Source organism: Craterilacuibacter sp. RT1T, from assembly GCF_023502145.1.
Taxonomy (GTDB): Bacteria; Pseudomonadota; Gammaproteobacteria; order Burkholderiales; family Chromobacteriaceae; genus Craterilacuibacter.
The window spans coordinates 114,454-171,621 of record NZ_JAMFLI010000002.1; the positions used below are offsets into that span (position 1 = coordinate 114,454).

Annotated in this window: 45 protein-coding genes and 8 tRNA genes (2 of these 53 cut by a window edge); 19 read left to right on the forward strand and 34 right to left on the reverse strand. The window is 60.4% G+C overall.

From position 1 onward, the window contains the following. Positions 1 to 208 carry the 3' end of an alanine racemase gene (gene alr, locus M3P88_RS04420; protein ID WP_249614852.1) on the forward strand. 848 nt of this gene lie to the left of the window's left edge, so only the last 208 of its 1,056 coding nucleotides appear in the window; the start codon falls outside the window, past its left edge; the stop codon is at positions 206 to 208. Positions 209 to 330: 122 nt separating this feature from the next. On the opposite strand, the gene M3P88_RS04425 is transcribed toward alr, so the two are convergent. The 8 genes from M3P88_RS04425 to M3P88_RS04460 form a co-directional block, all read right to left on the reverse strand. Further along, positions 331 to 407 (reverse strand) — tRNA-Asp (locus tag M3P88_RS04425). Positions 408 to 414: 7 nt separating this feature from the next. Further along, a tRNA-Val gene (locus tag M3P88_RS04430) sits at positions 415 to 490 on the reverse strand. A gap of 25 nt (positions 491 to 515) precedes the next feature. Continuing rightward, positions 516 to 592 (reverse strand) — tRNA-Asp (locus tag M3P88_RS04435). 7 nt (positions 593 to 599) lie between these two features. Continuing rightward, a tRNA-Val gene (locus M3P88_RS04440) sits at positions 600 to 675 on the reverse strand. Between the two features lie 26 nt (positions 676 to 701). Then, positions 702 to 778: transfer RNA gene (locus M3P88_RS04445), tRNA-Asp, on the reverse strand. 7 nt (positions 779 to 785) lie between these two features. Further along, a tRNA-Val gene (locus tag M3P88_RS04450) sits at positions 786 to 861 on the reverse strand. Between the two features lie 27 nt (positions 862 to 888). Further along, positions 889 to 965: transfer RNA gene (locus M3P88_RS04455), tRNA-Asp, on the reverse strand. Positions 966 to 973: 8 nt separating this feature from the next. Next, positions 974 to 1,049, reverse strand: a tRNA-Val gene (locus tag M3P88_RS04460). A 226-nt stretch (positions 1,050 to 1,275) separates the two neighbouring features. Here M3P88_RS04460 and M3P88_RS04465 point away from each other — a divergent pair. Both M3P88_RS04465 and tilS read left to right on the forward strand, forming a co-directional pair. Beyond that, the gene (locus M3P88_RS04465; RefSeq protein WP_124734327.1) at positions 1,276 to 2,241 is read left to right on the forward strand and encodes an acetyl-CoA carboxylase carboxyltransferase subunit alpha; all 966 of its coding nucleotides are present in this window, start codon (positions 1,276 to 1,278) and stop codon (positions 2,239 to 2,241) included. After that, positions 2,231 to 3,532: a tRNA lysidine(34) synthetase TilS gene (gene tilS, locus M3P88_RS04470; RefSeq protein WP_249614853.1), complete on the forward strand. Its 1,302-nt coding sequence runs from the start codon at positions 2,231 to 2,233 to the stop codon at positions 3,530 to 3,532. The genes M3P88_RS04465 and tilS overlap by 11 nt, the downstream gene beginning before the upstream one ends. Before the next feature lie 15 nt (positions 3,533 to 3,547). Here the strand turns inward: tilS and M3P88_RS04475 are convergent, their stop codons facing one another. The 4 genes from M3P88_RS04475 to M3P88_RS04490 form a co-directional block, all read right to left on the reverse strand. Beyond that, positions 3,548 to 4,861, reverse strand: a complete 1,314-nt coding sequence (locus tag M3P88_RS04475; protein WP_249614854.1) for an MFS transporter — start codon at positions 4,859 to 4,861, stop codon at positions 3,548 to 3,550. A 92-nt stretch (positions 4,862 to 4,953) separates the two neighbouring features. Further along, positions 4,954 to 6,222, reverse strand: a complete 1,269-nt coding sequence (locus tag M3P88_RS04480) for a NupC/NupG family nucleoside CNT transporter (protein ID WP_249614855.1) — start codon at positions 6,220 to 6,222, stop codon at positions 4,954 to 4,956. 154 nt (positions 6,223 to 6,376) lie between these two features. Then, complete coding sequence (gene ccoS / locus M3P88_RS04485; RefSeq protein ID WP_249614856.1) at positions 6,377 to 6,556, reverse strand: cbb3-type cytochrome oxidase assembly protein CcoS; 180 nt, start codon at positions 6,554 to 6,556, stop codon at positions 6,377 to 6,379. Further along, entirely contained in the window at positions 6,556 to 8,985 is a 2,430-nt protein-coding gene (locus tag M3P88_RS04490) for a heavy metal translocating P-type ATPase (RefSeq protein ID WP_249614857.1), read from the reverse strand. The genes ccoS and M3P88_RS04490 overlap by 1 nt, the downstream gene beginning before the upstream one ends. 32 nt (positions 8,986 to 9,017) lie before the next feature. Here M3P88_RS04490 and M3P88_RS04495 point away from each other — a divergent pair, with 32 nt between their 5' ends. After that, positions 9,018 to 10,013 carry an NAD(P)H-quinone oxidoreductase gene (locus tag M3P88_RS04495; RefSeq protein ID WP_249614858.1) on the forward strand — a complete coding sequence of 332 codons (996 nt, stop codon included), beginning with the start codon at positions 9,018 to 9,020 and terminating at the stop codon, positions 10,011 to 10,013. Between the two features lie 143 nt (positions 10,014 to 10,156). Here the strand turns inward: M3P88_RS04495 and M3P88_RS04500 are convergent, their stop codons facing one another. After that, positions 10,157 to 11,071, reverse strand: a complete 915-nt coding sequence (locus M3P88_RS04500; RefSeq protein WP_249614859.1) for a hypothetical protein — start codon at positions 11,069 to 11,071, stop codon at positions 10,157 to 10,159. Positions 11,072 to 11,227: 156 nt separating this feature from the next. Between M3P88_RS04500 and typA the strand changes: the two genes are divergently transcribed. After that, on the forward strand, positions 11,228 to 13,036 hold the full coding sequence (gene typA, locus M3P88_RS04505) for a translational GTPase TypA (RefSeq protein WP_249614860.1): 1,809 nt from the start codon (positions 11,228 to 11,230) through the stop codon (positions 13,034 to 13,036). An 81-nt stretch (positions 13,037 to 13,117) separates the two neighbouring features. Here typA and M3P88_RS04510 read toward each other — a convergent pair whose 3' ends face one another. The 5 genes from M3P88_RS04510 to M3P88_RS04530 form a co-directional block, all read right to left on the reverse strand. Next, positions 13,118 to 14,392 carry an MgtC/SapB family protein gene (locus M3P88_RS04510; protein WP_249614861.1) on the reverse strand — a complete coding sequence of 425 codons (1,275 nt, stop codon included), beginning with the start codon at positions 14,390 to 14,392 and terminating at the stop codon, positions 13,118 to 13,120. Positions 14,393 to 14,407: 15 nt separating this feature from the next. Further along, positions 14,408 to 16,267: a 1-deoxy-D-xylulose-5-phosphate synthase gene (dxs, locus tag M3P88_RS04515; protein ID WP_249614862.1), complete on the reverse strand. Its 1,860-nt coding sequence runs from the start codon at positions 16,265 to 16,267 to the stop codon at positions 14,408 to 14,410. Between the two features lie 10 nt (positions 16,268 to 16,277). After that, positions 16,278 to 17,174, reverse strand: a complete 897-nt coding sequence (locus tag M3P88_RS04520) for a polyprenyl synthetase family protein (RefSeq protein WP_502798942.1) — start codon at positions 17,172 to 17,174, stop codon at positions 16,278 to 16,280. Then, positions 17,164 to 17,397: an exodeoxyribonuclease VII small subunit gene (locus tag M3P88_RS04525; protein ID WP_124734316.1), complete on the reverse strand. Its 234-nt coding sequence runs from the start codon at positions 17,395 to 17,397 to the stop codon at positions 17,164 to 17,166. Before M3P88_RS04525 ends, M3P88_RS04520 begins: the two co-directional genes overlap by 11 nt. 103 nt (positions 17,398 to 17,500) lie before the next feature. Further along, positions 17,501 to 18,478, reverse strand: a complete 978-nt coding sequence (locus tag M3P88_RS04530; protein ID WP_283773111.1) for a TerC family protein — start codon at positions 18,476 to 18,478, stop codon at positions 17,501 to 17,503. 97 nt (positions 18,479 to 18,575) lie between these two features. Here M3P88_RS04530 and M3P88_RS04535 point away from each other — a divergent pair, with 97 nt between their 5' ends. After that, positions 18,576 to 19,400 carry an SDR family oxidoreductase gene (locus M3P88_RS04535; RefSeq protein WP_249614863.1) on the forward strand — a complete coding sequence of 275 codons (825 nt, stop codon included), beginning with the start codon at positions 18,576 to 18,578 and terminating at the stop codon, positions 19,398 to 19,400. A 60-nt stretch (positions 19,401 to 19,460) separates the two neighbouring features. Here the strand turns inward: M3P88_RS04535 and sstT are convergent, their stop codons facing one another. Then, complete coding sequence (gene sstT, locus M3P88_RS04540; protein WP_249614864.1) at positions 19,461 to 20,690, reverse strand: serine/threonine transporter SstT; 1,230 nt, start codon at positions 20,688 to 20,690, stop codon at positions 19,461 to 19,463. A 281-nt stretch (positions 20,691 to 20,971) separates the two neighbouring features. Between sstT and M3P88_RS04545 the strand changes: the two genes are divergently transcribed. From M3P88_RS04545 to M3P88_RS04555, 3 genes are all read left to right on the forward strand, one after another. Then, complete coding sequence (locus M3P88_RS04545) at positions 20,972 to 23,788, forward strand: valine--tRNA ligase (protein WP_249614865.1); 2,817 nt, start codon at positions 20,972 to 20,974, stop codon at positions 23,786 to 23,788. A 54-nt stretch (positions 23,789 to 23,842) separates the two neighbouring features. Continuing rightward, the gene (locus tag M3P88_RS04550) at positions 23,843 to 24,676 is read left to right on the forward strand and encodes a hypothetical protein (RefSeq protein WP_249614866.1); all 834 of its coding nucleotides are present in this window, start codon (positions 23,843 to 23,845) and stop codon (positions 24,674 to 24,676) included. A 918-nt stretch (positions 24,677 to 25,594) separates the two neighbouring features. Next, entirely contained in the window at positions 25,595 to 26,644 is a 1,050-nt protein-coding gene (locus M3P88_RS04555) for a nuclease-related domain-containing protein (protein ID WP_249614867.1), read from the forward strand. Between the two features lie 81 nt (positions 26,645 to 26,725). Here M3P88_RS04555 and M3P88_RS04560 read toward each other — a convergent pair whose 3' ends face one another. Next, the gene (locus M3P88_RS04560; RefSeq protein ID WP_249614868.1) at positions 26,726 to 26,932 is read right to left on the reverse strand and encodes a YMGG-like glycine zipper-containing protein; all 207 of its coding nucleotides are present in this window, start codon (positions 26,930 to 26,932) and stop codon (positions 26,726 to 26,728) included. Positions 26,933 to 27,357: 425 nt separating this feature from the next. Between M3P88_RS04560 and M3P88_RS04565 the strand changes: the two genes are divergently transcribed. Then, positions 27,358 to 27,675, forward strand: coding sequence for a YkgJ family cysteine cluster protein (locus tag M3P88_RS04565; RefSeq protein WP_283773112.1), 318 nt, complete (start codon positions 27,358 to 27,360; stop codon positions 27,673 to 27,675). Between the two features lie 51 nt (positions 27,676 to 27,726). Here M3P88_RS04565 and M3P88_RS04570 read toward each other — a convergent pair whose 3' ends face one another. Both M3P88_RS04570 and ppk2 read right to left on the reverse strand, forming a co-directional pair. Further along, positions 27,727 to 28,152, reverse strand: a complete 426-nt coding sequence (locus M3P88_RS04570; protein ID WP_249614870.1) for an Ivy family c-type lysozyme inhibitor — start codon at positions 28,150 to 28,152, stop codon at positions 27,727 to 27,729. 60 nt (positions 28,153 to 28,212) lie between these two features. Continuing rightward, positions 28,213 to 29,253, reverse strand: coding sequence for a polyphosphate kinase 2 (gene ppk2 / locus M3P88_RS04575; protein ID WP_249614871.1), 1,041 nt, complete (start codon positions 29,251 to 29,253; stop codon positions 28,213 to 28,215). Between the two features lie 158 nt (positions 29,254 to 29,411). Between ppk2 and M3P88_RS04580 the strand changes: the two genes are divergently transcribed. The 5 genes from M3P88_RS04580 to M3P88_RS04600 all read left to right on the forward strand — a co-directional run bounded on the left by M3P88_RS04580 (position 29,412) and on the right by M3P88_RS04600 (position 37,645). Further along, on the forward strand, positions 29,412 to 31,097 hold the full coding sequence (locus tag M3P88_RS04580; protein ID WP_249614872.1) for a glutamine--tRNA ligase/YqeY domain fusion protein: 1,686 nt from the start codon (positions 29,412 to 29,414) through the stop codon (positions 31,095 to 31,097). Positions 31,098 to 31,190: 93 nt separating this feature from the next. After that, positions 31,191 to 32,564 (forward strand): cysteine--tRNA ligase, encoded by a 1,374-nt coding sequence (gene cysS, locus M3P88_RS04585; RefSeq protein WP_249614873.1) that lies wholly within the window; start codon positions 31,191 to 31,193, stop codon positions 32,562 to 32,564. A gap of 130 nt (positions 32,565 to 32,694) precedes the next feature. Continuing rightward, positions 32,695 to 32,910 (forward strand): 50S ribosomal protein L31, encoded by a 216-nt coding sequence (rpmE, locus tag M3P88_RS04590; protein ID WP_124734304.1) that lies wholly within the window; start codon positions 32,695 to 32,697, stop codon positions 32,908 to 32,910. A gap of 98 nt (positions 32,911 to 33,008) precedes the next feature. Next, complete coding sequence (locus M3P88_RS04595; RefSeq protein WP_249614874.1) at positions 33,009 to 34,661, forward strand: ArnT family glycosyltransferase; 1,653 nt, start codon at positions 33,009 to 33,011, stop codon at positions 34,659 to 34,661. 242 nt (positions 34,662 to 34,903) lie between these two features. Next, the gene (locus M3P88_RS04600; protein ID WP_249614875.1) at positions 34,904 to 37,645 is read left to right on the forward strand and encodes an ImpA family metalloprotease; all 2,742 of its coding nucleotides are present in this window, start codon (positions 34,904 to 34,906) and stop codon (positions 37,643 to 37,645) included. 64 nt (positions 37,646 to 37,709) lie between these two features. On the opposite strand, the gene M3P88_RS04605 is transcribed toward M3P88_RS04600, so the two are convergent. The 11 genes from M3P88_RS04605 to M3P88_RS04655 form a co-directional block, all read right to left on the reverse strand. Further along, positions 37,710 to 39,665: an acetoacetate--CoA ligase gene (locus M3P88_RS04605; protein ID WP_249614876.1), complete on the reverse strand. Its 1,956-nt coding sequence runs from the start codon at positions 39,663 to 39,665 to the stop codon at positions 37,710 to 37,712. A 25-nt stretch (positions 39,666 to 39,690) separates the two neighbouring features. After that, a complete protein-coding gene (maiA, locus tag M3P88_RS04610) occupies positions 39,691 to 40,332 on the reverse strand; it encodes a maleylacetoacetate isomerase (RefSeq protein ID WP_249614877.1) in 642 nt (213 codons plus the stop codon). Then, complete coding sequence (locus M3P88_RS04615) at positions 40,329 to 41,342, reverse strand: fumarylacetoacetate hydrolase family protein (RefSeq protein ID WP_249614878.1); 1,014 nt, start codon at positions 41,340 to 41,342, stop codon at positions 40,329 to 40,331. The genes maiA and M3P88_RS04615 overlap by 4 nt, the downstream gene beginning before the upstream one ends. Continuing rightward, positions 41,339 to 41,887: a VOC family protein gene (locus M3P88_RS04620; protein ID WP_249614879.1), complete on the reverse strand. Its 549-nt coding sequence runs from the start codon at positions 41,885 to 41,887 to the stop codon at positions 41,339 to 41,341. Before M3P88_RS04620 ends, M3P88_RS04615 begins: the two co-directional genes overlap by 4 nt. A 140-nt stretch (positions 41,888 to 42,027) precedes the next feature. Then, entirely contained in the window at positions 42,028 to 42,939 is a 912-nt protein-coding gene (locus M3P88_RS04625; RefSeq protein WP_249614880.1) for a hydroxymethylglutaryl-CoA lyase, read from the reverse strand. A 227-nt stretch (positions 42,940 to 43,166) separates the two neighbouring features. Beyond that, positions 43,167 to 45,689 carry a sensor domain-containing protein gene (locus M3P88_RS04630; RefSeq protein WP_249614881.1) on the reverse strand — a complete coding sequence of 841 codons (2,523 nt, stop codon included), beginning with the start codon at positions 45,687 to 45,689 and terminating at the stop codon, positions 43,167 to 43,169. An 85-nt stretch (positions 45,690 to 45,774) separates the two neighbouring features. Then, positions 45,775 to 47,727 carry an acetyl/propionyl/methylcrotonyl-CoA carboxylase subunit alpha gene (locus M3P88_RS04635; RefSeq protein WP_249614882.1) on the reverse strand — a complete coding sequence of 651 codons (1,953 nt, stop codon included), beginning with the start codon at positions 47,725 to 47,727 and terminating at the stop codon, positions 45,775 to 45,777. Continuing rightward, entirely contained in the window at positions 47,727 to 48,512 is a 786-nt protein-coding gene (locus tag M3P88_RS04640; protein ID WP_249614883.1) for an enoyl-CoA hydratase/isomerase family protein, read from the reverse strand. The genes M3P88_RS04635 and M3P88_RS04640 overlap by 1 nt, the downstream gene beginning before the upstream one ends. 20 nt (positions 48,513 to 48,532) lie before the next feature. After that, positions 48,533 to 50,131, reverse strand: a complete 1,599-nt coding sequence (locus M3P88_RS04645; RefSeq protein ID WP_249614884.1) for a carboxyl transferase domain-containing protein — start codon at positions 50,129 to 50,131, stop codon at positions 48,533 to 48,535. 75 nt (positions 50,132 to 50,206) lie between these two features. Continuing rightward, positions 50,207 to 51,376, reverse strand: coding sequence for an isovaleryl-CoA dehydrogenase (locus M3P88_RS04650; RefSeq protein ID WP_249614885.1), 1,170 nt, complete (start codon positions 51,374 to 51,376; stop codon positions 50,207 to 50,209). Positions 51,377 to 51,482: 106 nt separating this feature from the next. Beyond that, entirely contained in the window at positions 51,483 to 51,857 is a 375-nt protein-coding gene (locus tag M3P88_RS04655) for a MerR family transcriptional regulator (protein WP_249614886.1), read from the reverse strand. 236 nt (positions 51,858 to 52,093) lie between these two features. Here M3P88_RS04655 and M3P88_RS04660 point away from each other — a divergent pair, with 236 nt between their 5' ends. Then, positions 52,094 to 52,759 carry a YecA family protein gene (locus M3P88_RS04660; RefSeq protein WP_249614887.1) on the forward strand — a complete coding sequence of 222 codons (666 nt, stop codon included), beginning with the start codon at positions 52,094 to 52,096 and terminating at the stop codon, positions 52,757 to 52,759. A gap of 96 nt (positions 52,760 to 52,855) precedes the next feature. Here M3P88_RS04660 and M3P88_RS15895 read toward each other — a convergent pair whose 3' ends face one another. Continuing rightward, on the reverse strand, positions 52,856 to 53,809 hold the full coding sequence (locus M3P88_RS15895) for a helix-turn-helix domain-containing protein (protein WP_283773113.1): 954 nt from the start codon (positions 53,807 to 53,809) through the stop codon (positions 52,856 to 52,858). A gap of 349 nt (positions 53,810 to 54,158) precedes the next feature. Here M3P88_RS15895 and eat point away from each other — a divergent pair, with 349 nt between their 5' ends. The 3 genes in view from eat to eutC are tightly spaced (at most 10 nt apart) and all read left to right on the forward strand, a layout consistent with a single transcriptional unit that may run on beyond the window. Then, positions 54,159 to 55,577, forward strand: a complete 1,419-nt coding sequence (gene eat / locus M3P88_RS04670; protein WP_249614888.1) for an ethanolamine permease — start codon at positions 54,159 to 54,161, stop codon at positions 55,575 to 55,577. 10 nt (positions 55,578 to 55,587) lie between these two features. Beyond that, the gene (locus M3P88_RS04675) at positions 55,588 to 56,964 is read left to right on the forward strand and encodes an ethanolamine ammonia-lyase subunit EutB (protein WP_249614889.1); all 1,377 of its coding nucleotides are present in this window, start codon (positions 55,588 to 55,590) and stop codon (positions 56,962 to 56,964) included. Next, positions 56,961 to 57,168, forward strand: the beginning of a protein-coding gene (gene eutC, locus M3P88_RS04680; RefSeq protein ID WP_249614890.1) for an ethanolamine ammonia-lyase subunit EutC. The gene runs 626 nt beyond the window's last position; only the first 208 of its 834 coding nucleotides appear in the window; it begins with the start codon at positions 56,961 to 56,963; its stop codon lies off the right edge, out of view. The genes M3P88_RS04675 and eutC overlap by 4 nt, the downstream gene beginning before the upstream one ends.

Here is a 57,168-nt window from a genome sequence, read left to right on the forward strand (position 1 = left end):
GGTGGCAATCGACGGGGTGCGCAGCCGTGTGATCGGGCGGGTGTCGATGGATATGCTGACGGTGGATCTGACCGATTTGCCTGCAGCCGGGCTTGGCAGCGAGATTGAGCTATGGGGCGATACGATTAACGTTAACGAAGTTGCAGCCTGTGCCGGCACGATTGCGTACGAGCTCTTGTGCAACGTCAAGCGTGCCCGTTTTGTCTGATTCTTTGCATGTGCTGTGCCCCTTCTTGATCCGGCTCTGGCCGGATTTTTTTATATCTAATCAAGGGAAAAGAAAGGGGAGGATGGATGTGAAAAAAGCTTCCCGAAGGAAGCTTTTTTGACTGGCGGAGTGGACGGGACTCGAACCCGCGACCCCCGGCGTGACAGGCCGGTATTCTAACCAACTGAACTACCACTCCAAAACCTTGGTGGGCGCTGACGGGATCGAACCGCCGACATTCTGCTTGTAAGGCAGACGCTCTACCAACTGAGCTAAGCGCCCTTAAAGGGGTACTGCAAATAACTGTTGGCGGAGTGGACGGGACTCGAACCCGCGACCCCCGGCGTGACAGGCCGGTATTCTAACCAACTGAACTACCACTCCAAAACCTTGGTGGGCGCTGACGGGATCGAACCGCCGACATTCTGCTTGTAAGGCAGACGCTCTACCAACTGAGCTAAGCGCCCTTAAAGGGGTACTGCAATCTAACTGTTGGCGGAGTGGACGGGACTCGAACCCGCGACCCCCGGCGTGACAGGCCGGTATTCTAACCAACTGAACTACCACTCCAAAACCTTGGTGGGCGCTGACGGGATCGAACCGCCGACATTCTGCTTGTAAGGCAGACGCTCTACCAACTGAGCTAAGCGCCCTTAAAAGGGATACTGCAATCTAACTGTTGGCGGAGTGGACGGGACTCGAACCCGCGACCCCCGGCGTGACAGGCCGGTATTCTAACCAACTGAACTACCACTCCATAAACCTTGGTGGGCGCTGACGGGATCGAACCGCCGACATTCTGCTTGTAAGGCAGACGCTCTACCAACTGAGCTAAGCGCCCTTAAATTCTGTTCCGTTGTCTGCTGTTTTGTTTGCAGTGCAACTGAGGAGGCGAATTAAACCATAGGATGATTTGCCGCGCAAGCCCTATTGTGAAATTAATTCTATTTTGTGCGGTGTTTGAGGAATTAGCCGAATGTGCCCTGCATCTTGTCCGACACGAATAGTGACGTTGAGGCCGGTCGACGGTATCATTTGCCGGTTCCGCATATAAGGAAGAAGCAAGAATGAAGACGACCTTTCTCGATTTTGAGCAGCCAATTGCCGAGCTCGAGAACAAAATAGAAGAGCTGCGCTTTGTGCAGGATGACTCTGTGCTGGATATCTCTGATGAAATAGAGCGCCTGCAGAAGAAGAGCCTGGAGCTGACCAAGTCCTTGTATGCCAAGCTGACGCCGGCTCAGGTGTCGCAGGTCGCACGTCACCCGCAGCGCCCTTATACCCTCGATTATCTGAACAGTATCTTTACTGATTTTCAGGAACTGCATGGTGATCGCGCTTTTGCCGACGATCATGCGATCGTGGGTGGCATGGCGCGCTTTAATGGCCAGGCCGTGATGGTCATCGGCCAGCAAAAAGGGCGCGGCACCAAGGATAATATTCACCGCAATTTCGGCATGCCAAGGCCGGAAGGGTATCGCAAAGCGTTGCGCCTGATGAAGCTGGCCGAAAAATTCGGCATGCCGGTGATCACCTTTATCGACACGCCGGGTGCTTATCCGGGCATCGGTGCCGAAGAGCGCGGCCAATCCGAGGCTATCGGCCGCAATCTGTACGAGATGGCCAAGCTGCGCGTGCCGGTGATCTGTACGGTGATCGGCGAGGGCGGCTCGGGCGGGGCGCTGGCCATTGCGGTGGGTGATAGCGTCAATATGCTGCAATACGCGACTTACTCGGTGATTTCGCCTGAAGGCTGTGCCTCCATCTTGTGGAAGACCGCCGAGCGCGCACCCGATGCGGCAGAGGCGCTGGGTATTACCGCGCATCGCCTGAAATCGCTGGGCCTGATCGATCGTGTCGTGAGCGAGCCGGTCGGCGGTGCGCACCGCGATCATGCAGCCATGATGGCGGCGCTGAAGCGGGTATTGCAGGAGGAACTTAAAGCCCTGACTGCACGCAGTCTGGACGAATTGTTGAAAACGCGTTTTGACCGGTTGATGAGTTATGGACGCTACAAGGAAGATGCCGCCTGATTTGCTGCAGCGCCTTCTCGAGAGCTGGCCGGACGTTTTGTCCGGCCAGTGTCGTTTGGAGCTGGGGCTGTCCGGCGGGATGGACTCCATGGTGCTGCTGGACTTGCTGGTAGCGGCGCGCGCACGACTGGGCTTTACCCTGTCGGCGGTGCATGTGCATCACGGCTTAAGCTGTCATGCTGACGCGTGGGCCGAGCGCTGCGCGGCGGTGTGTGCGTGTTACGGGGTCGAGTTGCGCATCGAGCGGGTGCAGGTGTCGGTGTCCGGGGGCGAGTCGCTGGAGGCGGTGGCGCGGCGCGAGCGTTACCGCGTCTATGCCGCATCCAGTGCCGATGCACTGGTGCTGGCCCATCATCAGGATGACCTGGCCGAAACCGTGCTGCTGCAACTTTTGCGCGGCGGTGGTCCGCGTGCGCTGGCGGCGATGCCGGTGTGGCGCATGCATGAAAAGGTCGGTTTGTGGCGCCCCATGCTGGCGCTGCGGCGTAGCCAGATCGAGGCTTATGCCCAGGCGCATCATCTGTTGTGGGTGGAAGACGAAAGCAATGCCGATACGCGCTGGCGGCGCAATTTGCTGCGCCATACGGTCTTGCCCGAAATCGCGCACCAGATTCCGCATTACCGCCAGCATCTGGCACGCTCGGCCGCCTTGTGTGCCGATGCCGCCGATATTCTGCGCGAAGTGGCATGTGCCGATCTGGCTGCGGTCAATCGCGGTGGGCGTTTGGCCATGCCGGCTTTTTCCGCCTTGTCCGCTGCGCGCCAGCGCCAGCTCTTGGCGTACTGGTGCGAACAGCTGGCGCTTGGCCAGCCGGCGCCGTCGGCGCTGGAACACTTCCGCCAGCAATTGCTAAGTGCGGCGGCAGCCGCTTCGCCCAGCCTTGCGCTGGATGCGGGGGCATTGGTGCGCTATCGCGGCGAAGTCTGGGCCTGCCGGCAAGCCACTGGGTGCGCCGAGCTTAAGCTGACGGGCCTCGTGCCTGCTGCCGAGGTCTTGCCGCCGGGCTGGGCGGGGCGCTTGTCGCTCACGCTGCAAGGGCGTGGCTTGCCGAGGGCGTGGCTGGCCGGGGAGCTGCGACTGTTGCCGCGCCAGGGCGGGGAGCGTCTGGCGCAGCCTGTCGGGCGCAAGCCGGTCAAGACCCTGCTGCAGGAGGCCGGCTTGCCGCCGCTGCTGCGCGAACAATGGCCGCTTTTATATCGCGGCCAGGAGCTGATCGCCGTGCCCGGGGTGGCGATATCGTCTGATCACCTGCAAGCAGACGGCTGGGTGCCGCAGTGGACGCCTGCCTGAGTGAAAAGTGGCGCGTCAGGCTTGGCGCTGCAAACGCTTAAGCCAGCCAAAGCGCTCGTGCCAGATACGCGGCGCGCAGGCGATCAGGTGCAAAGTCGCCAGAATGTTAAGCAAGGCTACGCCCAAGAGCAGGATGGCGATATTGTCGACCAGCATCAGGCACACCGCACTGGCCAGCGCCGCGATCACCATATAGAGGCCATTGATAATATTGTTGGCGGCAATCGCTTGCGAGCGAAAGGTATCGGGGCTGGCCAGTTGCAGCCAGGTGTAAAGCGGCACGGTAAAGAAGCCGCCAAAAAAACCCAGGCCGGAGATGGCGATCATGACCCGCCAGTGTCCCGGTGTCAGCACATAGTCGGCCAGACCTAGCAGCTCGCCACGGTAGTGGCTCAGCGCGGCAAGTGCCAGATCGGCGCCGAATAGCGTCATGCCCAGACTGCCAAGCAGAACCAGTCCCAGTTGCAAGCGCCCCTGCGACAGTTTGGCGCATACCACTGAACCTGCGCCGATGCCGATGGAAAACAGCGCCAGCATCAAGGTGTAGACATTGGCATCCCCCCCCAGATGCAGGCGGGTGAAGGTGGGTAATTGGGTGGTGTAAGTTGCCCCCATCAGCCAGAACCAGGAAATGCCGAGTATGGCGGCGCGTACATCACGCAACTGCCAGGCTTCGCGTATCAGTGTCAGCGTGTCGCCGGCGATATTGGCCGACAGTTGGATGTCTGGTGCGGCCGGCGGCGCCGGCGGCATGGCGCGGCTGATGCCCCAGCCGGCGATGGCAATGGCGAAGGTGGTGGCGACAATAGGCCAGGGACCGCCTTGTACCAGCAGACTGCCGCCGATCTGGCCGATCAGGATGGCCAGAAAGGTGCCCATTTCAATCAGGCCATTGCCGCCGACCAGTTCACCGTCTTTCAGGTATTGCGGCAGCGCCGAATATTTCAGCGGGCCGAAAAAGGCCGAGTGCACCCCCATTAAAAACAGGGCCGCCAGCAGCAAGCCGGCGGATGACAGCACAAAGCCGGCGCCGGCCAGCAGCATAATGCCGATTTCGGCCAGCTTGATGGCGCGTGCCAGTTGGGCCTTGTCGATTTTTTCCGACAGTTTGCCGGCACTGGCCGAGAACAGGAAAAACGGCAGGATGAATACGCCAGCGCAGATATTGACCAGTTGCTCGGGCTTCATGCCGGCAAACGACAGACCCTGATAGCTGATCAGCACCACAATGGCGGTTTTCAGCAGGTTGTCGTTGAAGGCACCGAGAAACTGCGTGCCGAACAGCGGAAAAAAGCGCCGCGTGGCAAAAAACGAAAAGGAAGCCTGCACAAGGGAGTCCGGACGATAAAAAAGCGGGAAGGGCATGGTAGCCGCTTCCCGCTTGTCTTGTCAGCACGCTATGCGCGGGCTGTGGCTTTTTATCAGAAAATCGACATCCACAAGCCGGCGATGGTCGCGGTCATAAAGCCGGCCATGACTGCGGCCAGAAGCGCGCGCAGACCGATTTCGGCCAGCGTTTTCTGCTTGGATGGTGCCAGCGCGCCAATACCTGCGACCGAAATGCCGATCGAGCCGAAGTTGGAGAAGCTCGAAAGCGCGAAGGTCGAGATCAGGATGGCTTGTGGCGACAGGGTGCCGGCTTCCTTGAGCTTGGCCAGGTCCAGATAGGCGATGAATTCGTTCAGTACGATCTTCTGGCCAATCAGCGAACCCACCTGCAGGCTTTCAGCCCAGCTGACGCCCATCATAAAGGCAAAGACGCGGAATACCTGACCGAACAGATATTGCAGGGTCAGACCGTCAAAGATGCCGCCGGTCGATGCCTTGATCATCTCGTTCACGCCCAGCGCAGCACCGATGCCATCCATGACCAGGAAGTTGAACAGGGCGATCAGCGACACAATGGCGATCAGGATGGTGGCAATCGCCGAAGCCATCTTGGTGCCGTCCAGTGCACCGCCGACAATGGCACTGATGAAGGTGCTGTCTTCGGCTTCTTCGGCTTCGCGCTTGTCGCCCGACTCATGGTCGTAGTCGGTTTCCGGGAACATGATCTTGGCGAATACGACGGCGGCTGGTGCATTCATAAACGAAGCAGTCAGCAGTAGCGTTGCAAAGCGGGCCTGTTCGGCCGGATTGTCGCCACCCAGGAAGCTGACGTAAGCGGCCAGTACACCACCGGCCAGGGTCGACATGCCGGCCACCATCACGCAAGCCAGTTCCGACTTGGTCATGTGCTTGATGTAAGGGCGGATCAGCAAAGGTGCTTCGGTCTGGCCCAGGAAGATATTGCCGGCAACGGTCAGGCTTTCCGGTCCGGACAGTCGCATGGTGCGCTTCATAAACCAGGCCAGGCCGGCCACGACGCGCTGCAAGATGCCCAGATGGTAGAGCAGGGCAGTCAGCGCCGAGAAGAAAATGATGACGGGCAGAACGACAAAGGCAAAGATAAAGCCCAATTTGGCCGGGCGGGCCAAATCGCCGAACACGAAGGTCGCGCCTTCGCTGGCAAAGGACAGCACCTTGGCAAAGCCGATGCCGACCGCGTTGAAGACGTGGTTGACAGCCGGTACATAGGTGATGAGGATGAACAGCGCGCTCTGGATCAGCAAGCCGGCGCCAACGGTGCGCCAGTTGATTGCCTTGCGGTTGGTGGAGGCCGCGTAGGCAACGCCGATCAGAAACAGCATGCCAATGATTGCCTGGAGAGTATTCACTGGGTGTGGCCTGTGCGTAAAAGGGTTTCGGAAAAACGGCGGATTCTACACCAAGCGTAATGCGCTTTAGCGGCAAGAACGCACTTCCTTATCCTTTTAGTACATTGCGTTTCTGTTTTTTAGTAAATCATTCTTTTGGCGTAATTTTTTCCGGTGTGCTATGCGCGCTATCGTCATCCATCATCACCCGGTGTGCCGGTCCTTCCAGATCATCGAACTGACCGGCGCGCGTTGCCCACCAGAAAATGCCGCCGATCAGAAACGCCAGCACCAAGCTCATGGGGATCAGTAAATACAGGCTTTCCATCAGCTTTTCCTCTTGTTCAGGCGCAGTGCATTGCTGACCACCACCAGCGAGCTGCACGCCATGCCCAGACTTGCGATCCATGGCGTGACATGGCCGCTCATGGCCAGCGGTAGGGCTAACAGATTGTAGGCCGCGGCCCACCACAGGTTTTGCCGGATAATGGCCAGTGTCTTGCGGGCAAGGGCGAAGGCATCAGGCAGCAAGGCCAGACGATCGCCCATCAGAATCATATCGCCGCTGGCGGTTGCAACATCGGTGCCGCCACCCATGGCGATGGAAACGTCGGCCTGCATCAGTACCGGCGCATCATTGATGCCGTCACCCAGCATCACGACCTTACAGCCTTGCGCCTGTAAATGGCGCACATAGGCGAGCTTGTCTTCCGGTGTCGCTTCCGCCTTGACTTGATCTATGCCCAATTGTGCGGCCAGATTGTTGCAAGCCATCAGCGCATCGCCGGATAGCAGGTGCACCTTGAGCCCCGCCTGCTTGAGGGCAGTCAGCATGGCTTTGGCATCGTCCCGCACGCGGTCGCCAATGGCAAACAGCGCAAGCATTCCCTGCTCATCTCCCAGCGCAATCACGGTTGCGCCATCGTGCCAGCCTGCGCTTTCGGCGCTGGCGCAGCCTGACAGCTCGGCAACAAAGTCCGGCTTGCCCAGGCGGTAGCGCCGTCCTTGAATCCTTCCTTGCACGCCTTGGCCGGCATGGTTGTCCAGTTGTTCACACTGGGCCACTTGGGGGGCGGCCGCCAGTATGGCGCGCGCGATCGGGTGCTCCGATCCGGCCTCGAGGCCGGCTGCCAGTGCCAGTAGCTGGGCGGGGTCTTGTCCGCGCAGTGGCTGCGTCGCCATCAGGCGCATATCGCCATGGGTCAGGGTGCCGGTCTTGTCGAACACCACATCGCTGGCGCGGGCCAGCGTTTCCAGTGCGTGGCCGCGGGTAGTGAGTACACCATCCAGTGCCAGACGCCCGGTGGCGGCCGTCAGCGCCGCCGGCGTAGCCAGCGACAGGGCGCAAGGGCAGGAAATGACCAGTACGGCTACGGTAATCCATAGCGCATGCTCGGGGTCGTGCGGATACCACCAGGCAAAGGTGGCGACCGCCGCCAGTAGCAAGGTCAGTACAAACCAGCCGGCGAAACGGTCGGCGATTTCGGCCAGTCGCGGTTTTTCGGCCAGCGCCTGATCCAGCAGGCGCACGATGCTCGCCAGACGCGTATTCTGCCCCGTGCCGGTAATGCGCACATATAAAGGGCTGGCCGTGTTGACGCTGCCGGCAATCAGCGTGTCGCCCGCCTGCTTGTCAAGCAGGCGGCTCTCGCCGGTCAATAGTGCTTCATTTAACTGGCTATGGCCTTCCAGTACGCACGCGTCAGCCGGTACGGTTTCACCGGGGCGAATCAGCAGCACATCGCCGCAAGAGAGCGTCGCGGCTGCCGCTTCGTGGGTCGCGCGCGATTCGGGCCAGGCGCCGACCTTGTGGGCGAAGGCCGGAATCAGCTTGACCAGCGTTTCAGCCGCAGCGCCGGCTTCGCGCCGGGCGATGCCCTCAAGGTAGCGCCCGCCCAGCAACAGGAAAACGAACATCGACACCGAGTCGAAGTAAATGCCGTGTTCTATATGGTTCAGCAGGGCGTACAGGCTGGCAAAGAAGGTGGTCAGTATGCCGATGGTGACCGGCGTATCCATGCCCACCCTGTGTTGCTTGAGATCGCGCCAAGTGGCCTGATAGAAGGGGACGGCCGAGTAGACCATCACCGGCAGGGTCAGGATCAGGCTGGCCCAGTGCAGCATCCACAGGAAATTGGGTTCGATTTCGCCATCCGGTGCGAGATAGACCGGTACGGCATACATCATCACCTGCATCATCGACAGGCCGGCGACCCATAACCGGTTGATGGCCTGCTTGCGCTGTTTTTGCTGCAGTGCTTCCTGGCGGGCGGCATCGTAAGGATGGGCACGGTAGCCGATGGCGGCGATGGCCTCCAGAATCTGCGATAGCCGGATGCGGCTCGTGTCCCAGCGCACGCGGGCGCGATGGGTGGTGTAGTTGATGTCGACCGACAAGATGCCGTCCTGACGCTGCAAATGCTGTTCGTTCAGCCAGATGCAGGCGGCGCAGGTAATGCCCTCCAGTATCAGCGAGGCCTCGCGCACATGCTCGTCTTCAACGTGGACAAAACTTTGCTGCAGGGATTCGCTGTCATACAGGCGAATCTGCTGCAATAGCTCGTCCGGCAAGGTTTCGGCTTGTCCTGCCTCGTTGCTGCGATGCTGGTAATAGTCATCCAGGCCGGCATCAATAATGGTCTGGGCGACGGCTTGGCAGCCGGCGCAGCACGCAGGTTTGCTGTGCTGGCGATAGCGTATCGGATAGTCGCAACCTGCCGGAACGGGCAGGGCGCAGTGGAAGCAGGATTCAGTCATTGCGTGCTATTGTAACCAATTGGAATCAACTGGTGGGTAGAGGTGTGGGCATGGTGATGCGTGCAGTAGTGCAAAGCGGGCCGGGCGGCGTCGGTACGCTGGCCATTTCCATGGTCGAAAAGCCGGTGCCTGCAGCAGGCCAGATGCGGATACGGGTCATGGCGGCCGGCTTGAATCGTGCCGATATTGTGCAGCGCGAAGGGCATTATCCGGCCCCGGCCGGGGCGTCGCCGATTCTGGGCTTGGAAGTCGCTGGCGTCGTGGACGAGATTAACGGTCCGTCGCGCTTCCAGCCTGGCGATGCGGTTTTCGGGCTGTTGCAAGGTGGCGGATATGCCGATTATGCCGTGCTGGACGAGGCTTTGGCCATCCCCAAGCCGGATGCCATGAGCTGGGCGGAAGCGGCCAGCCTGCCGGAAGTGTGGATGACGGCGTGGCTGAATCTGGTGGAAGTGGCGGCCCTGCAGGCCGGCGAGCGTTTCTTGGTGCATGCGGGAGCCAGTGGTGTGGGTTCTGCCGCCATCCAGCTGGCGTGCCTGTTAGGTGCCGAAGCGCTGGCCAGTGCCAGTGCCGATGAAAAACTGGATTTTTGCCGCAGCCTAGGGGCGTGTCAGGTATTTAATGGCCGGCGTGACGCCGCTTTTGCCGCACAGCTCAAAGCGCAGGGCGGGGTGGATGTGATTCTGGACCCGGTAGGCGGCAGTTATTTTCGCGAGAATCTGGCCTGCCTCAATCCGGACGGGCGTCTGGTTGTCATCGGCGTGATGGGTGGGCGCAGTGCCGAATTGAATCTTGGGCTATTGCTGGTCAAGCGTTTGCGCATTATGGGTTCGACCCTGCGCAGCCAGCCACTGGTCGTGCGCACGCGCCTGGCGCGGGCGCTGGAAGAGACGATCTTGCCTGCACTGGCTGACGGGCGGGTGAGGGTGACGCTGGATAGCGTATACCCGCTGTCGGCGGTAGCCGATGCGCATTTGTATATGGAAGACAACAGTAATTTGGGAAAAGTCGTGCTGGATGTGTCGTAATTAATGCTTTTGTAATTATTATCGGCTATCTTTGTATCTGGAAGGCATGAGGCTTTCTGATTTGGTATGGATGGGATTCGGGCGACGGCAACGTCGCCCATTTTTTTGCCGGAGCGGGTGAGGCTTACTCGGCTCCGGCTATATTAGGCTGCGGGTGCCAGCGCCTCGATCAGGGCGACTTCCTGCGTGTAGGACAGTGCCTTGAGCTTGGAGAGCAGGGCTTCGGCGTCCACCTGATGCTCGTGGTCCAGATCTTCATCCAGAATACGTGCCTCGACCGCCAGCCACAGGCCACGGCAAGCCGCTGCGCCTTCGAAGTGTATGCCCTTGAGTACGGCTGCGATCAGCTGCAACTCGTTGTCGGCAAAGCGGCGCGACAGCAGTAGCTGCTCGCGGCGGATGATTTCAATGTAGCGCTCCAGCATCTCATGGCTGCGTGCATCCATTTCGCCGTGCGGGCTGTCTGCAGCTGCTTCTGCCTCATGGGCGGCACTGGCTGCGGCAACGACGCGTGCTGGGTCGAACCATGCTTCTATTTCCGGCGCCAGCAAAGGCAATTCCTGCTGCCAGGCGTGATAGAGATCATCACGGAAGCGCGCATTGTCGGTGAAGGACAGCTCGTCGAACGGCATCATGGGGGCGAGGCCGCTGCCCAGTTTTTCACGTCCGACCAGGATGTTGCCGTCCTTGTCCTTGCTGACCGATGTGCGCCAGTGGCTGTTTTCGCCCGTGGCCAGATTGTCTACCGTGACCTCGATGCAAGGCAGGGGGCATTCGCTGTCGTCACCTTCGGTCACAAAGTGCAGGGTGATGTCGAACATCTCGTGTTTTTTCAGTTCCAGCAATTGCAGGCCGTCATTGTGGCCGGCAAGGATGAACAGGCCATCTGTTTCGTAAACGGCAACGTCGTGCTCGCTCTTGGCCTGCTTGATCAGGCGGGCGGATAGCTGTTCTTCCAGGCTGTTGATGTCCTGGGTTGCTGCCAGATTATGGGTTTTGAGGTTGAAACCGCTGCGGTAGCCTGCGTGTTGGTGCCAGAGGGCATTCCAGTCGTACATGATGTTTTTCCTGTGTTTTTAGGGATGTTAGCGCGTATCCGGATCCAATGTCGGATCAGGTATCTGCCTGACGCGAATAGAAAATTTGGGAAAACGCGCGATGCGTGATACCATCGCCCCCTAATTTTTCGCCCCACTTCTGTATAAGCAGAGACAATGACCCGACAAATTCGCAACATCGCTATTATCGCTCACGTTGACCATGGTAAGACGACTCTGGTTGACCAATTGCTTCGCCAGTCCGGCACCTTCCGCGACAACCAACAGGTTGTCGAGCGTGTTATGGACAGCAATGACCTCGAAAAAGAACGCGGCATTACCATTCTTTCCAAGAATACCGCCATTGAATATGAAGGCGTGCACATCAATATCGTGGACACCCCGGGACACGCCGACTTCGGTGGTGAAGTAGAACGCGTACTGGGCATGGTAGACGGTGTTGTGCTGCTGGTTGACGCGGTTGAAGGCCCGATGCCACAGACCCGCTTCGTGACCAAGAAGGCATTGGCACTGGGCCTGCGCCCTATCGTGGCGATCAACAAGATTGACCGTCCGGGCGCACGTCCGGACTGGGTGGTTGACCAGACGTTTGACCTGTTCGACAAGCTGGGCGCCACCGATGAACAGCTCGACTTCCCAATCATCTACGCATCCGGCCTGAACGGTTTTGCCAAGCTGGAACTGGAAGAAGAGTCGGACAATATGCGTCCGCTGTTCGAAACCGTACTCAAGCATGTGCCGACCCCTTCGGGCGACCCGGAAGCGCCGCTGCAGCTGCAAATCTCCGCACTGGACTACTCGACCTATACCGGTCGCCTGGGTCTGGGCCGCGTGCTGAACGGCCGTATCAAGCCGGGTCAGGTGGTGGTTGTCATGAACCACGAAGAGCAGGTTGCACAGGGTCGCATCAACCAGGTGCTGGGCTTCAAGGGTCTGGAGCGCGTGCCGGTTGAAGAAGCCGAAGCGGGCGATATCATCACCATCTCCGGTCTGGACGATATCGGTATCGGCGTTACCATCTGCGACCGTGACGCGCCTGTCGGCATGCCGGTTCTGGGTGTGGACGAGCCGACCCTGACCATGGACTTTATGGTGAACACCTCGCCGCTGGCCGGTACCGAGGGCAAGTTCGTGACTTCGCGCCAGATCCGCGACCGTCTGACCAAAGAGTTGCTGACCAACGTTGCGCTGCGCGTGGAAGACACGGAAGACGCGGACATTTTCCGCGTGTCCGGTCGTGGTGAACTGCACCTGACCATTCTGCTGGAAAACATGCGTCGTGAAGGTTTTGAAATGGCCGTGGGTAAGCCGCGTGTCGTGTTCAAAGACATCGATGGCGAGAAGTGCGAGCCATACGAAAACCTGACCGTAGACGTGGAAGACACCACTCAGGGTGCCGTAATGGAAGAACTGGGTCGTCGTCGTGGCGAACTGACCAATATGGAATCCGATGGCCATGGCCGTACCCGCCTCGAGTACCATATCCCTGCGCGTGGCCTGATCGGCTTCCAGGGCGACTTCATGACCATGACCCGTGGTACCGGCCTGATGAGCCATGTGTTTGATGACTATGCACCGGCTAAAGCCGATATGCCTGGCCGTCACAACGGTGTGCTGATTTCGCAGGATAACGGTGTGGCCGTGGCCTACGCCCTGTGGAAGCTGGAAGATCGCGGTCGTATGTTCGTGTCGCCAGGCGACAAGCTGTACGAAGGCATGATCATCGGTATCCATAGCCGCGACAACGATCTGGTGGTGAACCCGCTCAAGGGCAAGCAGCTGACCAACGTGCGTGCTTCCGGTACCGACGAAGCCGTGCGTCTGACCACGCCGATCAAGATGACGCTCGAGTCCGCTGTCGAATTCATCGACGACGACGAAATCGTTGAAATCACACCGCAAAACATCCGTATGCGTAAGCGCTACCTGCAGGAGCACGAGCGCCGCAAGAACCGCAACGCCTGATCAGGCGGTGTCGTGATGTAATAAAAAGCCCGACGCTTGCGTCGGGCTTTTTGTCGTAATGACGGGCGGGGTGGCTGATCTTCAGCTCAGTAGCAGCGCCAGTGCCATGCCCAGCAAGGTGGCGGCGAAGGTTGGCAGGCAGCGCAGCGCCAGCGTGCGCCCGCCAAGGGATGCAATCAGACCGAACTTGAAGGCGCTATTGGCGCTGACAGCCAGACACATGGCGATAATCAGGCTGCGCTCGCTAATCTGCGCCTTGCCCAGCATCTGGTAGAGCGTCAGGGTAATGGCGTCGACATCGTTCAGTCCGCTAATCAGCGCGACGATATACAGCCCTTTGTTGCCAAACAAGTCATTGAGCCAGGCGCTCAGAAACAGCACCAGCGCAAACAGTGCGGCAAAGCCCAGCGCCAGTCGCAATTGGGTCGGGTTTTGCAGTTCGGGGGTGTGCTGCGGATGGGGCGCATCGCCGCCGCGCAGCATCAATGCGGTTGCCATCAGTCCCAAGAGCAAGGCCGGCAGCAATAAGCTAGCCACCGCCGGCAAGGCCGAGGGCATGACTACGGCCGCCACCAGCGTCAGGCGGGCAAACAGCACCAGATTGGCCAGCAGAATGACCCGGCTTGCCAGCGCAAGCGACGCCGGGCGGGCATGTGCTTCGCGGGCATAGACTAGCGTGGTGGCGGTGGAGGAAACCAGTCCGCCCATCACGCCCAGTATGGTGGCGCCAAAACGGGTGCCGAAAATCTTCAGCGCCAGAAAGCCGGCCAGCCCGACGCCCACGATCAAGACCACCAGCAGCCACACCTGATATGGGTTGAAGGCGCGGTAAGGGCCGAAATTCTGGTCCGGCAGCAGCGGCAGGATAATAAAGGTCAGCGCGCAAAACTGCAGGATGGACAGCAGGTCGCGTCGCGACAGTTCGTGCGACAGGTTGGACAACTCGCGCTTGAGATAAAGCAGCAAGGTGGTCAGCACCCCCAGCGCAATGGCCAGCTGGACGTCCTCGTGCCAGACCAGAATGCCCAGACCGTAGCTGATAAAGAGTGCCGCCTGGGTGGTGGTGCGCGAGTCGCGCAGGCGCTCGGGGGGCGAGGGCAGGAAGCTCAGGCTGCCGACCAGAATCAGGCCGACGGCAGGCAGCCACAGGGTCTGGGTGCGCTGTGCCAGCATGGCCAGCAAGGTGCCGAGAAAGGCGGTCAGGGCAAAGGTGCGAATGCCGGCGATGGTGTCCGACTTGCGTTCACGCTCGATGCCGATGAACAGGCCGATGGCGATGCTGGTGGCGAATAAGGGCAGGGTTTCGAACGGGGTGCCGGCAAGGCGCAGCCAGTGGTTGATGGGGATATCGACCATGGCTGCGCCCTGTCTTTATTGCGGTTTAAGCCGCAAGCGTATTGATGCTTCGATGCCGCTAGCGTCAAGGCCGCAACCGGCCAGTTGCTGGGCGTGATCGCCATGGTCGACAAAGTCGTCAGGCAGGCCCAGTTGCAAGACCGGCGTGGCAAGCTGGGCAGCCTCCATGGCCTCGATACAGGCCGAGCCTGCGCCGCCCATGATGACGTTTTCTTCCACGGTCACGATCAGGCTATTGCCTTGCGCCAGTGTGCGCACCAGTTCTGTGTCCAGCGGTTTGACAAAGCGCATGTCGGCAACGGTCGCGTCCAGTGCCTCGGCCGCAGCCAGCGCCGGTGTGACCATGCTGCCAAACGCCAGAATGGCGATGCCCGACTGGCCTTCGCGCAACAGACGGCCCTTGCCCAGGGGCAGGGCGCTCATTTCCTTGCTGACTTCGGCACCGCGGCCGGCGCCGCGCGGATAGCGCACGGCAGTTGGCGTGTCTTGCAGATACGCCGTATACAGCATCTGGCGGCATTCGTTCTCGTCGGATGGCGCCATCACCGTCATGTTCGGAATGCAGCGCAGGAAGGACAAGTCAAACGCGCCGCCATGGGTCGGGCCGTCGGCGCCAACCAGGCCTGCGCGGTCGATGGCGAACACCACCGGCAGGTTTTGCAGTGCGACATCATGGATTAGCTGGTCATAGCCGCGTTGCAGGAAGGTCGAATAGATGGCGACCACCGGCTTCATGCCGTCGCAAGCCATACCGGCGGCAAAGGTGACCGCGTGCTGTTCGGCAATGGCGACATCGAAGAAACGCTCGGCATGCTCGCGCGCAAAGCGCACCATGCCCGAGCCCTCGCTCATCGCCGGGGTAATGCCGACCAGACGGTGGTCTTTTTTCGCCATATCGCACAGCCAGTCACCGAATACCTGGGTGTAGCTGGGCTTGCCGCCCGTTTTGCCGGCCGCGAGGCCGCTTTGCGGATCGAAGCGCGAGACACCGTGATAGGCGATCGGGTCTTTCTCCGCCAGCTTGTAGCCCTGACCCTTTTTGGTAACGATGTGCAGGAACTGCGGGCCTTTCAGACTCTTGATGTTCTTTAGCGTCTCGACCAGCGTGTCCAGATCATGGCCGTCGATCGGGCCGATATAGTTGAAGCCAAAAGCCTCAAACAGGGTGCTCGGCGTCAGCATGCCCTTGACGTGCTCTTCCACTTTGCTGGCCAGCTCGCGTACCGGTGGCACGATGCCCAGCACCTTGCTCGAGCCCTCGCGCACCGCGCTGTAAAAGCGGCCGGACAACAGCTTGGCCAGATAATTATTGAGCGCGCCGACATTGGCCGAGATCGACATATCGTTGTCGTTCAGTACCACCAGCAAATTGGTGTCCATGGCACCGGCGCTATTCAGCGCTTCGAAGGCCTGACCCGCAGTCAGTGCACCATCGCCGATAATGGCCACGCAGCTGCGATCCAGGCGCTGTGCCTTGGCTGCCACCGCCATGCCCAATGCCGCACCGATGCTGGTGGAGCTGTGGCCGACACCGAAAGTATCGTAGGGTGATTCTTCCCGCTTGGGGAAGCCGGCAAGACCATCTTTCTGGCGCATGCTGCCCATGCGGCCACGCCGCCCGGTCAGAATCTTGTGCGGGTAGGTCTGGTGGCCCACATCCCATACCAGACGGTCATCCGGGGTGTTGAACACATAGTGCAGGGCGATAGTGAGTTCGATACTGCCGAGGTTGGAGGCCAGATGGCCGCCAGTCTGGCTGACCGAGTCCAAAAGGAAGGCGCGCAGCTCGCGAGCCAGTTGTGGCAACTGGCTGCGCGTCAGGCGGCGCAGATCGGCCGGGGTGTCTATGGTGTCAAGCAGCGGTGTGATAGTCATCTGTTGCTGTTCAGAAAGAGCGCTCGACGATGTAGCGGCCAAGCTCCCTGAGTCTTGCGGCTTTGCCGGCGAAGGGTTCGAGCGCGTCAAAGGCATCACTGGAGAGTTCACGGGCAAATTCGCGTGCACGGGCAAGTCCCATCAGGCTGACGTAAGTCGGTTTATCGTTGGCGGCATCCTTGCCGGCCGTTTTGCCGAGCGCCTGGCTGTCGGCATCGACATCCAGCACATCGTCGACCACCTGAAAGGCGAGGCCGATGCACTTGGCGAAGTGGTCCAGTCGCGCCAGTTCATCGCGGGTTAAAGGCGTGCCGGCTTGTGCGCCCAGCATGACCGCCGCGCGAATCAGCGCGCCGGTCTTCATCAGGTGCATATATTCCAGCTCGGGCAGCGACAGCTCCAGACCTACGCTGGCCAGATCGATCGCCTGACCGCCGGCCATGCCGGCGTGACCGGATGCGCGCGCCAGTGTCTGCACCAGCGCAAGCTGGGTGGCGGGTTCGATGCCGGCCATAGGCTGCGACAGCAGGTCGAAAGCCAGCGTTTGCAAGGCGTCGCCGGTCAGCAGCGCGGTGGCTTCGTCAAACGCCACATGGCAGGTCGCCTTGCCGCGGCGCAGCACATCGTCGTCCATGCACGGCATATCGTCGTGCACCAGCGAGTAGACGTGAATGAGTTCGACGGCTGCGGCGATGCGGGCAAGATTGTCGGCGCGGGCGCCGCACAATTCGCCGGCGGCGTAGACCAGTAAAGGCCGGGCGCGCTTGCCGCCTTCCAGTGTGCTGTAGCGCATGGCGCTGTGCAGGGTTTGCGGCGCGTGGGCGGCATCCGGCAACAGCCTGGCCAGCGTCAGCTCCATTTCCTGCTGTACGCAGGTCATCCAGTGGCTAAAATTTTCAGCTTGCATCGGGCAGGACCAGCGGCTTGAGTTCGTCGTTTTCCAATACTTTGAGTTGCTGCTCGGCATCGGCCAGCTTGGCCTGGCAGAACTTGATCAGTTCGGTTCCTTGCTTATAGGACGCCAGCGCGCCTTCCAGCGGCATGTCGCCGCTTTCCATGGCCTGAATGATTTCTTCCAGTTGGGCAAGTGCGCTTTCGAAACTGGCAGCGGTTTTGGCGGCTCTGGCCATTTCGTCATTCCTTGTGCATCAATACGATTTTGCCGCCTATTGTAGGGGCAACGCCCCGTCCTGCCTAGCAAGGGGCGTTGCCTGCAGCCGTGTGTCGCGTAGCTTAAGCCGTGTGTTCGCGCTTGGGAAAGACCAGCGAGAGCAGCACCGAGCTGATGATAACGACAAACACAACACTAAGTGAAATCGCCGTTGGGATGTGGAAAACCTTGACGATCAACATCTTGACGCCGATAAAGGTCAGCACCACGGCGAGGCCGTATTTAAGCAGATGGAAGCGGTCAGCCACATCCGCCAGCAGGAAATACATCGCACGCAAGCCGAGGATGGCGAAAATATTCGAAGTCAGCACGATGAACGGGTCGGTGGTGACGGCGAAAATAGCCGGAATGCTATCGACGGCAAACACCACATCCGACAGTTCTATCATCACCAGTACCAGGAACATCGGCGTGGCGTAGCGCAGGCCATCCTTGACGATAAAGAATTTTTCGCCATGCATCTGGTCGGTCATGCGGATATGGCGGCGCAGGAATTTAAGGATGGGGTTGTCGGCCAGGTCCGCCGCCTCCTCCTTCTCCGGCAGCATCATTTTCAGGCCGGTAAACACCAAAAAAGCGCCAAAGATATACAGCACCCAGGCGAACTCCTTCACCAGTGCCGCACCCACACCCACCATCACTGCACGCAGGATGATGGCGCCGAACACGCCATAGACCAGTACGCGGCGCTGATACTCGGGCGGCACTTTGAAGTAGGCAAAAATCATCAGGAACACGAAGATATTGTCGACTGCCAGCGATTTTTCAATCACATAACCGGTCAGGAACTCCAGTGTTTTCTCGTGGGCGATGGCCGGGCCGAAGGCCGGATCCAGCTTGAGATCCCAGTACAGCCAGGCGGCGAACGATAGCGCAACCGTGACCCAGACGCAGGACCAGGCCAGCGCCTCCTTGACGCCCACCTTGTGCGCGCCTTTTTTATTCAGTGCGACAATGTCGACCGCCAGCATGATAAGTACGGCGATGAAAAATACGCCGTAAAAAAAGGGCGAGCCGATATCCGGCATGGCCTGTTGCATAGTGGAATTCCTGTGTGAATGCTTTGTGCAGCAAAGGCGTATTTTGGTGTAGTGTGCGCGCTCTGGCTAGTAGCAAAAATGCATAGATTGTGAAGAAATGAAAACTATTCTGATTTCCGGCTGCTCGAGCGGCATCGGCTACGCCGTGGCGCATGGCCTTAAAAGCCGTGGCTGGCGTGTTTTTGCCACCTGCCGTCAGGCTGGCGATGTGGCCCGTCTTGCCGGCGAGGGGCTGGAGGTGCTGCATATGGACGTGGACGATAGCGCCAGCATTCATGCCTGTGTCGCCGAAGTGCTGGCGCGTAGCGGCGGCAAGCTGGATGCGCTGTTTAATAATGCCGGTTACGGCCAGCCCGGTGCTTGCGAGGATGTGCGCCGCTTTGCCATGCGTGCGCAGTTTGAAACCAATCTGTTTGGCGCGTGGGAGCTGATGAATGCCGTGCTGCCGGCCATGCGCGCCCAGGGGTATGGCCGCATTCTCTATAACAGCTCGGTGCTGGGTTTTGCCGCGATGAAGTACCGCGGCGCGTATAACGCCAGCAAATATGCGATGGAAGGCTTGTGCGACACCTTGCGGCTGGAACTCTCCGGTAGCAACATCCATGTCAGCCTGATTGAGCCGGGGCCGATTGTCAGCCGCTTTCGCCCCAATGCGCTGGCAAAATTTCTGGAAAATATCGATATCGAGGCAAGCTGCCATCGCGCCGCTTACGAGGCGCAGCTGGCGCGACTGCAAAAGCCGGGTCCGGCAGCGCCGTTTACCTTGCCCGAGTCGGCGGTGCTGGATGCCGTGCTCAAAGCACTGGAGGCGAAGCGGCCGGCAGCCCGTTACCGGGTAACGGTGCCGACCCATCTGTTCTGGTTTTTGAAACGCATCCTGCCAACGCGGGCGCTGGATGCCTTGCTGGGGCGTGCGGCTTAAGCGGCTTCAAATGTAAAAAAGCCCCGCCGGCTTGTTGTCCGGCGGGGCTTTTTGCGGGGTTTAGTGCTGTGCCGCGTGCGCCGGCAGTTTGTCTTCGCCGGCCATGCAAGCTGCCGCCGTGAACAATACGTCGGTCGACGAATTCAGCGCGGTTTCCGCCGAGTCCTGCAACACGCCGATGATGAAGCCGACCGCGACCACCTGCATCGCAATATCGTTGGAAATGCCGAACAGGCTGCAAGCCAGCGGAATCAGTAGCAGCGAACCGCCCGCCACACCCGAGGCGCCGCAAGCGCATATCGCAGCCACCAGACTCAGGAGCAGGGCGGTGGGTACGTCAACCGGGATGCCCAGCGTATGCACGGCAGCCAGCGCCAGAATGGTAATGGTAATGGCTGCGCCGCCCATATTGATGGTTGCGCCCAGCGGGATGGAGACGGCGTAGGTGTCTTCGTGCAGGCCCAGCTTCTTGCATAGCTCCATATTCACCGGAATATTGGCGGCCGAGCTGCGGGTAAAGAAGGCGGTGATGCCGCTTTCCTTAAGGCAGGTAAAGACCAGCGGGAACGGGTTGCGGCGGATCTTCCAGAACACGATCAGAGGGTTCAGTACCAGTGCCACGATCAGCATGCTGCCCAGCAGGACCGCCAAGAGCTTGGCGTAGCCCAGCAGCGCGCCAAAGCCGCTTTCTGCCAGAGTGGAGGCGACCAGACCGAAAATACCCAGCGGGGCAAAACGGATGATGACGTGCACGATAAAGGTAATGCCGTAACTCAAGTCATGCACGACCAGTTTGGTGCTGTCCGATGCGTGGCGCAAGGCGATGCCCAGCGCGATGGCCCAAGCCAGAATGCCGACAAAGTTGGCCTTCATCAGCGCATTGACCGGATTGTCGACCACATTGAGCAGCAAAGTCCGGATCACTTCGGTAATGCCGCCCGGTGGCGACAGCTCGCCGCTATGTGCCACCAGCGTCAGGTTGGTCGGGAAGGCAAAGCTCATCATGACCGCAACCAGTGCTGCGGCGAATGTGCCCAGCAGGTAGAGCACCAAGATTGGGCGGATATGGGTGGGCTGGCCTTTTTTATGGTTGGCGATGGAAGCGGCCACCAGTACAAACACCAGAATCGGTGCCACGGCTTTTAGGGCGCTGATAAACAGCGAACCTAACAGGCCTGCCGACTTGGCGGCTTCAGGTGCGGCCAGCGTCAGCAAAATGCCGGCGGCGAGGCCGATCAGGATCTGGCTGACGAGCGAGCCATGGGTGATATAGCGAACCAAGCGGGACATATTTTTCCTTTGTACTTCAGCCGGTAGGGCTTTTGAATCCTGTTGTCGTTATCCCCGAAGCGGGCCGAACTGTGCCGGTCTTGACTCGGGGTGGATGGGAAAAGGCAGTCTAGCCGGAAAATTGCATATTTAGGAAGTGCCATTAAGCATTAGATTGTATTTTTTATTCGATTGGATGCCGGGGGCAAGGGCGGCGGCGTCGCGGGTCAAGACGGCACTGCATGCGGTGCGCTATAATCGGCGTCATTTTTTCGCGTTTTCACTAGACATCTGACACGACCATGGAACTTGCCAAAAGCTTTGAACCGGGCGACATCGAGCGCCGCTGGTACGACACCTGGGATCAGGCCGGCTACTTCAAGCCGAGCATGGACACCACCCGCCCGTCTTTCTGCATCCAGCTGCCGCCGCCTAACGTCACCGGCACGCTGCATATGGGCCACGCCTTCAACCAGACCATCATGGATGGCCTGACCCGCTACTACCGCATGAAGGGCGACAACACGCTGTGGGTGCCGGGCACCGACCATGCCGGTATCGCCACCCAGATCGTGGTCGAGCGCCAGCTCGCCGAGCAGAACGTCAGCCGCCACGACTTGGGCCGCGACGCGTTCATCAGCAAGGTGTGGGAGTGGAAAGAGAAGTCCGGCGGCACCATCACCAGCCAGATGCGCCGTGTCGGCTGCTCGGTGGACTGGGACAAGGAATACTTCACCATGGACGACAAGATGTCGACCGCGGTGACCGAAGTGTTCGTGCGCCTGTACCAGCAAGGCCTGATCTATCGCGGCAAGCGTCTGGTCAACTGGGACCCGAAACTGGGTACCGCCGTGTCCGACCTCGAAGTGATCTCCGAGGAAGAAGACGGCAAGATGTGGCATATCCGCTACCCGGTAGTCGGCTCCGATGATGTGGTGGTGGTGGCGACCACCCGTCCGGAAACGCTGTTGGGCGACGTCGCCGTTGCCATCAACCCGAACGACGAACGCTATCAGCACCTGTTGGGCAAGATGCTCGAGCTGCCGCTGACCGGCCGCCAGATTCCGGTGATTGCCGACGACTATGTCGATGCCGCCTTCGGCACCGGCTTCGTCAAGATTACCCCGGCCCACGACTTTAACGACTATCAGGTCGGCAAGCGTCACGATACCCAGCTGATCAATGTGATGAGCCTGGAAGCCACCATGCTGGCCCGCGCCCAAGTGTTCGGCTTTGACGGCACGGCCAAGGGCAGCATCGACTTGCCGGCAGCCTACGCAGGCTTGTCCACCAGCGACGCCCGCAAGGCGATGCTGGCCGATCTGGAAACCGCCGGCCTGCTGGTCGAAACCAAGCCGCACAAGCTGATGGTGCCGCGCGGCGACCGTACCGGCTCGGTGATCGAGCCTATGCTGACCGACCAGTGGTTTGTGGCCATGACCAAGGTGGGCGAGGGCGACGCCACCGGCAAGAGCATCACCCAGAAGGCGATCGACGCGGTCGAGTCCGGTGAAGTGCGCTTCGTGCCGGAAAACTGGGTCAATACCTACAACCAGTGGATGAACAACATCCAGGACTGGTGTATCAGCCGCCAGCTGTGGTGGGGCCACCAGATTCCGGCCTGGTACGACGAAGACGGCAAAGCCTATGTCGGCCGTACGCTGGAAGAAGCCCAGGCGCAGGCGCCGGGCAAGACCCTGCGTCGCGACGAAGACGTGCTCGACACCTGGTTCTCCTCGGCACTGGTACCGTTCTCCAGCCTGGGCTGGCCGAATGAGACGCCGGAGCTGAAGGCCTTCGTGCCGTCGCAGGTGCTGGTCACCGGTTATGAAATCATTTTCTTCTGGGTCGCCCGGATGATCATGATGACCACCCACTTCCTGGGCAAAGTGCCGTTCAAGGACGTGTACATCCACGGCATCGTGCGCGACCACGAAGGCAAGAAGATGTCCAAGTCCGAGGGCAACGTGATCGACCCGGTCGATTTGATCGACGGCATCGACCTGCCGCGCCTGACCGAAAAGCGCACCACCGGCCTGCGCCGCCCGGAAAAAGCACCGCAGATCGCCAAGGCGACCGAAAAGCTGTTCCCGGAAGGCATCCCGGCCTACGGTACCGACGCGCTGCGCTTTACCATGGCCAGCTACGCCAGTCTGGGCCGCTCGGTCAACTTCGACTTCAAGCGCGCCGAAGGTTACCGCAACTTCTGCAACAAGCTGTGGAACGCCACCCGCTACGTGATGATGAACGTCGAGGGCAAGGACTGCGGTCAGGACGAGTCGCTGCCGCTGGAGTACAGCTTTGTCGACCAGTGGATTATCGGCCGCTTGCAACAGGCCGAAGCCGATGTGACCCAGGCGCTGGAAACCTACCGCTTCGACCTTGCGGCGCAGGTGATCTACGAGTTCATCTGGAACGAGTACTGCGACTGGTATCTGGAGCTGAGCAAGGTTCAGCTGCAAAACGGCAATGAAGCGCAGCAACGCGCGACCCGCCGCACCCTGGTGCGCGTGCTGGAAGTCGCGCTGCGTCTGACCCACCCGATCATGCCGTTCATTACCGAAGAGCTGTGGCAGACCGTCGCACCTTTGGCCAACGCCAAGAAGACCGAGTCCATCGTCGTGGCCGCCTGGCCGGTGGCGGTGCCGGAGAAGATCAATGCCGCCGCCAACGCGCGCATGGATGCATTCAAGGATATGGTCAACGCGGTGCGTAATCTGCGCGGCGAAATGAACCTCGGCCCGGCCGTCAAGGCGCCGTTGTTTGTTGAAGGCGCCGACGACTGCGCCGACTTCCTGCCTTACATCAAGCTCTTGTGCCGCATCTCGGAAGCGTCCATCGTCGCCGCGCTGCCGGCCGACAGCGATGCACCGGTCGCCATTTCGGGCGATGCGCGCATGATGCTGAAGGTGGAAATCGACAAGGCTGCCGAAACCGCGCGTATCAACAAGGAAATCGGCAAGACCGAAGCGGAACTGGCGCGCTTGAACGGCAAGCTGGAGAAGCCGGGTTATATCGACAAGGCACCGGCGCATCTGGTTGAGCGCGATAAGGCGCAACTGGCTGAATTCAGCGATAAACTGGAAAAGTTGAAGGCGCAGTTGGTCAAACTGGGTTGATATTATTGTGAATGAAAGAGGCGGCCTTGGTCGCCTCTTTTTTTGGGTGGAATTATGACTGCTATGGTTGATGCGCCTTCTAATTCAAGATGGTGGGAGTCTTATCTTGTAAGGTATTTGTTTGGATCTGTTGTCGGTATTGGTTGTGTTTTATTATTTTTGAATAAGTCGACAGGGTTTGACTTGGTTGGGTTGAGTAGTGCCTTGAATGGGTGGCATGTTTTGCTTGTGGCTATTTTAGGGTTTGCATTTTGTTATTTTGCTAGTATGCCAATAGCTGTTATGCACTATGGTAGATTTAAAAAGTCTCGCATCGAAGAATTTGTTAGGTATTTTTGGTTGGGATTGTCTTTTTCTTTGGTGGTAGGGTTTTTTTGTGGTGAATTTATTGAAAAGAATGTTTACTTGGTGAGAGTGTTTTCTTTGTTGGTAAGCACTTTTATTGCTTTGTTATTTATGATTCGACCTGCTGGGGATAGTGAATTTTGTTTGGTTGATTGTTTGGTTTGGTCGGTTGGCTCTTTTTTGTTTTCTATATTATTAATTACATTCCAGTATAACTACGCCTTGATGTTGCCTGCAGTTGTTGTAGGGATGTTGCAATACTGTGTACTGTTTAAAATATGGATGGAAGAAGATGGTGTTTATACATTTTATCGGAGTTTATCTCGAGCTAGGGGTAGTAGCGGCGCGCATGACATAAGGGATACTTATTCGCACTTGAGGGAGCATTCAAATGCGATTTTTATTGTAATAATTGAAATTTCTTTATTTGTTTTGCTTTTCAATTTGATAATTTATTTGGATGTGGATTGGAATAAAAATAAGAAATTTGTTGCTACGCGTGAGTTGCTTGAGGTTGTTGCGGGTTTTTCTTTTTTTGGTTAATTCCTACTCTTTTTATGTGGGGGGCTGCCAATAGGTTTGAAAAAGATTTTTCTTCGAATCCGCAATTATACTTGCCAGAAAAAAAGCAGTGAAAAATGAGTAAGGTGGAAATCCTGAAAGGGGTAATCCATTTGGTGTGGCTTGTGTAAATTTGGTTTTGAGTCCGCTGCGCGGACGTTTTTAATGCCGCTTCCGCGCGGCGGACGGGGTCATTTCTTTTGTTTCGCCAAAAGAAATGACCGAAAGAAAAGGCGACCCGAAGCCGCTTCGAAACCCCGCATCAAAGCCGTCCGCCAAGGCGCCGCCCAACTCGCGATTCGCTAGCGTCGAATCGCTCAAACAAAGGGCGGCTTAAAACCTTGGCGGCCAGCTTCGCCGCGGCTCGCGGCTACGGGGAGGGATGCTCCCCATTCTTGTTGGTGATGCATAGAACTGGGTCGTAGTCGTAGGGTGGGTTAGCCGCTGGCCAGCGGCGTAACCCACCGCGAAGCAAGCGTTAAAACGGGAGCGCGTGGCTAGGTGTAATGGCGTTTGCACCGTAAGTTCTTTGTGCGTCAGTAGGCAATCCCCGTTAGGCTCGCGCCGCTGCGCTTGCCGCGCTCGGTCAGCGGAAGCGGCAATAAAAAACGTCCGCGTAGCGGACACAAACGGTCCAAAACCTGTCTGCGCCAACTCGTAACGGGGACATAGCCAAAGAAATGGCCGAAAGAAAAGGCGACCCGAAGCCACTTCTAAATCCCGCGCCAAAGCCAGCTTTCAAAACCACTGCTTTCGCCACGGCTACGGGGAGGGCGATAGCCCAGTGCTGCTGGTGATGCGTAGCGTGTGGGTGGCACGCCTTGGATGGTGCTTCGCGACAGGGGTACGTAATTGTCGTAAAATCGGCTTAAATTTTGTGCAAATTGAATTCGAGCTGCGATGATTATCAAGGAAAAAATCCAGACCCCTGCCCGTGACTGGAAGCAGAAGGCGGGTGATGAGGCCGAGCGGGAGATGGCGTTTTATTTGCGTCGTTACTTTGCTGATGATCCGGATGTGCTGGTGCTGCACGACGTCCGGCTTGAGCTTGATGGTGATGCGGCGCAGATGGACCATGTGCTGATTCATAAGGCCGGGCTCACGGTGGTCGAGAGCAAGAGTGTCGCCGGCAAAGTGCAGATGCGTGCTGATGGCCAGTGGTTGCGCTGGTATCAGGATCGTTCCAGCGGCATGGCTTCTCCGCTGGTTCAGGCCAGCTTGCAGTGCGAGTTTTTGCGCAAATATCTGCGCAAGTTTGCGCGTCAGCCCGAGGTGATCGATGCGCTGGAAATCGGCTATCTGGTGGCCATTTCCAGTCGCGGCATCTTCTTGCCGCCAGCGGAACAGGTGGTAGCCGAGGTGTGTAAAGCCGAGCTGGTCGGCGAGCGTATCCGCACGCGGCTGGCTACCGCGCACGAGCGCTTTCCTGCGCAGTTCCGTAAGGTACTGGCCGATTATATGTGCCGTATGCACGCGCCGCGCGAGATGATTGCTGCGGCGCCGGAGGTTGCGGTGGCGCCAAGTGCGAAGCCGGCGCCGCGACCGCAGGCGGATGATTTTGCCGTTGCGCTGGATGCGGTGCCTGTGCGGGCACGCGCGAGCGAAGCAAAACCTGCACCGCTATCGCATCTGGAGTATGTGGGTGACCGGCTAAAACCCGCAGGTTTATTAGCCGGATTGCTGGGGGCGGGCACCGCGCGCAAGGTATACGCCACCTTGTGTCGCAAGTGTAGTTCGCAGCAACTGGAGTTCCGCTACGGCAAATACGGCTATTACTTTAAATGCCTAGATTGCGCCGAGAATACCAATATCAAGCTTGATTGCCGCAAGTGCGGCCGTCAGGTCAAGCTGCGTAAAGAGGAGCACGTGCTGTTTGCCGAGTGTGCGCCCTGCAAGCTGTCCGAGGTCGTGCACCGGAACGATAGCCCCATATTGCAGTTGGCAGATTGATGAACTAGGGGGCGGGATGTCTGTCCGCCAATGAAAATCCCCGCCTGTGTATTGCGCGCAGGCGGGGATTTTTGCTGGGGCTTACTTGACGCCGTGACCGATGGCACCGCCAATGGCGGCGCCGCCTACGGTGCCCAGCGTGCCGCCATTCGTCAGTACCGAACCGGCGATGCCGCCGATGGCGGCACCAACAGCGGCATTCTTTTGCTTTTGGCTCATGCCGGCGCAGCCGGCCATGCTTGCCGCGAGAGTGAGGATCAGTAGCGAGCGGGTAAAGGTGGTTTTCATGATGAGTACTCCTGGGTAGTGGGTAGGGTGGATCAGCCTGTGCCCGGCGGCATCGATCCAACTGCCCGGTTTAGATCGCCCTTGTGGATGAAGCCTGTCGCCCTTGATGGATGCAAGTGCCGCAGACGGCTCAGCATCGGGGAACAGGCTGGGCATGGACGATAACATTGAAAGAGAGCGACATCCTTCGCTAGGTTCGCATCCTGCCGTTGTGCGTTCAAGCATAAAAGCCTGAACGACAGGCGTCGTGCTGATCAGCGTACAGCGGTGTCGCATAACCGTTATTTTGTTGTAGCCCGTGCCTGCCTTTTTACACTTCGCGCGCTGCGTCAGTGTCTAATTAGTCGATATGGATATTTTCTTGTCTTTCTTTAGGCAGATTTGTAAAATCAGCCGCTTGAATGTTCTTGTTTTTGCCTGTCTGTATGTCGCAATGCCAATCCTGTGGCGCTTGCTGCGCCAGTTTTCGCGTGTCTTTTTATTGGGCCGAAGCCAGCGATGGCGGCGGCACTGTCCCGGCCGAACTCACCGAGGCGCTTGATCCATGGCGCCGTTGCATGCGCGGCACTTGGTCTGATCTGCCTCTGTGCGTGGCTTTGCAAGGCGAGGTGGGGGTACAGGTGTCGTGCGCCATTTATCCGGATCGGCCGTCAACGTGCCATGATGTGCGCGAGGGGGATGCGCAGTGCCTGCGTGCCCGTGAACGCTGGGGCTTAAGCGTCCCGCAGGCGCTGCCAGCATAATCCGCACGGTTTGGCTGGCGCTCCCGCGAGGGAGGAGGGGCCGGTGCGTATTTATTTGCAGCGGTTCAGGCTCTCATCGGTGCCCAGGTATTGCGCCAGTGCACTTTGCATGGCGCTGCTGGTGTTGCCGAAGGTTTTGACGCTGCAGTCGCTTTGAAAGACATAGCCGGCTAGATCCCGGGTTTTGGGGCTGTAAAAGATTGCGGCGTTATTGTCAGCGCAGTTGTGTTGCTCGCACATGCTGTACAGGTAGTAGGTCTGCCCGTTCAGGGTGAGTTTTTCGCCCGGTGCTTGTGGCCCTGAAGCCAGCGCAGCATAGTTGCCGGGCTGGATTTTTTCGATTTCCTTTTTGATGCTGCCGGCGAGGCCGCGCTCCTGTTTGACGACATCGAACAGATAGGTCTGATAGCGGTCTGCGGCATGCGCGCAGGTGGCAAGGCCGGCAAAGAGCAGGCCGAAGACGAGTGGATGCTTCATGCTGTGTTTCTGCTGTGTTTTTGGTGGGAGAGATGGCGCCGCCAGCGGCGCCATCTCGCTTTAGAAGCTGCCTACATCCTTTTCCATATCGCTTAGCAAGGAGGTCGGCCCGGCAATGCGAGCGTCCGGCAGGCAGGCGACTTTCGGATTCTTGTCCGGATAGTCGAGCAGATGCAGGAAGTGGCGGATGCAGTTAAGGCGTGCCCGTTTCTTGTCGTCGGATTTGATGACGGTCCAGGGCGCATCGGCGGTGTCGGTATGGAAGAACATGGCTTTTTTGGCCGCGGTGTAATCGTCCCATTTGTCCAGCGACTGGATGTCGATCGGCGACAGTTTCCAGTGCTTGAGCGGGTCGTCGCGGCGCGAGACAAAGCGGCGCAATTGCTCTTCGCGGCTGACCGAGAACCAGAACTTGAATAGACGGATGCCGCTATTGACCAGCATGCGTTCGATTTGCGGGGTCTGGCGCATGAATTCCAGGTATTCGGTCGGGCTGCAAAAGCCCATCACCCGTTCGACGCCGGCGCGGTTATACCAGGAGCGGTCAAAGAACACGATCTCGCCTGCCGTCGGCAGGTTTTGCACATAACGCTGGAAATACCACTGGCCGCGCTCGACTTCGGTTGGTTTCTCCAGCGCCACCACCCGCGCGCCGCGCGGATTCAGGTGTTCCATATAGCGCTTGATGGTGCCGCCTTTGCCGGCGGCATCGCGTCCTTCAAACAGGACGACGATTTTCTGGCCGCTTTCGCGTACCCAGTTTTGCACTTTCAATAGTTCGATCTGCAGTTCGGCCTTTTGCCGTTCGTATTCGGCGCGGCGCATGCGCGTGCGGTAGGGGTAGTCTGCCGGCAGCGGCGCTTCGGTGCTGTCCTCGCTGCTGCCCGGTGGTGCTTTGGCAATGAGCGTGGCAACCGGGGCATGGCTGATGGCTTCGATATCCCTGACCGACTGCTCATGTGCTTTTTGCGTGGCGCTCGCGGTTGGCGTGCGTGGCGCGCGCGGTTTGCGCGGAGCCCGGGCCGGTTTGGCTGTCGGTGCGGCAGCCGTGCTCTCCTTAACCGGCACGTCGGTGATGACAGGATTTGTTTCCGGGTTCATGAGTGGACCTCTCCTTGAATGATTTTGTTTGCATCCATGATGCTAGCATGGTTTTTTGCAGTGTGGCGCGGCAAAACAGGGTGCAAATTGCAGTGCTCGGAAAGAATCGCCTGATCGGTTACAATTCCCCGATTCGACGTTTGCAACAGACATTCAAAATGAGCACGGAACACAGCGCACCAGTTGTCAGTAACTTCATTCGTTCTACTATCGACGCGGATCTGGCGTCGGGCAAGCACGCGTCCATCGTGACCCGCTTCCCGCCCGAGCCCAACGGCTATCTGCACGTCGGCCACGCCAAGTCCATTTGCCTGAACTTCGGTCTGGCCGAAGACTATGCCGGCAAGTGTCATTTGCGTATGGACGATACCAACCCCGAGAAAGAGTCGGACGAGTATGTGCAGGCGATCAAGGAAGGCGTCGAGTGGCTGGGCTTTAAGTGGGACGGCCATGTGCGCTTTGCTTCCGACTATTTCGATGCGCTGTATGACTACGCGCTGGAACTGATCGCTGCGGGCAAGGCGTTTGTCGATGATTTGTCGGCCGAAGAAATGCGTGCCTATCGCGGCAGCCTGACCGAACCCGGCCGTGAAAGCCCGTACCGCACCCGTTCGGTTGAAGAAAACCTCGACCTGTTCACCCGTATGAGGGCCGGTGAATTCGCCGACGGCAGCAAGACCCTGCGCCTGAAGATCGATATGAGCTCGGGCAACGTCAATTTGCGCGACCCGGTGATCTACCGCATCCGCCGTGCCCATCACCATCGTACCGGAGACAAGTGGTGCATCTATCCGATGTACGACTACACCCATTGCATCTCCGACGCGCTGGAGGGCATTACCCATAGTCTGTGCACGCTGGAATTCGAAGACCACCGTCCGCTATACGACTGGGTGCTGGACAATATTTCCATCGCTTGCCATCCGCGCCAGTATGAATTCTCGCGCCTTGAGTTGATGTATGCGCTGACGTCCAAGCGCAAACTCAACCAGTTGGTCGTTGATGGTGTGGTGTCCGGCTGGGACGACCCGCGCATGCCCACCATCGCCGGCATGCGCCGCCGGGGCATGAGCCCGGAGGGTATCCGCCTGTTCGCACAGCGCATCGGTGTGTCGCGTAGCGAAAACGTGGTCGATATGAGCATTCTTGAAGGTGCCGTGCGCGATACGCTGGAAGGCGAATCGCCACGCGTGATGGCGGTGGTGAATCCGCTCAAGGTGACGCTGACCAACTTTGATGCGGCGCTGGCCGGCAGCCGTAGCGCACCTTTCCATCCCAAGCATCCCGAGCTTGGCGAGCGTGATGTGCCGCTGTCGCGCGAAATCTGGATCGAGCGCGACGACTTTGCCGCCGTGCCGCCGCCGAAATGGCAGCGCCTGATCGAGGGCGGCGAAGTGCGTCTGCGCTACAGCTATGTGGTCAAGTGTGACGAAGTCGTGACCGATGCGTCCGGCGAAATCACCGAGCTGCGCTGCAGCATCGACTACGATACGCTGGGCAAAAATCCGGAAGGGCGCAAGGTTAAGGGCGTGATTCACTGGGTTTCGGCCGAGCATGCGCTGGAAGCCGAGGTGCGCTGGTATGAGCGCCTGTTTACCGAAGCACGCCCAGATGCGGTGCGCGGCGAAGATGGCGAATATATCGACTTCCGTCACTTCCTGAGCGCCGACTCGCTGAAGACCATGACCGCCTATGTCGAGCCGGCGGTGAAAGACGCCGCGCCTGAGACACGTTACCACTTCGAGCGTGTCGGCTACTTTGTGACCGACCGCATTGACCATGTGGCAGGCGCCAAGCCGGTATTCAACCGTACCGTGGGCCTGAAAGACACCTGGGCCAAATAAGTACCCGGCGACGGCCACAAGCTGTCGCTACCGCAGACGGCAGGACGGATGTCCTGCCGGATTTTTTGAAGCAAAAAGACAGGTTTTACTACCATGCTGAGCCTATACAACACCCTGACCCGACAGAAAGAGGTCTTCCACCCGATCGAACCTGGCAAGGTACGCATGTACGTGTGCGGAATGACGGTGTACGACCTCTGTCACATCGGGCATGCGCGGATGTTGGCGGCGTTCGACGTGATTTATCGCTGGCTTGAGGCTTCCGGTTACGACGTGACCTATGTGCGCAATATCACCGATATTGACGACAAGATCATCAAGCGCGCGGCCGAACGCGGCATCCTGCCGCAGGCGCTGGTCGAGGGTACGATTGCCGACATGCATCAGGATGCGGCTGCGCTGGGTTTGCTGCCGCCGACGTTCGAGCCGCGCGCTACCCAGCACGTTGCGGGCATGATCGCGATGATCGAGCAGCTGATCGCCAACGGCAAGGCCTATCCCGCCGCCAATGGTGACGTCTACTACGCGGTGCGCGAGTTTGACGGTTACGGCAAGCTCTCCGGCAAGAAGCTGGACGATATGCGTGCCGGCGAGCGCATCGAGGTTGACCCCTTCAAGCGCGATCCGATGGACTTCGTGCTGTGGAAGGCGGCCAAGCCGGGCGAGCCGTCCTGGACCAGCCCGTGGGGCGAGGGGCGTCCGGGCTGGCATATCGAATGTTCGGTGATGAGCTGCTTCCATCTGGGCGAGCATTTCGATATTCACGGTGGCGGCGAAGACCTGCAATTCCCGCACCACGAAAACGAAATTGCCCAGTCCGAGGGCGCGCATGGCCACCAGTACGTCAACTACTGGCTGCATAACGGCTTTATTAACGTCGATGGCACCAAGATGTCCAAGAGCCTGGGCAACTTCTTCACCATCCGTGATGTGTTGCAGCATTTCGATGGCGAAGTGGTGCGCTTCTTTATCGTGCGTAGCCACTATCGCAGTCCGGTCAACTTCACCGACGGCATCCTGCAGGATGCGCGCCAGGGGCTGACCCGCCTGTATACCGCCTTGCGGGACCTGGATCTGCCGGAGTCCGCCGGTATCGACTGGAGCCATCCGTATGCGGCACGCTTCAAGGCGGCGATGGATGACGACTTCAATACCTCGGAAGCCGTGGCGGTGCTGTTCGAGCTGGCCGGTGAAGTCAACAAGAGCAAGGATGTCGCGCTGGCGCGCCTGATGAAGGATCTGGCCGGCTTGTTAGGGCTGCTGCAGCGTGAGCCCGCAGCCTTCCTGCAGGGCGGGGTGGCCGAGGGCGAGATTCCTGCGGCAGAGGTCGAGGCACTGATCGTCGCGCGGCGCGAGGCGCGCGCAGCGAAAAACTGGGCAGAATCCGACCGCATTCGTGACGAGCTGACCGCCAAGGGTATTGTGCTGGAAGACAGTGCCGGCACCACTACCTGGCGTCGCGCTTAACTTGTTTTGCCTTGCTGTGGCGGCGTGTCGTCGCAGCAAGGCTTGTCAAGCCTTGCCAAAGCGCGGATAATCCCCGCTTTCTCCAAGCAGTGCAGGCAAAACCCCTGCACCCGTAACCCAAGGAAATATGATGAAACCAGAAATCCACCCGAATTACAAAGACCTGTCGGTAACTTGCTCTTGCGGCAACCAGTTCACCACCAAGTCCACCATGGCTAAAGACGCATTCACGATCGAAGTGTGCTCGCAGTGCCATCCGTTCTACACGGGCAAGCAGAAGATTGTTGACACCGCAGGCCGTGTTGACCGCTTCAACCAGCGTTTCAGCAACTTCTACAAGCGTTAATCGCTGGCAGAATGTATGCAGTCAAAGGCAGCCTAGGCTGCCTTTTTCATTTTCTGTTACCCTGATTTTTTCCCTGCCTCCTATGGCCAGGCTCGCAAATGCTGACCTATACCCCGAATCATGACAATACGGCCCCGTTGCCGACCGAACGGCCATGGCTATTGCTGTTGCTGACCTTTATCTGGCTGTGGCCGGGCATACTCGGCCACGATCCTTGGCGCCCGGATGAGCCGTGGGTGACGGCGGTGGTGCAGCAGATGCTCTCCAGCGGCAATTATCTGGTGCCGGCACTGGACGGCAAGGCTTTCTTGCGCGACGCCCCGCTGTATTACTGGCTGGGTGCCGGTTTTGCCAAGCTGTTTTCGCCATGGCTATTGCCGGTGCATGATGCCATCCGGCTGGCGACACCGTTTTGCATGGCAGCGGGTCTGGCTTTTGCCGGTGGGGCCGGGCGCGAGCTGATCGGCCGCCGCCATGGCCGCAGTGTGGTGCTGATCCTGATCGGCTGTTTTGGCCTGATTGTGACCGGGCACGAGATGAATCCGGTCGTCGCCGGTTTTACCGGCTTTGCCGCCGCCTTTTACGGCTTGACGCTGGCGCTGCGCGCGCCGGCATTGGGTGGGGCTTTGCTGGGTTTGGCCAGCGTTTGGCTGCTGCTGTCGACCAGCGCATTCGAAGTGGCGCTGGTGTGGCTTCTGGCGCTCAGCCTGCCGCTGTTTGCTGCATGGCGCAGCAGGCGTCACGCGATCACCTTATTGATGGCGCTGCTCATTGCCGTCCCTTTGTGTTCGCTATGGCTGGTCGGCTTTAAAAGCAGTCATCCTTTGGCCTTTCAGTTGTGGCTGGATGCGTTTGCGTTAGGCCCGTTCAACGGCTTTGCCCGGCTTGCCTTTTTTCATGAGCCTGGTTACTACTCCAAGACTGTTTTGTGGTATGCCTTCCCGGCCTGGCCCTTAGCCTTGTGGACGCTATATCGCAGCTACCGCATCCGGCGCTTTAAGCGGCCGCTGATACAGCTGCCGCTGCTTGCCTTTGCAGTGAGCATGCTGGTGCTGACCCTGTCCAGCCGCCAATCCAGCGAGTCGGCCTTGCCCTTGCTGCTGCCGCTGGCGATTCTGGCCGCTGCCGAACTGGATACCCTGCGCCGCGGCGCCGCGGCTTTTCTGAACTGGTTTGGCCTGATGACTTTCGGTCTGTTCGGCCTGTTGGTATGGCTGGGCTGGCTGGCGATGAACTTCGGCTGGCCCGAGCGTCTGGCCGGTCGCGCGCACTATTTCAGCCCTTACTATGTGCCGCATATCTCGTTTATTGCCGCCGGTTTTGCCTTGCTGGCGACCTTGGGCTGGTTATGGGCGGTGACGCGCCGCCATTTGCGCGGACGGCAGGCGGTGACCAACTGGGCCGCCGGCATTACCCTGTTTTGGGGCTTGGGCATGACCTTGTGGCTGCCGTGGCTGGATGCCGCCAAAAGCTACCGGCCGGTGGTCGATAAAATGATGGCGGTGCTGCCGGATGATGTGCAGTGCGTCGCTACCGACAGCCGTAACGGCATGGCGCGCCTGAGCTGGCAGTATTACGCCGGCCTCGAACTCAAGCCTTATGTGGCGGGTGAAACCCCGCCTTGTGACTGGCTGCTGGTGATGCGTACGCGCGACGAAGGTTTGGCCGAACCGGGCTGGCAGGTGTTATGGAGTGGCGCGCGGCCGCGTGACAAGGATGAGCAATATGGTCTGCTCAGGCGTCAGCCCTGAGTGCTTGAGTCGGATCCAAATAGGCAGGGCGGCACGATGTGCCGCCCTTTTTTTGTCTGCCAAAGAGAGCATGGTGAATGTGCGGGGTGTGTGCAATGGCAAATGTTGAGCCCATTAATAATCTATCTTTTTGTATTTGATTTTAATAATGCTGCAAATTTAAACTTTTTAATTTACAATCCGCGACCAAATTGCCATTGACATTTTTTTCTGGCGATTTTAATAACAAAAAGGAGAAGGTCGTGAAGTATCTGAAATTGACAGCCGTGCTGCTGCTCAGCGGCTGCCTGGGTGGTGGCGGTGATGGCACGGCAGGCGGCAAGCAGGGTGGGGAGGGGGACGCACCCGCCCCGGTGGCGGGGCTGGGTGCGGCGGTAGAGACCTATTACCCCTATCAGCCGATCGCCGAGGCGGTTGCCAGTGGCAACCCGGGTGACTTGCCGCTGGATGCGCATCAGGGCTTGCTGGCGGGGGCGCGTTTACTGGCGGAAAACGCCAGGCAGAACCAGTTGCGCCTGCTGGAGCCGATGTTGCAGGGCGATGTGCAGCAGGGCTATGACTTTGGTGGTAATAGCCGTCAAATCTGGCCTGCCAGCGAGAATGCGGCGCCCCTGGTGATTGCCGACAATGGGGCGGTGATGGCTGCGCTGGCCGAGGTTGGCAGCGGGCGCGCCATCGGCTGGGGCGGTGATGTGTTGTGGAATATGGCGGATGCAGGCCGGCCGCAGCAGGGGTATTTTCCCTTCTTTAAGCGCAGCATGAACTGGCTGCTGACCGGGCGTGCAAGCGACGAGCGCCTGCCGGCCAAAGTGCGTTATGCCACGCATGCCTATTCCGCCGCCAATATGGCGGGCTTCCTGAAGCGTGCGGATAGCATTGCCGAGCCTGTTACCTGTGCCGTGGCGCAGGAGAACAGTTGCTGGCAGGACATCGATCTGTTTGTCTTCGGCCAGGGCAGCACGAATACCGAAGCATCTGCCGCACAGGTCAGAAAATATCTGGCGGCCGGCAAGTCGGTGCTGTATGTGCAGTCCAACTGGAACTACGGCGCGCAGCAGATCCCGGCCGCCATGGGGCTGACGCTTAGCCCTGACTATGGCGGGCAGTATTGGGCAGGTGGTGCGGTCGCCGCGACGCGCACGGCAGCGCAGTCTTTGCAAAAGGTCGACAGCCGGGGTGCGTTCTCCTCGCGGATTGCGCTGATCGATGCACTGGCAAATGATGCCTTGCCTGCTGGGGATCTGAGTGCCCATATTGCGGCGCTGGATCGTATCGCCCAGGAAAAGAATGCTTACCAAAGCGCCGGCACGCCCTTGTTCGAGACGGCATCGACCGATTTTCTGCGTTATGTAGTGCTATGGGCCGATGTCTGGCGCCGTGAAATCGATTATGGTCCGCTCAACCGCAACAGCCAGCCCGCGAGTTTCCTACGGGCATTGGCATCGGACTCCTGGTCGTTTGCCGTACGTGCCAATACCACCACCCCCAAGACCTATGGTGACTGGATGCCGCAGGCGGTCGAGAACATCAGCCCGTCGCAAGGTGCGGAAGAGGTCGAGGTCACCATCGCACAAGCGGGGGGCAAGACAGCGATAGGACGTGGCGCCTTACCGGGTAAAGCGGTTCAGATTGAGGTGCTGGACGACGGGGGCGCCGCTTATCTGGGGGTGCGTATCGGCTTTATTCGTGCGCGCGGCAATCCGCTGTCCGACAACTACGACCGTGCCCGTTATCCGGATGGTCATCAGGTCAAACTCAAGCCCGGTCAGCTCACTACCGTCGTCTTTCCTTGGGGTGGTCCGCTGTTTCTGGACTATAGCGGCGCGACGGCCGGCAAGAGCGTGAAGCTGCGCATTAAGGGGGCAACCCGTTATGCCCATTTCGACTTTACCCGTCCGGTTGATGAGAGCGAGCAGGCCGATGCCGTCGCCGCGCTGCAGCGTGGCGATTTTGGCTGGCAGACGGCCAAGTTTGAAGGCGGCGAAGTGCAGCAGACCATCGCCAAGGCCAAGAGCGTTATCGGCAACAAAGACCCGAAAACCTATGTGCTGGATGAGCTCAAGGGGCGGATTTTCGACAGCAACCATCTTGCCAATGGCTACAGCAATATGGCGATGCAAGAGCGGGTCGCCCAGCTGTGTGCCGAATTTGGCTGGGAGTGCACGGGCGGCAAACAGCGCGCACCTTCGGTCCAGCATTTTGTCGGCTGGCTGGCGCAATGCGGCTTCCTGTGTTCGGGCAATCCGTCCGATGGTGCGGCCGGTCTGGCGCCGGGTTGGGGCTGGTGGCATGAGCTGGGGCATAACACGGTACCGCGCTCGCAAAAGCTGGTGTTTGAGGGCAAGGGCTGCGTGGTCGAGTGCGACAATAATATTCTGGCCAACGCCAGTGCCTTAAGACAGTTCGCGTTGACCGGCATCGATGTGAATGGTGACCGCATCGACCATAAGGCGCTGTATGTCGCGGCCAAGCGTTCGCTGGATACGGGTTTGACGGGGGCCGCTTTGCAGCAGGATATGTATAACTGGTTCTGGATTGGTAGCGGGCAGAATCATAACGCCATGCGTGCGGTGCATTTCCAGCTGGCTTTCCTCTATACCCAGACGCGCCATGGCGAACTGCAGCCCGGTTTGCTGACCAGCCTCGAGTATTTCACCTTGCTGTCCAAGGGCGATCGTCTGGTAGGCAGTGCCTGGGATCCGCTTAACAAAAACAAGTACGGGATGGGACGCTACGCGAGCAACACCATCAGTAATCACGAACTGGTGTATGTGCTGTCGTCGAAAATCATCGGGCGTGATTTGAGGCAGTTGTTCGAGATGTACGGTATTCCGCTATCGGCAACGGCACTGGACTCGGTGGCAGACTTGAATCTGCCGCTGCAGGACAAGGTGTTTTACGCGCTGGCACCGGGCAAGGGCAACCAATTGGCCAGCGGGCGCTGGCTGAATCTGGCCTCGGGCATGGCGGCCTATCCATTCTGATCCGTAGGACTGGTGTTCAAAGCGGGGCGTGGTCACGGATAGGTGGTCACGCCCCTTTTTCAATTTACAGTTGCAACTCGGGCAAATCGCGGTAAAGGGCCAGCGCATCAGGATTGGCCAGTGCCGACACATTATTGACCGGCTCGCCATGAATGATGTTGCGCACCGCCAGTTCGACGATTTTGCCGGACTGGGTACGCGGAATATCGGCCACGGCAATAATGCGCGCCGGTACATGGCGCGGGCTGGCGCCGTCGCGGATCTGGCGGCGTATGCGTTCGACCAGCTGGCTGTCCAGCGTGGCGGCCGCCTGCAGGCGTACGAATAACACCACCCGCTCGTCACCTTGCCAGCGCTGGCCGACGGCCAGGCTCTCGAGCACCTCGGGGATGGCTTCGACCTGGCGGTAGATTTCGGCGGTGCCGATACGCACGCCGCCCGGGTTGAGCACCGCATCCGAACGGCCATAGATGATCAGGCCGTCGTGGGCGGTAATTTCGGCATAGTCGCCATGGGCCCACAGCCCGGCAAAGCGGCTGAAATAAGCCTGATGGTAGCGCTTGCCTTGCGGGTCATTCCAGAAGCCGACCGGCATGGAGGGGAAGGGCTGGCTGCACACCAGTTCACCCTTTTGTCCGCGTAGCGGCTTGCCGGCTTCATCCAGCACATCCACCGCCATGCCCAGACCGCGGCATTGCAACTCGCCGGCCCATACCGGCAGACAGGCATTGCCCAGCGCAAAACAGGACACGATATCGGTGCCGCCCGAGATCGAGGCCAGATTGATGTCGCGCTTGATATGGGCGTAAACCCAGTCAAAGCTCTCGGCTACCAGCGGCGAACCGGTGGAAAAAACGGCGCGCAAGGCGTCCAGACGCCAGTGTTCGGCCGGCTTGAGTTCCAGCTTGCGCAGGCTGTCGAGATATTTGGCCGAGGTGCCGAAATGGCTGCAATGGTATTGCTCGGCATAGTCCCACAATACCCGGCCTGCGCCGGTAAAGGGCGAGCCGTCGTAAGTGAGCAAGGTGGCGCCGCTGGCAAGGCCGGAGGCCAGCCAGTTCCACATCATCCAGCCGCAGGTGGTGAAGTAGAACAGGGTATCGCCGGCATGAATATCGGCGTGCAGCTGGTGTTCTTTCAGGTGCTGCAGCAAAGTGCCGCCGTGGCCATGCACGATGCACTTGGGCTTGCCGGTGGTGCCGCTGGAGTAAAGGATGAACAGCGGATGGTTGAACGGCACGCGGGTGTATTCGATGCTGCGCGCCGGGTAGGCGGCAATAAAAGCCTGCAGCGTTTCGGCCTTGCCGACATGGGCGGCAAAAGTCTCGCCTTCACCCAGATAAGGCAGCACCACGACACGGCTGACGCTGGGCAGGGCGGCACTGAGGGCGGCGACGCGCGGCGCCAGATCGATCGCCTTGCCGTTATACCAGCAGCCATCGGGGCAAAACAGCAGCTTGGGTTCGGTCTGGCCGAAGCGGTCCAGGCAGCCATCCAGCCCGAAATCGGTCGAACAACTGGTCCAGATCGCACCCAGACTGGCGCAAGCGAGCATGGCGGCGAGGGTCTCGGGCTGGTTGGTGACAAAGCCGGCCACACGGTCACCGCTCTGGATGCCCATGCCGCGCATGGCTTGCTGCAAGCGCGAGACCAGCGCATTGAGTTCGCTATAGCGCATCTCGCGCTTGATCTTGTCTTCGCTCCAGAATACGCAGGCCAGCGCCTCGTCATCGCGGCGCAGCAGGTTTTCGGCGTAGTTCAGCCTGGCCTCGGGGAAGAAGCGGGCAGATGCCATGCTGTCGCCGTGCAGCAGCAGGGTCTTGCCCTTGTCGCCGATCACCTTGCCGTAGTCCCATAGCAGCGACCAGAAGGTTTCCGGCTGCTCGATGCTGGCCTGCCACAGGCTGGCATAGTCGGGGTAGGAAGCGCCGCTGACCGACGCCATCAGGCGGGTGAACGCGGTCAGATGGCTAGCTGCGATGCGCTCGGGGCGCGGGCTCCATAGCGGGGTGTCCTGCATGCGTTTCTCCTGATGGCGGCCGCTCTTAGCCGGCGTCGTCTTGTTGTTGCGGATGGGCCTGGGCAAAGGCCGGCAGTGCGCTGCAAGCGGCCTCTATCGCCAGTAGCCGGGGGTAGGGCGCGAGCTCCACCGCGAAACGGCGCGCATTGTAAAGCTGTGGAATCAGGCAGCAATCGGCGAGCCCGGGCTGTTCGCCATGGCAAAAACGGCTAGCGGGCTGCGCTTGGCTGAGCCGACTTTCCAGTGCGCCCAGCCCCAGGCTGATCCAGTGCGCAATCCATGCGTTTTTGGCGCCCTCATCCAGCGCCAGTTCGGCCTTGAGGTAGTTCAACACGCGCAGATTGTTCAGCGGATGGATGTCGCAGGCGATGGAGAGCGCCAGCGCACGCACTTGTGCGCGGCCCTTGGCATCGGCCGGCAGCAAGGGGATGGCAGGTCGGGTCTCGTCCAGATACTCGATAATGGCCAGCGACTGGCTGATGCGGCTGCCGTCGTCGTCGATGAGCAGCGGCACCAGTTGCTGCGGGTTCAGTGCGGCGTAGTCGGGGTGGTGCTGTTCGGCGTGCGCCAGATGCACCGCCTGTGCCTGATAGGGCAGACCCTTGAGCGCCAGCGCGATGCGCACGCGATAGGCCGCCGAGCTGCGCCAGTAGCCGTAAAGCTTCATTTTGAGCGCTCCACGCGGTTGATGATGCTGCCGAAGATGGAGCGGCCGGCGCGGTCATGCATGCGGATTTCTACGCAGTCGCCAAAGCGCATGAAGGGCGTGGCGGGCGCGCCTTGCTCTATGGTTTCCAGCATGCGCACTTCGGCCAGGCAGCAAAAACCGACACCACCGTGTTCGACCTTGGCGCCATTGAGGCTGCCTTGCTTATTCGACACGGTGCCCGAGCCGATGATGGAACCGGCGACCAGATCGCGTGTTTTGGCGACATGGGCGATCAGTTGGGCAAAGCTGAACACCATATCGATTCCGGCATTGGGGTGGCCGAAAGCCTGCTCGTTGAGGCTGACTTGCAGCGGCAGATGCAGCTTGCTGTCCTGCCATGCCGCGCCCAGTTCGTCCGGCGTGACGGCGACCGGCGAGAAACTGGAGGCCGGCTTGGACTGGAAAAAGCCGAAACCCTTGGCCAGCTCGCCCGGAATCAGATTGCGCAGCGACACATCATTGACCAGCATGATCAGGCGGATGGCGCGGGCACAGGTGGCGACATCCGCGCCCATGGCCACATCGCCGGTGACGACGGCGACTTCTGCTTCAAAATCGATGCCCCAGTCTTCGCTGGCAGCGCGTATGGCTGCGCGCGGTCCGATAAAGCTGTCCGAGCCGCCCTGATACATCAGCGGATCGGTGTAAAAGCTGGCGGGCATCTCGGCGCCGCGGGCGCGGCGCACCAGTTCGACATGGTTAAGATAGGCTGAGCCGTCGGCCCACTGGTAGGCGCGCGGCAGGGGCGAGGCGCAGGCTGCCTCGTCAAAGGCAAACTCGCCGGCGATGGGCCCGGCTTCCAGCGCGGTGGCAAGTTCGGCAAGCCGGGGGGCGAGTTGCGCCCAGTTGTCCAGCGCCGCCTGCAAGGTGGCGGCGATGTCCGGCACGGCCAGCGCGCGCTTAAGGTCGCGTGAAACCAGCACCAGTGTGCCGTCGCGGGTGGTGCTTTTCAGTGTGGCCAGTTTCATCTGTTGTCTTCCTTATCCCAGCTGCCGTCGTGCATCCAGCGTGCGTGGGTCGGTGCTTTTTTAGTACGTGACCATTCGTCGAGCATGGCGTCTTTGACCCGGTAAAGCTCGGCCAGCATGCCGGGGCGGGCCGTATTGGCCGCCAGTTCCAGCCGGTGGCCATTGGGGTCGAAGAAATAGATGGACTGGAACAGGGTGTGATCGGTCGGGCCGATGACCTTGATGCCGGCCGCCTCCAGCTTTTGCTTGGTGGCCAGCAACACTTCCAGCGACTCGACTTCCAGCGCCAGATGCTGGACCCATGCCGGCGTATGCGGATCGCGCCCCATCGGCGCCTGGGTGGGCAACTCGAAAAAAGCCAGCACATTGCCGCCGCCGGCATCGAGAAACACATGCATATACGGGTCGGCTTCACCGGTGGAGGGCACGCGGTCTTCGGCGATGGCCAGCACAAAGCGCATGTCCAGATGGGTCTGGTACCAGTGAACGGTTTCGCGCGCATCGCGGCAGCGATAGGCGACATGGTGGATTTTCTGAACCAGCATGGCAGGGTCTCCTGATAAAGGCGGGCGGCCTGTAACGCCGCCGCCGGATGCCAGCTTAAAGCGGATGGCGGTTTAGCGGGAGACAGGTCATGCCTTTGTCGGCTCAAAACAGGGAAAATAATGCCAAATAATAGGCAGGCTTAGTTGCCGCTCACCGTATTCGGGCTGCGACCCAGCGCATGTGCGACGCGCGAGACGGGCGCTTTGCCTAAGATGTCGCTGATAAACCACGCCGCATCGACGACCTGCTGCAAGTCGACCCCGCTTTGCAAGCCCATGCCCTGCAATAGCCACAGCACGTCTTCGGTGGCGACATTGCCCGATGCGCCGCGCGCGTACGGGCAGCCGCCAAGGCCGGCCACCGAGCTGTCAAAAGTATGGATGCCCATTTCCAGCGCTGCGACAATATTAGCAATGGCCATGCCGTAGCTGTCGTGAAAATGCCCGGCCAGTTGTGCGGCGGGTACCCGCTTTTGCACGGCAGATAGCATTTCGTGTACGCGGTTTGGCGTACCAACCCCGATGGTGTCGCCCAGCGAGATTTCGTAGCAGCCCATTTCCCTGAGCGCCGCGGCCACGCGGGCGACTTGGGAGGGGGCGATTTCGCCCTCGTACGGACAGCCCAGTACGCAGGAGACATAGCCGCGTACCCGCAATCCCGCATCCAGCGCCCGCCTGGCCACCGCGGCAAAGGCACTCAGGCTGTCGTTGATGCCCCTGTTCAGGTTGTGGCGGCTGAAGCTTTCGCTGGCGGCGCCAAAAACCGCAATTTCGCGCGCACCGGCAGCCAGTGCCGCATCCAGCCCTTGCTCATTGGGCACCAGCACCGGGTAATGCACTGGCCCTGCCAGATCCAGTGCGGCCAGCACCTCGGCACTGTCGGCCATTTGCGGCACCCAGCGTGGCGACACGAAGGCACCGGCCTCGATATGGGTTAGGCCAGAAGCGGCAAGGCGCTGTATCAGTTCGAGTTTGCCCGCCCGCGTGACGGGCTGTTTTTCATTCTGCAGCCCGTCGCGCGGGCCGACTTCAACCAGTCTGATTTGAGGCATTTGCGTGCTCCATCTGCGGCAAGGTCTTTATCTTGCAGTAACGCTTACGTTAACGTCAATTTGTGGCGGGCGAAATAGTGGTGCCGGCAAGAGTCTGTGGGGTTTCGGGCAACACGGATGTGCACGGAGCGCGGCGGATGCCGGTTTGGGCCATCCTTGGGGATGCGGGCGGGCTTGCCTCTGCATCCTCGCGTATGCCCGGCTGATGGCGATGATGGCGGCGGGGGTTAGGCCCGGTTTGGCAGGCTTTCGAAGGTTTTGACGCTGCCGGGGCGGCCCAGCAGATAGCCCTGATAGATGTCGCACTGCCCGCTGGCCAGATAGGCAAACTGCGCTTCGGTTTCCACGCCTTCGGCCACGACGCCAAGCTTCAGCGCACGCGCCATGGCGAGGATGGCATCGACGATGGCAGCATCGTCGCTGTCGCTATGGATATCGCGGACAAACTCCTGGTCTATCTTGATCTCGGACAGCGGCAGCCGTTTCAGGTAGGTCAGCGAGGCGTAGCCGGTGCCGAAATCATCCATTGAGAAACGGATGCCGTGGGTGCACAGCGAGCGCATCTTGGCTTCCGCATCGCCCAGGTTGTCCAGCAGCACACTCTCGGTCAGTTCAAGCTTCAGCCGCGCTGGAGGGGCGCCGGTTTCGGCCAGAATGGCCAAGACATCACTGACGAAATCCGCCTGCTGGAACTGGCGGGCGCTGATATTGACCGACAGCACCATGCCAGACAGGGCAGGCCTGGATTGCCAGCTGGCCAGCAGCTGGCAGGACTCGAGCAATACCCAGCGGCCGATAGGCAGGATCAGCCCGTATGCCTCGGCACAGGGGATGAAGTCGGCCGGAGCGACCTGCTGTCCCTTGGCGTTGCGCCAGCGCAGCAGCACTTCGGCGCCGATGGGCTGTTGCCGGGTATTGAACTGCGGCTGCAGGGCAAGGAAGAATTCATGATTGCTTAGCGCGTGATGCAATTGCTGGCGCAACTGTTCGCGCTGGGAGGCTGTTTCATGCAGGGCCTGCTGGAAAAAGCAGATGCGTGAGCGGCCTTGATGCTTGGCCTGATACAGCGCGAGGTCGGCCTGCGCCAGCAGGTCGGCATGGCTTTCCGCGTTACCGCTAAACAGGGTGCCGCCGATGCTGATGCTGTTATTGTAGGGCATGCCATCCAGGGTCAGGTCCCGGTTGATCGCCTGCAATAATTGTTGGCCGAGGTGTTGTGCCGCGTGGCGCGCGCTAGTCTGGTCGCATGACAGGTTTTCCGCCAGCACGACAAATTCGTCCCCGCCCAGACGCGCAACCAGATCCTGTTGCCGGCTGTGCCGGCACAGCAATTGCGCGATCTGGCACAGCAGCAGGTCGCCGACTTCGTGGCCACGTGTGTCGTTGATGGTCTTGAAGTGGTCGACATCGATAAACAGCAATGCGCCATGCCTGCCGCTGCTGGCGCTACGCGACAAGGCCTGTGGCAGGCGTTCGTTGAAGCGGCGGCGGTTGGCAAGGTGGGTCAGCGGGTCGTAGAAAACCAGCTTGCGGATCTGTTCTTCGTCCTGTTTGCGCTGGCTGATGTCAAGCAGCGCTCCGACAACGCGCAGCGGCCGGCCCTCCTGGTCGCGTTCGACCACGTCGCCGCGATCAATCACCCAGATTTCGCTGCCATTTTGATGCAGCATCCGATATTCGGCACGGTAGGGAATGCCTTCTTTCAGACAGCTGTCCAGCGCGGCAAAGACTTGCGGCCGGTCGTCCGGATGAATGGCATTGCTGTAGACCGCCAGTTCGTGTTCAAGATAGCGGTCATCCAGCCCCAGTAATGCACACCATTTATGGTTGTGGCGGACCTGTCCGCTGGGCAGGTCCCAGTCCCAGACGCCTTCATCAATGGTGGTCAGCGCGTAGTCGAGGCGCTTGCAGGCGTCTTCGGCACTTTGCCTGGCCTGTTCTGCCGCCTCGCGTGCCTGTAGCAGTTCGGTGACATCGTTGGCGATGACCAAAACGCATGCCTGGCCATGGGCATTGGTAAACGGCGTTTTGGTCGACTGGAAATGGCGGATCTGGCCGTTGGTGACGTCGGTGGATGTTTCCATCACTATCCGCGATTGGCCAGAACGCATAATCTCGCGGATATTCTCCAGATAAAAGGCCACCTGTTCGGCATTGGGATTGAAGTCGGCGTCGCTCTTGCCGGTCATCTGTTCCACGGTCGTGCCATATAGCGTGGCCAGTGCCTGATTGGCCAGCAGAAACTGGCCATCCCAGTTCTTGATGAAGCAGATATTGCTGCCGTGACGGATCACCGAATCCAGCAGTGCCTCGCGTTCGGCCAGTTTGTCCAGCAGTCGCTGGCGTGGCCGCTCGTCGACGCTGAAGGAAAACAGCAACAGTTCGCCGGCATCGACCCGCGCCAGCGCCTGGGATGTGTGAATGGCTATTGGTGTCCCGTCTTGATGGCAATGAATCCCGCCTCCGGTCACCGGCAGGGTTTCGCGGGCCATGGCTTTTGCGAAGATGGCGCGCACGCTTTCCTGTTCGGCAGGCGGGATAATCAGCGTCAGCAGGTCGCAGCCCATGGCTTCTGCCCGGCTATAGCCGTAAAGCCGGGTGCTGGCATCGTTCCAGTACACCACCTTGTACTGGCTGTCGTGGCCCTGAATGGCGATGCCGGGCATGCTGTCCATTAAGGCAAAAACCCCGGCGCGTGTCAGCGCAAGGGTGGGGGCAATGGCAGTCTGCGCGTTGGGTAATGCATTCATCAAGTCTGTTTGGGTAGGTGGTTTTCCCTATCTTAAAATTTTTGGAAGTTATTTGCCGATAACTTTCAACAATTGTTGATTAAACTCAAGCAGGCTGTGCCTGCGGCATCGTTTCGAAGTCGACCAGTTCATCGCCATCGCTGACCTGTTCCCCCGGATGGAACAGGTAGGCCTTGACTACGCCATCGGCCGGTGCCCTTAGCGTGTGCTCCATCTTCATCGCCTCCAGTATCAAGAGCGGGGTGCCCTGGGTGACGTGGCTGCCGGTATTGCTCAGGTGGGCGAGCACCCGCCCCGGCATCGGTGCCCGCAGGTGGGCGTGGCCTTGCGTCTCGGCGCTGGCGTAGGCATAGGGGTCGGCAAGCTGGGCCAGCAGGCGCTCGCTGCCACTGAACAGGGTACGGCTATGGCCGTGACGGATGACGCGTGCCTGATGGCGCTGTCCGTCCAGCCACAGCGTTAGCTCGCCCTGATCCAGGCTGGCGCGTGCGTGCGCGCAGGCTGACGCCGTGGTGACGGTAAAACCGTCGGCCAGATAATCCACGCTCACCCGGTGTAGCTGCCCGGCGACCTGCCAGTCGAAGTGGCGGCGCAGCGTCCCGTTCAGGCGCCAGCCCTTGCCGCCGTCTAGCGCTTCGGCAAGCGAGAGCAGCGCGAGTTGCCACGACGCGGGTGCCGTTGCGCCTGGCAGCAGTTCGGCTTCGGCGCGCGCGATCAGGCCAGTGTCGACACTGCCGGCGGCAAAGTCGGGGTGGGCCGCCAGGCGTGCCAGAAAGGCTGTATTGCAGGCGACACCGGCGATCTCGCACTGTGCCAGTGCATGACGCAGGCTTTGCAGCGCGATGTCGCGCGTCTCGCCCCAGACAATCAGCTTGGCGATCATCGGGTCATACCACGGCGAGATGGTGTCGCCCTCGATCACGCCGCTGTCGAGGCGCACCCGTGCCGAGCCTTGCGGCAGGCGCAGGTGGGTGAGGGTGCCGGTGGCCGGCAAGAAGCCCTTGTCCGGGTCTTCGGCGTAAATGCGCGCTTCGAAGGCATGGCCGGATAGGGGAATGTCGTCCTGCGCCAGCGGTAGTGCCTCGCCGGCGGCGACGCGGATCTGCCACGCCACCAGATCCTGTCCGGTGATCATCTCGGTGACCGGATGTTCGACCTGTAGCCGGGTATTCATTTCCATGAAATAGAAGCGGCCATCGGGTTCGACAATGAATTCGACCGTGCCGGCACCGACATAGCCGACGGCGCGCGCGGCGGCGCAGGCGGCCTCGCCCATGGCGCGGCGCGTGGCTGCTGCCAGGTTGGGCGCAGGTGCTTCTTCTATGACTTTCTGGTGGCGGCGCTGGGCCGAGCAGTCGCGTTCGAACAGGTAGACCGCGTGGCCGTGGCTGTCGGCAAACAGCTGGATCTCGATATGGCGCGGGCGCTGCAGGTATTTTTCCAGCAGCACCACATCGTTGCCGAAGGCTGCCTGCGCCTCGCGCCGGCACGAGGCCAGCGCCGCGGCAAATTCGGCCCCGGATTCGACCACGCGCATGCCCTTGCCGCCGCCACCCATCACGGCCTTGATCAGCACCGGATAGCCGATGCGCGTGGCTTCCGCGGCCAGCAGGGTGTCGTCCTGGTTTTCGCCATGGTAGCCCGGCACCAGCGGCACGCCGGCGTCGGCCATCAGGCGCTTGGCGGCCGATTTGGAACCCATGGCCTCGATGGCCGAGGCTGGTGGGCCGATAAAAATCAGGCCGGCGGCGCTGCAATCACGGGCGAATGCGGCATTTTCCGACAGGAAACCGTAGCCGGGGTGGATGGCATCGGCGCCGCAGCTGAGCGCGGCGGCAATGATCTTGTCGGCACGCAGATAGGATTCGGCGGCAGCGGCCGCGCCGATGGCCACCGCCTCGTCGGCCAGGCGCACATGCTGCGCGTTCGCGTCGGCCTCCGAATAGACCGCGACGCTGGCAATGCCCAGCGCGCGGGCACTGCGGATAATGCGGCAGGCAATTTCGCCGCGGTTGGCGATCAGAATCTTGGCCAGCATCAGTCTTGCTCCTCTTGCCAGGCGGGGCGGCGTTTATCGAAGAAGGCAGCGAGTCCCTCGCGCGCTTCGCTGCCGGCACGGGTGCGGGCAATCAGGGCGGCGGTTTCGGCTAGAAGCGTGTCATCGCTGGTTGAGCCATCGGCCACCGCGCGCAGCAACTGTTTGCTCTGGGCAAGCGCGCCCGGCGCGCCTTGCAGCAGTTGCCGGGCAAGCGCCGCGATGCTGCTGTCCAGCCTGTCCGCTGCGACAATCTCGTGCACCAGGCCCAGGCGCCAGGCGGTGTCGGCAGGGATGCGTTCGGCCGACAATGTGTAGCGGCGCATGGCGCGCATACCGATGGCTTCGCTGACATAGGGCGCGATGGTGGCCGGAATCAGCCCCAGGCGCACCTCGGACAAGCCAAAGCGGGCTTCGGGTGTGGCGATGGCAATGTCGCAAGCGGCGACCAGCCCCATGCCGCCGGCCAGTGCTGCGCCATGCACGCGTGCGATGACCGGCTTGGGGCAGCGGTACAGCGTCTTGAGCAAGCCGGCCAGCGCTTGTGCATCGGCCAGATTCTGCGCCTCGCTAAAGGCGGCGGCACGGCGCATCCAGTCAAGATCGGCACCTGCGCAAAAGCTCGCGCCGCGCCCGGCCAGTACGATGACCCGTACGCCGGCATCGTTTGCCAGCGTGTTGATGGCATGGGTGAGCGCATCGATCAGGGCTTCATTCAGCGCATTGTGTAGCGCGGGGCGATTCAGCCACAGGGTGGCGATGGCTGCATGGTGTTCGATTTCCAGCATCGTGCTCTCCATGGCGGGCCTCACATGCGGAACACGCCAAAGCGCGTGTCGGGAATAGGGGTGGACAGGCAGGCATCCAGCGCCAGCGCCAGTACGTCGCGGGTCTGTGCCGGGTCGATAATGCCGTCATCCCATAGCCGGGCGCTGGCGTAAAAAGGATGGCCCTGGCGCTCGTACTGCTCGCGCACAGGTGCCTTGAATGCTTCTTCGGCCTCGCGGCTCCAGTGGTCGCCCAGTTGTTCGCGCTTGACGGTGGCCAGAACCGATGCGGCCTGCTCTCCGCCCATTACCGAGATGCGCGCATTGGGCCACATCCACAAAAAGCGCGGATCGAAGGCGCGCCCGCACATGCCGTAGTTGCCGGCGCCAAAGCTGCCGCCGATGACGACGGTCAGCTTTGGCACCGCGGCGCAGGCGACCGCCGTGACCAGCTTGGCGCCGTCGCGGGCGATGCCGCCGTTTTCGTATTTCTTGCCGACCATAAAGCCGGTGATGTTCTGTAAAAACAGCAGCGGCACCTTGCGCTGGCAGCACAACTCGACAAAGTGCGCGCCTTTAAGCGCCGACTCGGAAAACAGGATGCCGTTATTGGCAATAATGCCGATCTGGTGGCCGTTCAGGCGGGCAAAGCCGGTGACCAGCGTGCTGCCGTAGTTGGCCTTGAATTCGTCAAATGCCGAATCATCGACCAGACGCAAAATGATTTCGTGCACATCGAACGGCTGCTTGCTGTCGGCCGGAATCACGCCATACAGTTCGGCCGGGTCATGGCGAGGCGGCAAGGCGCGCACAGTTTCCCCTCTTGCTGCTGCCGGCCAGTTAAGGTTGCCGACGATGCGCCGCGCGATGGCCAGCGCATGACCGTCGTTTTCGGCCAGATGGTCGGCCACGCCGGAGATGCGGGTATGCACCTCACCCCCGCCCAATTCTTCGGCGCTTACCACCTCGCCGGTTGCCGCTTTCACCAGTGGTGGGCCACCCAGAAAGATGGTGCCCTGGTTGCGCACAATCACCGTTTCATCGCTCATGGCCGGCACATAAGCGCCACCGGCCGTGCACGAGCCCATCACGACCGCGATTTGCGGCACGCCGGCGGCAGACAGTTGCGCCTGATTGAAAAAAATGCGGCCGAAGTGCTCTTTATCGGGAAAAACCTCGTCCTGCAAGGGCAAAAATGCGCCGCCGGAGTCGACCAGGTAAACGCAGGGCAGGCGGTTGGCGCGGGCGATTTCCTGTGCGCGCAGATGTTTTTTTACCGTCATCGGGTAGTAGGTGCCACCCTTGACCGTGGCGTCATTGGCGACGACGACGCAGTTGATGCCCGAGATGCGGCCGATGCCGGTGATGATGCCGGCGCCGGGTGCTTCGTCGCCATACATGCCGCAGGCAGCCAGTTGCGACAGCTCCAGAAACGGTGCGCCGGCGTCAAGCAACAGGTCGATGCGTTCTCGCGGCAACAGCTTGCCGCGCGCCGTATGTTTGGTGCGTGCGGCATCGCCCCCTCCGGCAGCGCTTTGCGCCACGCGGGCGCAAAGCTCATCGACCAGCTCGCGCATGCGTGCACCATTAGCGAGAAAAGCGGCGCTACGTACCAGTAAAGAGGATTCGAGTATGGGCATGATTGAAGTCGGGAGTAGAGAGTGGGGGGAGGGATGGGGCATCGCAACGGTGATGCGCCCCGTCCCATACCCTGATTAGCGCTGCTCGGCCATCAGTTCGCGGCCGATCAGCCAGCGGCGGATTTCGCTGGTGCCGGCGCCGATCTCGTAGAGTTTGGCGTCACGCAGCAGGCGGCCGGCGGATAGCTCGTTGGTATAGCCGACGCCCCCCAGGCACTGGATGGTATCCAGCGCCATTTGGGTGGCGTTTTCGGCGGCATACAGGATGACGCCGGCCGCGTCCTTGCGTACGCTGCGCCCGCTGGCGCCCGCATCCAGCGCCGCGCCGATGCTATAGACGTAGGCACGGCTGGCCGAGAGCTGGACATACATATCGGCCAGCTTGCCCTGCATGAGCTGGAAGTCGCCGATGGCCTGGCCGAATTGCTGGCGCTGGGCCAGATAGGGCAGGGTCAGATCCATGCAGGCCTGCATAATGCCCAAGGGGCCGGCCGACAGTACGGCGCGCTCGTAATCGAGACCGCTCATCAATACATTCACCCCGCCGCCGATTTTCCCCAGCACATTGGCGAGCGGTACTTCGCAGTTATCGAAATACAGGGGATAGGTGTTGGAGCCGCGCATGCCCAGTTTGTCGAGCTTGGGGCCGTGGCTGAAACCGGCCATGCCTTTTTCGACGATAAAAGCGGTGATGCCGCGCGCACCGGCGGCCGGGTCGGTTTTAGCGTAGACCACCAGCACATCGGCGTCGCCGCCGTTGGTAATCCACATCTTGCTGCCGTTAAGCATGAAGCTGTCGCCGCAGCGGGTGGCCGCGAGCTTCATGCTGACTACGTCCGAGCCGGCATTGGGTTCGGACATGGCCAGCGCGCCGATGTGGGTGCCGGCAATCAGGCGGGGCAGGTAGCGCTGCTTTTGTTGCGTATTGCCGTTGCGGCTAATCTGGTTGACGCACAAATTGGAGTGCGCACCATAGGACAGGCCGACCGAGGCCGAGGCGCGGGAGATTTCCTCCATGGCCACCATATGGGCCAGATAGCCCAAGCCTGCGCCGCCATATTCTTCTGCGGCGGTTATGCCAAGCAGCCCCATTTCGCCCAGCTTAAGCCATAGCTCGGCCGGAAACAGGTTGTCGCGGTCTATCGAAGCGGCGTGCGGTGCAATTTCGCGATCGGCAAACTCGCGTACTGCCTCACGCAGGGCGCGGCAGGTGTCATCAAGCATAAAGTCGCAGGGTGCCGTCATGGTGTGTCTCCTCCTTGTTTTGCTTGATCATGAGTTACGTTAACGTAAACGTCAATCAAGAAGCATGCAAAAAGCAGGGCTTGGTGACAGCAGTGTTGTATGGCAGTCAGTCCGGCCGGGTGCTGACGCTGCGGCAGTGGGCTTCCAGTGTGTCGATTTCAGCCAGGATGGCATCCAGATCCTGGCGCTGTGCCTCCAGCTGGCGACGGCGCTCCAGCAGCAGGTCCAGCAGCTTGGCCGCCTGGCTGGCTTCTTCGCGCTGGTCGTACAGCGCGATGATTTCGCGGATATCGGTTAGCGACAGGCCGATGCGCCGTCCCCTGAGAATCAGCTTGATGCGGGCCCGGTCGCGCTTGGAAAACAGCCGGCTGCGCCCCTTGCGCTCAGGTTCTATCAGCCCTTGTTCTTCATAAAAGCGCAGTGTGCGTAGCGTAATATCGAACTCGTGCGCGAGCTCGGAGATGGTGAAATGCTCTTGCATTTGGTAAGCCCCTGTTTTTATCGCGCCATATTATGTGAATGCGCGAAGCGCAGCCAGCGCAGTGCGCCGGTGGTGCGCGGCTTGGCAGGCAGCCGGAGGCGATTCTGCCATGCGCCGCGACGCGCGTCGGCTATGGTGGAGCGAAGGGGACTGGGTGATGGTGATGTGATCTGCGTCGCCCGTAAATCGCGCCAAAGGGTACAATAGCTGCAATAAAATTTTTAAAGGAACAGATCATGACTGCCCAAGCCTTCACCGACACCGACCTTGCCCGTCTGGAAACCCTGCTATCCCCCCTGTCCGCCGATGGTTCGACCATGCGTACCGATGAAGTGCAGGGTTTTTTCTGCGCGGTCGCCAGCGGTCCGGACCGCATGTCTATGGACGAGCTGCTGAATGAAGCGCTGGGCGATGCGCCGGCGTTTGCCAGCCCCGAGGACGAGGCAGAAGCCCGCGCCTTGCTGACCCGTTTGTACCAGAACACCGAAGACGCGCTGGCGAACGGCGATATGCCGGAAATGATCCTGTTTTCCGAGGAAGACAGCGATGAGGCCGATTACTGGCCATGGTGCAATGCCTATCTGTATGCGCTGGACGTGGTCGCGACCGACTGGTTTGAAGCGGCCGACGACGAAGGTTTCGAAGACCTGCTGTATCCGGTGATGGCTTTGGGCGGCATTTTCGAGCAGGAAGATGGCGAAGATCTGATCACCTTTACCGATGCCGAGCTGGAAAACTTCAAGGACGAAGTCGAAGATGCGGTATTGGCAGTCTATGCCTACTGGCGTGCCAAGGAGCAGGCACCATCGACCGTGCGTCGCGAGGGCGACAAGGTCGGCCGTAATGACCCGTGCCCGTGTGGTAGCGGCAAGAAATACAAGGCTTGCTGCGGCAAGGTTTGAGCTTGATCGTTTGAATGTAAAAAGCCCGGCGGATCTTCCGCCGGGCTTTTTGCTTTTCAGTGCGTGCTGGGCGGGCAGGTAGCCGATCCAGCATTTCTAGTGCCTCATCGCTTGCCGGGTCTGGCTTGGCGTCTCGCCGAACTGACGCCGGTAGTCCTGGCTGAACTGGCTGGCGCTGCCAAAGCCCCAGGCCAGCGCCAGATCCTGGATGCTTTGGCCTGCATGCTGCGCTGACGACAAGGCGCGGCGTACCTCGCCCAGACGCAGTGCGCGCAGCATGCCCAGCGGGCTGATGGCCGCAGCTTGGTGAAAGCCGTTCTGTAGCGTGCGCCGGGTTACATGCAGGCGCTGGCACAGGCTTTCCACATTGGGTGCAGGTGCATCTGCTGTCTTGGCCCAGCGACAGCTTTGCTCGACCCAGCCCAGATGGCTGCGCCGCCTCTGCGGCGCGCGCGCGCCTGTAGATAGCGCCTGCAGCAGGGTATCGGCCAGTTGCAACTGCCACTTGTCGCTGAGTAGCGCTTCCGGTTGGCTGCGGGCAGCGTCCAGATAGCATGCCAGACTCTGCTCGAGCAGGCGGCAGGCCACTGGCGTCAGCGTCAGGCTGCCGCTTTGTCGCCACAGCGGCGGCAGCGCGTGGCCGAAACGCATGAGACAGCACGCCTCCAGCAGTTCTTGTTCGATTACCATGCCACCGATGGTGAACGCTGGCGGTGTGCGCAGAAAAAAATCGTCGCCGCCGGGGCAGATCAGCACGCTGTTGGGGGCGACCTCCTGTCCGGCAAAGCGCAGGCTCGCGCCGCTGCCGGGTGCCGGCAGGCCGAACCAGATCCGGCCGGGGGCCGGCCTGCACTGTTGCCAGGTCTCGCAACTGGCGTATTCGCTGAACAGCTGCAAGCGTGCGGCGCACACTTCGTCCAGCCTGCCGAAATAGCGGCCGCATGATAACTGGGCGTAGTCCTGCTGCCAGCCGCTGATGAAGCTGGCGTGCAGGTCGGCATCGTGGGCGATGCGGGTGCTGAAGCTCAAGGGGCTGTGCGGTGTCATCATGCGGCCTCCGTGGATGGGTATTGCACTGCACAATGCAAACACCGTGCCATGGCTGCGCGCTGTCTGAAATCGGCAAATGCGCTGTTTTGGGGCGAAAAGCGGCCGTGCCCACACCGGTGTTGATCTTGCTGGTGCGGGGCGGTCATCCATGCTGCGCGCTTTTTGTGCATGCCTAGCCATGCCTGCGTGTGCGTCTTGGTGGCCTCCTTGAGCGATGCCCGCAAGCAGCGGTGCTGGCGGCGCGTATTTTCCGGTTTGCGCTAACCGTTGGCGGCAGCATCTCCCTAGCATCGCGCTTATACCGTCAGGCGTTTGCCTGGCGGGCGATACCGGACAAGGGAGCAAAGCAATGAGCACAACAACAACGGGGCTGGCCAAACGCCTGGGTGGCTGGCAACTATGGGGGATCGCTGTCGGGCTGGTGATCTCGGGTGAATACTTCGGCTGGAGTTATGGCTGGGCGCAGGCCGGCACGATGGGCTTTATGCTGACCGCGCTGTTTGTTGCCCTGATGTACAGCGCGTTTATCTTCAGCTTTACCGAACTGACGACGGCGATTCCGCATGCCGGCGGGCCTTTTGCCTATGCGCGCCGGGCCTTCGGCCCGTTTGGCGGGCTGGTCGCCGGTTTTGCCACGCTGTGCGAGTTCGTGTTTGCGCCGCCGGCGATCGCGCTGGCGATCGGTGCCTACCTGAATGTGCAGTTTCCGGCGCTGGACGCGAAGTGGATCGCCGTCGGGGCGTATCTGCTGTTTATGGCGCTGAATATCGTCGGTGTCGGCATCGCGGCGACCTTCGAGCTATGCGTGACCTTGCTGGCGGTTTTCGAGTTGCTGGTGTTTATGGGGGTGGTAGCCCCCGGTTTTGACTGGAGCAACTTCACCCGTGGCGGCTGGGCCGGTGCCGATACTTTCAGTGTGGCGGCTATTGGCGGCATGTTTGCCGCGATTCCGTTCGCGATCTGGTTTTTTCTTGCGATCGAAGGCGCTGCCATGGCGGCGGAAGAAGCCAAGGATCCTAGCCGTACCATCCCGCGCGCCTATATCGGCGGCATCCTGACGCTGACCGTGCTGGCGCTGGGCGTGATGGTGATGGCCGGCGGTGCCGGCGACTGGACGCAGCTGGCCAATATCAATGATCCGCTGCCGCAGGCGATGAAGATGATAGTCGGCAGCGAGAGCGGCTGGCTGCATATGCTGGTGTGGCTGGGCCTGTTCGGGCTGGTGGCATCCTTTCACGGCATCATCATGGGCTACTCGCGCCAGATCTATGCGCTGGCGCGTGCCGGTTACCTGCCGCCCTTTCTGGCTGTCGTCCATCCGCGCTTCAAGACCCCGCACCGCGCGATTCTCGCCGGTGGCGTGATCGGCATGGCCGCCATTTTTAGCGACAATCTGATCCAGATCGGCGGGCTGCCGCTGACAGCCAATATCGTTACCCTGTCGGTGTTCGGCGCCATCGTGATGTATATCGTGTCCATGCTCTCCCTGTTCCGCCTGCGTAAGCAGGAGCCGGGGCTCGCGCGTCCGTTCCGTGCGCCGGGCTACCCGCTGCTGCCGGCGCTGGCCTTGTGCATGGCGCTGGTGTGTCTGGCATCCATGGTCTGGTACAACACGCAACTGGCGCTGTTCTTTGTCGTATCGCTTGCACTGGCGACTGCCTACTACTATCTGACTGCGCACCACCGTGCAGCCGCGGCACATGACCCGATGCTGCATGGGGCAGCAAAGCCGGCTGAGGCGCCTGCTTTGGCCGTGCGGGTCGAATAAGGAGAGCGCCATGGCGCATGTGATAACGCTGGGTAGCCACCGCTACCGCTTTGCCGACCTCAAGACGCTGCTGGCTAAGGCGACGCCGTCGCGTGCCGGCGATCGTCTGGCCGGGCTGGCTGCCGCCAGCGCCGAGGAGCGGGTGGCGGCGCAGATGGCGCTGGCGGAGCTGCCGTTACGGCACTTCTTGTCCGAACTGGTGGTGCCGTATGAAACCGACGAGGTATCGCGTCTGATCGTGGACAGCCACGATGCGCAGGCGTTTGCGCCGCTGGCGCACCTGACGGTCGGCGATTTTCGCGACTGGTTGTTATCCGGGCAGGCGGACAGCGCGGCGCTGGCGGCGGTGGCTCCCGGCTTGACGCCGGAAATGGTCGCAGCGGTGAGCAAGCTGATGCGCAATCAGGATCTGATCCTGGTCGCGCGCAAGTGCCAGGTGGTGACCCGCTTTCGCAACACCCAAGGCTTGCCAGGTCGCATGGGGGTGAGGTTGCAGCCTAATCATCCGACCGACGACGCGCGCGGCATCGCTGCTGCGCTGCTGGATGGGCTGATGTACGGAGCCGGTGACGCCGTGGTGGGCATCAATCCGGCATCAGATAGCCCGGACGATATTGCCCGCCTGCTGCATTTGCTCGATGGGGTGCGCCAACGCTACGCCATTCCGATGCAAAGCTGTGTATTGACCCACGTCACCACCACGCTGGAGCTGATCCGGCGCGGCTGCCCGGTCGATCTGGTCTTTCAGTCGGTAGCCGGAACCGAGGCAGCCAACGCCGGCTTTGGCATCAATCTGGCCATGCTGGGCGAGGCGCACGAGGCTGCGCTGGCGCTGGGGCGGGGCAGCGTGGGCGACAACCTGATGTATTTTGAAACCGGGCAGGGCAGCGCGCTCTCCGCTGGCGCGCATCACGGCGTTGACCAGCAGACGTGCGAGGTGCGCGCCTATGCGGTAGCGCGCCACTTCAAGCCCTTGCTGGTCAATACCGTGGTCGGCTTTATCGGGCCGGAGTACCTGTACGACGGGCGCGAGATTATCCGCGCCGCGCTGGAAGACCATTGCTGCGGCAAGCTGCTTGGCCTGCCCATGGGCTGCGATATCTGCTACACCAACCACGCCGAGGCCGACCAGAATGACATGGACACGCTGTTGACCTTGCTCGGCGTGGCCGGCGTGAATTTCATCATCGGCGTGCCGGGGGCGGACGACATCATGCTGGGCTACCAGAGCACCTCGTTTCACGACGCGCTGTACCTGCGCGAGGTGCTGGGTCTGCGCCGCGCACCCGAGTTCGAGGACTGGCTGCAGTCGATGGCGCTGAGCGACGGGCAGCGCCTGTTGCCGGGTGCTGGCAGTAGCTTGTTGCGTCTGGCGGAGGCAGCATGAAAAAAAATACTTTGCGGTTGGGGGCTGCGGTTGCAGAGGACGCCTGGTCGGCCGAGCGCCAGCATACGGTGGCGCGCATCGCGCTGGGGCGCAGTGGTGTAAGTCTGCCGACGCGGCAGACACTGGCTTTTGCGCTGGACCATGCGCGCGCGCGCGACGCGGTACACGGCGAACTGGACACGCAGGCCCTTGCGCGCGAACTGG

Bases quoted from the DNA above. Each gene is read 5' to 3' on its own strand.
- M3P88_RS04465 (WP_124734327.1), top strand. From the start codon at position 1,276: ATGAAGACGACCTTTCTCGATTTTGAGCAGCCAATTGCCGAGCTCGAG.
- tilS (WP_249614853.1), top strand. From the start codon at position 2,231: ATGCCGCCTGATTTGCTGCAGCGCCTTCTCGAGAGCTGGCCGGACGTT.
- M3P88_RS04480 (WP_249614855.1), bottom strand. From the start codon at position 6,222: ATGCTGTTTCTGATCGGCGTTGCCTACGCGGCCTCCACCAACCGCAAG.
- ccoS (WP_249614856.1), bottom strand. From the start codon at position 6,556: ATGGAAAGCCTGTATTTACTGATCCCCATGAGCTTGGTGCTGGCGTTT.
- M3P88_RS04490 (WP_249614857.1), bottom strand. From the start codon at position 8,985: ATGACTGAATCCTGCTTCCACTGCGCCCTGCCCGTTCCGGCAGGTTGC.
- M3P88_RS04500 (WP_249614859.1), bottom strand. From the start codon at position 11,071: ATGTACGACTGGAATGCCCTCTGGCACCAACACGCAGGCTACCGCAGC.
- typA (WP_249614860.1), top strand. From the start codon at position 11,228: ATGACCCGACAAATTCGCAACATCGCTATTATCGCTCACGTTGACCAT.
- M3P88_RS04510 (WP_249614861.1), bottom strand. From the start codon at position 14,392: ATGGTCGATATCCCCATCAACCACTGGCTGCGCCTTGCCGGCACCCCG.
- dxs (WP_249614862.1), bottom strand. From the start codon at position 16,267: ATGACTATCACACCGCTGCTTGACACCATAGACACCCCGGCCGATCTG.
- M3P88_RS04520 (WP_502798942.1), bottom strand. From the start codon at position 17,174: ATGCAAGCTGAAAATTTTAGCCACTGGATGACCTGCGTACAGCAGGAA.
- M3P88_RS04525 (WP_124734316.1), bottom strand. From the start codon at position 17,397: ATGGCCAGAGCCGCCAAAACCGCTGCCAGTTTCGAAAGCGCACTTGCC.
- M3P88_RS04530 (WP_283773111.1), bottom strand. From the start codon at position 18,478: ATGCAACAGGCCATGCCGGATATCGGCTCGCCCTTTTTTTACGGCGTA.
- M3P88_RS04535 (WP_249614863.1), top strand. From the start codon at position 18,576: ATGAAAACTATTCTGATTTCCGGCTGCTCGAGCGGCATCGGCTACGCC.
- sstT (WP_249614864.1), bottom strand. From the start codon at position 20,690: ATGTCCCGCTTGGTTCGCTATATCACCCATGGCTCGCTCGTCAGCCAG.
- M3P88_RS04545 (WP_249614865.1), top strand. From the start codon at position 20,972: ATGGAACTTGCCAAAAGCTTTGAACCGGGCGACATCGAGCGCCGCTGG.
- M3P88_RS04550 (WP_249614866.1), top strand. From the start codon at position 23,843: ATGACTGCTATGGTTGATGCGCCTTCTAATTCAAGATGGTGGGAGTCT.
- M3P88_RS04555 (WP_249614867.1), top strand. From the start codon at position 25,595: ATGATTATCAAGGAAAAAATCCAGACCCCTGCCCGTGACTGGAAGCAG.
- M3P88_RS04560 (WP_249614868.1), bottom strand. From the start codon at position 26,932: ATGAAAACCACCTTTACCCGCTCGCTACTGATCCTCACTCTCGCGGCA.
- M3P88_RS04565 (WP_283773112.1), top strand. From the start codon at position 27,358: ATGTCGCAATGCCAATCCTGTGGCGCTTGCTGCGCCAGTTTTCGCGTG.
- M3P88_RS04570 (WP_249614870.1), bottom strand. From the start codon at position 28,152: ATGAAGCATCCACTCGTCTTCGGCCTGCTCTTTGCCGGCCTTGCCACC.
- ppk2 (WP_249614871.1), bottom strand. From the start codon at position 29,253: ATGAACCCGGAAACAAATCCTGTCATCACCGACGTGCCGGTTAAGGAG.
- M3P88_RS04580 (WP_249614872.1), top strand. From the start codon at position 29,412: ATGAGCACGGAACACAGCGCACCAGTTGTCAGTAACTTCATTCGTTCT.
- cysS (WP_249614873.1), top strand. From the start codon at position 31,191: ATGCTGAGCCTATACAACACCCTGACCCGACAGAAAGAGGTCTTCCAC.
- rpmE (WP_124734304.1), top strand. From the start codon at position 32,695: ATGAAACCAGAAATCCACCCGAATTACAAAGACCTGTCGGTAACTTGC.
- M3P88_RS04595 (WP_249614874.1), top strand. From the start codon at position 33,009: ATGCTGACCTATACCCCGAATCATGACAATACGGCCCCGTTGCCGACC.
- M3P88_RS04605 (WP_249614876.1), bottom strand. From the start codon at position 39,665: ATGCAGGACACCCCGCTATGGAGCCCGCGCCCCGAGCGCATCGCAGCT.
- maiA (WP_249614877.1), bottom strand. From the start codon at position 40,332: ATGAAGCTTTACGGCTACTGGCGCAGCTCGGCGGCCTATCGCGTGCGC.
- M3P88_RS04615 (WP_249614878.1), bottom strand. From the start codon at position 41,342: ATGAAACTGGCCACACTGAAAAGCACCACCCGCGACGGCACACTGGTG.
- M3P88_RS04620 (WP_249614879.1), bottom strand. From the start codon at position 41,887: ATGCTGGTTCAGAAAATCCACCATGTCGCCTATCGCTGCCGCGATGCG.
- M3P88_RS04625 (WP_249614880.1), bottom strand. From the start codon at position 42,939: ATGCCTCAAATCAGACTGGTTGAAGTCGGCCCGCGCGACGGGCTGCAG.
- M3P88_RS04630 (WP_249614881.1), bottom strand. From the start codon at position 45,689: ATGAATGCATTACCCAACGCGCAGACTGCCATTGCCCCCACCCTTGCG.
- M3P88_RS04635 (WP_249614882.1), bottom strand. From the start codon at position 47,727: ATGCTGGCCAAGATTCTGATCGCCAACCGCGGCGAAATTGCCTGCCGC.
- M3P88_RS04640 (WP_249614883.1), bottom strand. From the start codon at position 48,512: ATGCTGGAAATCGAACACCATGCAGCCATCGCCACCCTGTGGCTGAAT.
- M3P88_RS04645 (WP_249614884.1), bottom strand. From the start codon at position 50,131: ATGCCCATACTCGAATCCTCTTTACTGGTACGTAGCGCCGCTTTTCTC.
- M3P88_RS04650 (WP_249614885.1), bottom strand. From the start codon at position 51,376: ATGACGGCACCCTGCGACTTTATGCTTGATGACACCTGCCGCGCCCTG.
- M3P88_RS04655 (WP_249614886.1), bottom strand. From the start codon at position 51,857: ATGCAAGAGCATTTCACCATCTCCGAGCTCGCGCACGAGTTCGATATT.
- M3P88_RS04660 (WP_249614887.1), top strand. From the start codon at position 52,094: ATGACTGCCCAAGCCTTCACCGACACCGACCTTGCCCGTCTGGAAACC.
- M3P88_RS15895 (WP_283773113.1), bottom strand. From the start codon at position 53,809: ATGATGACACCGCACAGCCCCTTGAGCTTCAGCACCCGCATCGCCCAC.
- eat (WP_249614888.1), top strand. From the start codon at position 54,159: ATGAGCACAACAACAACGGGGCTGGCCAAACGCCTGGGTGGCTGGCAA.
- M3P88_RS04675 (WP_249614889.1), top strand. From the start codon at position 55,588: ATGGCGCATGTGATAACGCTGGGTAGCCACCGCTACCGCTTTGCCGAC.